The organism is Chryseobacterium sp. CY350 (assembly GCF_027945075.1).
Lineage (GTDB): Bacteria > Bacteroidota > Bacteroidia > Flavobacteriales > Weeksellaceae > Chryseobacterium.
Map to the genome: position 1 here is coordinate 1,153,428 of NZ_CP116034.1, position 57,671 is coordinate 1,211,098.

Below are 57,671 nucleotides of genomic sequence, written 5' to 3' on the forward strand. Positions count from 1 at the left end.
CAAAATTTGTGTTTGGATAACCACATCACAAAAAATATTAAATATGCCTTACGTCAAAAAACAAGACAACAAAAATTTTGAATTGTATTACGAAGATTTCGGTACAGGACAACCAATTATTTTAATTCACGGGTGGCCACTAAGCGGAAAATCATGGGAACTTCAGATTCCTGTTCTTTTAGAATTGGGTTACCGTGTTATCACTTACGACAGAAGAGGCTTCGGAAAGTCAGCACCAACGCTCGACGGGTATGATTACAATGTACTAGCTTCCGATCTTCATGAGATCATTTCACAATTAGAATTAAAAAATGTTATTCTTTTCGGATTCTCAATGGGTGGCGGCGAAGTCGTACGATATTTAACCAATTACGGAACTGAAAACGTAGATAAAATTGCACTTATTTCTTCAATTATTCCCATTGTAAAACAGAAAGAAGACAATCCTGACGGTGTTCCGGAAGCAGATTTAAACGACATTATGGATCATCTTAAAAAAGACAGAGTGACTTTCTTAGAAACTTTCCACAAAAACTTTTACAATTACGGTCTCCTTTCCCAAACAGTCAGCCAGGCACAACTGAATTACGACTGGAACATCGCATCTTGCGCCTCTCCTATCGCAACTATAAAATGTGCAGAAAGCTGGGCAAATACAGATTTCCGTCCGGAAATGCAGAATGTAACGGTGAAAACTTTGATTGTGCATGGTGACGATGACAAAATCGTTCCCATTGCGACTGCCGGAAAACAGGCAGCACAGGGAATTCCAGACAATGATTTCTTTGTCATTGAAGGTGCACCTCACGGCCTGAACGTGACACACACTGATAAACTAAATAATATCCTGGTGAATTTTTTAACTACTTAATAAATTCCTCTTTTAATAGAACTCGGGCTGCCTTTTGTTTAGGCAGCCCGAGTTTTTTTATGACTTTTCTGAAGGTGTTGAAAGCCTCGTGAGTGTTGAATTTTTCGCTGCCTTCACCAGCTCATTGAGATCTGCATAGAAAACTTCCCAGCCTGCAATATCTTTCAAAGCAGTGACGTAATTGAGGTAAGATTTTAAATTTTTCTCAAGTTCTTTTCTAATTCCGGATGCGCTTTTCATCAGTCTCAAATCGGCATTTGCACCGGCCTGCTCTGCAAAAAGAGATTCGAATGCATCGTGCTTCATTTTCATCTCCATGAGAGCAGTTCCTAAAGAAAGCGCAGCGATTTTCTCAATATTTTTGGGAAGTTCCAGATCTGCGATCAGTTTTTTCATCTGAGCAGTTTGAGAAGAATAACTGAGGCGGTCTAGATCTAGTCCGTAGTTTCTGAAAACCTGATAAAGATCTTCTGCCGACTGATAATTTACTGCCGATGGAAGTTTACGATAGCCGTTCAGAAAGGCTTTCAGGTTGCTGTAAGCCAAATCTCTTTCGCTGTCTGCTTCCGCCACATTTTTCCCTTTTCCGCTGTAGATCTGCTTTGCGTAGACGAGATCGTATTCTGTGTACGAAGTTTCCAGCACGCGCAAAAGCGGGTCATTGGTGATTACGGGATATTTCCCGGATTGGGAAGTTGAAATAATTCTTTGCACTAAGGTCGCCAAGTCTTTGGTCGTCAATTCTGTTAATGCGATTTTCATACGATCATTGTGTTTTTAATTAATATTTTACTTTTAATTCGCTTCTTCAAATATATAAAAAAGTTGTTTCGTTACAAACAGCTGTAAAACAAACCTCACGACTTCCTGTGAGATTACCCGCAATTTGCAGGAGACCTCCGGACCTCTCGGGAAGTCACAAACACTATTGTTTTAAACCAACCGAGGTGTCGCGAAGTCGCAAATAATAGTATTTGTAACCTCCGGAGGAGCTGTGGAGGTTGTAAATGGGGTTGTTTGGGATTTTTATTTTTTGGGATTACGGGAATTGTTGGAATTATATGCAGAGTTCAAAATAAATTCTTAGATAAGAAAAATTGGTTTAAATCATTTGGAAGAAAAATTTTCACTTGGGTATCCAAAGAAAAAGATCGAAATTTTTTAAATGATATGAAGTAATTAGTTAACCTTTGCTAGCTGTGTCAATGATTAATTAATGTAAAGAAAACTTATTGATTAAAAACATATTATAAGTATTTCTATTTCAAAACTATATATTATGCTCATTTTTTAAAAACGCAGCAATTAATAAGCACCAGCATTAATTATAGACAAATAAAACCTGCTTCGGTAGGTTTTTTCTTTCCATCATTTTTTGGAAATATGATTTTATTATATTTGATAAATATTTAAACAATTAAATGAAAGAAGAAAATATAGATAAGCTGAATTCTTTGTTTTCGAACTTACGGACAGAAGAACAGAAGCTGAAAGAGAGTCAGGAAAAGCAGAAAAGCGAAGAAGATTTATTTATCGAAGGTTTTAAAACATTGTGCAAAAACCTCATCGACCCGAAAATGCAGGAGTTTAAAAGAATGCTGAAACAAAATGGGTACGGATGCAAAATCACCATGAACGAGGAAAGTAAAAACGGCACAGGAATGAATTCCCAACCCAACATCAAACTACAAATTTCAAGAAATGTAGAATCTAATTTTTACACCAACAATAAGTTTCCTCACATCATGTTCACCGCAGATAAGTATTACAAAAAAATCGGCGTTCATCTCGATACCATTTTCCAGAACGGCACCGGAACAGCCGCAATGAAAGAGCAGACTTATTCGCTTGAAAATCTTGATGAAGAAAGTATAGAGAAAGAGATCGTAGATTCAATTGAAAAGATATTGATGAACAAATAATAAAAAAATAAACCTGCATCACAGCAGGTTTATTGTATTTATTAGATCTTTCTTTTTAAAACAGATAATCTGTACTTAAGAAATTAGAATCGTGATCTCTTACAATTGTATTCAGAAGATTTTTGTTGGATTCTGTAGATTTTGCAGCAACCAGCGATCTGATGGAGAAAGATCGAAGTGCATCAAAAACAGAAAGTGTACCTTCTGCAGAATCTTTTCTTCCTGTAAAAGGAAAAACATCCGGACCTCGCTGCGCCTGACAATTGATGTTGACACGGCTCACAAGATTCACAAAAGGATCAATCAGCTTTGAAACTTCCATGGCATCTTCACTGAAAATACTCACCTGCATACCGTGTGAGGCGTTAACCTGATAATCAATAGGCTCGTCAATAGATTCAAATGGAACCACAGGAATTATGGGACCAAACTGCTCCTCATGATACAGTTTCATTTCATTATTCACGGGATAAACCACCGCGGGAAAAACGAAAGATTCTTCTTTATAACCACCATTTTCATTAAGAACTTTTGCTCCTTTAGAAACAGCATCTTCAATACATTCTTTTAAATAAGACGGTTTATTAAGTTCAGGAAGCGGCGTAACTTTTACATCTTTTTCCCAAGGCAAACCTGGTTTCAGTTCGGAAACAGCTTTGGTTAATTTTGCTGTAAATTCTTCTGCAACATCTTTCTGAACGAATATCAGTTTCAATGCCGTACAACGCTGTCCGTTGAAAGAAAGTGCTCCGAGAATAATTTCGCTTACTGCGATATCCAGATTGGCATTTTTAGTAACAATGGCTGCATTCTTAGCATCCAAACTCAAGATCGCTCGTAGTCTGTTGACTTTCGGATGCAGTTTTTTTAGTCCATTTGCAACTTTACTTGACCCAATAAAAGCAAGAACGTTTACTTTTCCGCTTTCCATGATCGGGGTAATAATTTCTGAACCTTTACCGTATAAAGTATTTACCGTTCCTTTCGGGAAAGCTTCCTGAAAAGCTTTTAATAACGGATAATGTGCCAAAACACCATGCTTAGGAAGTTTAAAAATGATGGTATTTCCCATAATCAATGCCGGAATCAAGGTGGTAAAGATTTCGTTTAAAGGATAGTTGAAAGGTCCCATACTCAGCACTACACCAAGCGGTGCTCTTCTGATCTGTGCAATTGTACCTTCCGACTGCTGGAAACGCGATGATTCTCTGTCTAGATCCTTTAACGCATCGATAGTCTGGTTGATATAATCTACCGTTCTGTCAAATTCTTTTGTAGAATCCGGAAGGTTTTTCCCGATCTCCCACATGAGAAGTTTGATGATGAGATCACGCTCTTTAATCATCAGATAAACGAATTTCTGCATACATTTAATGCGACCTTCTACAGACATCGTCGGCCATTCTCCAAGACCATTATCGTAAGCTTTTACAGATGCTTCAAGAACTTCCATGGCTTCTTGCGGGCCGATATTGGGAATGCTTCCGAGCAGTTTTCTTTCCAGACCGTTTTCAGTTCGGATACAAACCGGAGAATAAATTTCGGTAACATCACCACTCCACTCGATCAGTTCGCCATTCAAAAGGTAAACTCTCTGGTGAATTTCCGAAACTTTGTACTCTTCGGGGATTTCGCTTTCACTTTTAAAAATCTCTTTAAATGACTGTGTATTTTCTGAACCCATAAATTTTTCTTTTTAATAATTTGAAATTTGAAAGAATAAATTTAGAGCTAAAGATTGACTTTCGGAATAGCCGCGTCATAGATTTGTTCTATCTAAAAGCTTTTTGAATTAAATTTAATATTACTTAACAAAATAAAAACTCAGCGGTTGCTGAGTTGATTGTTGATTTATTGTTTTAGAGAATCGTAATTATCTTCAGAATTTTGAAAGTTTTGGAGGATGCGGACAATAGTTATTTCACTGTCAATTACTCTATATACTATCGTATTATGTTTTGTCAAAAGAAACTTTCTAAAATCGGTATCAAAATATCTTTCGAAATTCACATTTGAATTTTCCAAAATTTCAATCGCATCAATGAGTTTCTGATAAAAATCATCTGCTACTTTTTCATTCCATTTATTACGCAAATATTCTTCAATTTCAATTAAATCTAATTTTGCCTCGGAAGAAATCTTAACCTTTCGCATCATTCAATGTTTTCAATCTTTCCCTGCGTTCGGCTACAAAGTTGTAGAAATCCGTAGTTTTTCCATTATCAATTTCTTCCTGAGCCTTTTTCAACGATTCCAGAATTTCTTCTTTGGTTTCATTTCTCCATTGTTTCGGTTCGATGGCTTTTGAAATTACTAAAAGTTCTTCCGGCGTGAATCTCTTTTCTTTTAATTTTTTAAAAAAAGTAGGTTTTTTAATTCCTGATTTCTCAATGATGTAAGACAATTTGAACGGAGAATTCTTTATAATCTCATCGATGTTATTTTGAATTTCGATAAATTTTTCTATTTCAGCTATCATATTTTTATATTCTTTGATATCACTTAGTGAGACAAATATAATAAAATTCTTATTTTAAATCAGATAAAATATTAACGCAAAGATTTAGTTCATCATTAACTGGAGAGAACAAATTTGATTCAACAAGCTGATTTGATGCAGCTACAAATGCCAGACTTCATGAAGGTATGCCTCAAACCTTTACACCATAAGTTTTTCGGTTTTTAAATTAAATCTTTAAGGTAAAATTTCCTGCATATAAAAATCTACAAATGAAAATACCTCGGGTCAGGATATTGAAATTCAAAATCCAATTCTCTAATCAATTTCTCAGGTGAAACAGTTCTTCCAACCGTCGTTCTCTCTCCCTCATACGGCAATCCCTTTTGAGCATTGATCACTTCTTCTTTGTTCGGATGCATCGGCGACACCACGTTATATATTTTAAATTCTGACTGATTGTGCAGCATTTTTTCGACAACCGAACAAATATCTGCGTAATGAATATGATTCACCAGCTGATCAAGATCTGAGATATTATAGTTCTTAAGAAGCCTGTCGTCACCCATCAATCCTGCTAACCTTAAAATATTAGTTTGTGGAAATTTCTCAAGAATAAATTTTTCACTCTCTACATTTTCGGCAGGCTGATCTTCTTCAGAAAATTCTTTTTCCTCCTGAGAATATACTCCGGTAGAACTTGCCAGAAACAACTGACCTTTATAATCTCCCAAAAAGTTGAGAAGATTTTGACGCTTATCATTCATCGGAACCTGTTTTCCTCTTAATCCCGAAAACGGAACACTGATAACAATCGCATCTAAATCTTTTGCAGCTTCCCACACTTTCATCTCCGGATCCAGCTCATTTGGGAAACTCACCAGCGTTGTTTGAAAGCCTTTAGATTCTAAATCTGCGACTTTCGAAACTGTCGTAGTTGTTGCAAATATTTCGTATTGGTTTGATAATCTTTCTGCGATATGGTTTCCCAGCCATCCGCAACCGATGATTCCTAGTTTTTTCATTTTTACTTACTATTTAGTCAGTGAGCGCATTATTTAAGAATTTCAAAAGTATCATTTTATTTCCACAAAGTCAGTTATCTCTCAGAGATCGCAGCATCTTATGCCAATTAGACGTAAGGATTTGGACTTAAATTATTTTCAAAATGACAAGCCTTACGGTTATCATTAAAAAAAAAGCATCTATCCTCAACAAACCTCGTCAGTTCGAGTAAATTCTATAAGAATTTGTATCGAGAACAGTGTCACAAAGAATTACCAACTGTTCTCGATCTTATTAATTATAAGAACTTTTCATCTGTTTGCGTTTTTAATTTATAAATATTAAATCAACTATAAAAAAATTTCTGTGGTAGCTAACAGTCTTATTTTAAACCACCGGAGTGCTCGGGAAGTCATAAACACTATTGTTTTAAACCAAAAAAGCTCTCGCGAGGTTTCCCGCAACTTGCAGGTGACTTCCTGAGCACTCGAGAAGTCACAATCACTATTATTTTAAACCAAAAAAGCTCTCGGGAGGTTTCCCTCAAATTGCAGGTGCCTTCCTGAGCCCTCGGGAAGTCACAAATACTATTGATTGTAACAAACGGAGGTGCTGGGAGGTTTGTTTTGAGGGTGATTAGGAGTTTATTCGGTTGCGGTGGTTTTAAATTAGTTTCTTTTCGAAATCTATTTAATTATTTTTTCTTGTTTTAAGGGAACACGTAATTTACAATGGTTTTGTTTAATTATATTTGAAGAAAAACAATAATAATGACAGAAAAAGAATTATCAGATATTGAAAAGCTTGCAGAACTAAAAGCTAAAGGAATAATTACTCAACAAGAATTTGATGTCAAAAAAAAGCAAATTTTAGATTCAATTAGCTTTTCAAACAATCAAAATAAAAAATTAGAAATTGAGAAAAACACTAAAGGCTGTCTTAAGTTTTTTTTAATACTTATATTAGTTTTTTTTATTTTAATAATTATTGCTGTTGTTTTCGGTGGAAATAGTAAAAATTCAAGCGTTAACTCAAATGCTGAGACTGCTCAATCCTCAGTATCATTAAATGAAATTGCTAAGCTTCAAAAAGAACTTGAAAATGATAAACTAACTAATGTTCAAAGGGAAGAAATTGAAATTGAAATTAAAAGTATTAAAACATTAGAGTTTGCAGAAAAAAATATTTCTGCTTGGGATCGTTCCAACCCCAAATTAGTTAGTGCCGTAAAAAAAACTATGAATAATCCGGATAGTTTTGAACATGTAGAAACTACTTTTGACTACAAAAAAGATAAGGTTATTGCTACCATGATTTATCGAGGTAATAATGCTCTTGGTTCAAAGGTTTTGGGGAAAGTTTTGGGAACTTTTGATTATGATGGTAAACTATTAAATATTGGAGCCAATAATTAATTTTTAAATTATACTTGACATAATAATTACAAACATAATTAACAGTGAATAATGCTCAGAATCACCACTATGTATCTCAAACTCATATTAAAAAATTTTTTAATTATGATGTACAAAAGATATTTATATACGACAAACGATATGAAGGTGTACGATATAAAAATGGCACAAAATACATCTTTAGCGAAGGCAACCTGAACACTATGTTATCAGGTAATGAGTTTGATTACAATACTATTGAAGAGATGTATAACAGATATTTTGAAAATGATTTCAATAAAAATTACCAAATCATAGAAAAATTTATCAATAATCAAATTTTAGACATAGACACTGAAGATGCTCTTCGATATTTTGCAAAGTATGGCGCCCTTGGAAACCACAGAACCCCAGAATACAAGAAAGAAATATCTGATATGTTTTATTTTGGACTAAAAGAAGGTTTGGGTGACAAAATCTTAGAGAATTATGAATTTCTAAAAGTTGCGCAGCCTTATGGAGATAAAAAATATTCTAATTCAGAAATCGATTTAGAAATACCAAATATTATACTAGACTTGATGGGAGATATTTTTTTTACAATATATGTTCCTGCTAGTATTTGCGATTTCTTTATATTATCGGATTATTGTTCATTAACATTACGAGAAAAAATAAATACTTATATAAATACAGATATTACAGAAATATCAACTATAAGTTTTCCTTTAAGTAGCAAAGTATTCTTAGAATTTTATTCCAGTAAAAGTATTCACAGTCCAACAAAATCAGAAATAAAATTCTTAAACACTGAACAAGTTGAATTGATAAATAAACAAACCCTTTCTTTAGCATACAAAACTGTTGTTTGTTCTGATGAAAATTATTTGAAAAATTTAACATCTTGAATATTATTATGACAACAATTGAAATTCAGATAGAGGAAAAAACAGAATACTAAAAGAACTCGAAAAAACGCAAGAAAAGCTTTTAGAATTTAAGAAAAACAAAAAAAGGGGATTGGTGGTTTTACGTGATAATAAAATCGTAAAATCAAACCATAATAAAAATAAAAACCTGCCTCACAGCAGGTTTTTCCATATCTAAAAAATTTTAAAACAAACTCTCATCCACAAAATTCGGCAACGTCACCTTCAAATTCGGTTCAGCTTCCATTGCTCTTTTAATCGCGAAAACAGCACCTTCATTTCTTGCCCAGCTTCTTCGGGAAATTCCGTTGTTCACGTCCCAGAAAAGCATAGATTTTAATCTTCTGTCGGCATCATCGCTTCCATCCAGCAACATCCCGAAACCTCCGTTGATGACTTCTCCCCAACCAACGCCACCACCATTGTGAATACTCACCCAGGTCGCCCCACGGAAACTGTCGCCAATCACATTGTGAATCGCCATATCTGCCGTAAATCTCGAGCCGTCATAAATGTTGGAAGTCTCTCTGTACGGTGAATCTGTCCCCGAAACATCGTGATGGTCTCTTCCCAAAACCACCGCTCCGATTTCTCCGTTGGCAATGGCTTTGTTGAAAGCTTCAGCGATTTTCATTCTTCCTTCGGCATCGGCGTACAGAATTCTCGCCTGCGAACCAACGACCAGATTGTTTTCCTGAGCACCTTTAATCCACGTTATATTGTCTTTCATCTGTTGCTGGATTTCTTCCGGCGATGTTTTAATCATTTCCTCTAAAACGGCACACGCAATATCATCCGTTTTCTGCAAATCTTCAGGTTTTCCGCTGGTACAAACCCAACGGAACGGCCCGAAACCATAATCAAAACACATCGGTCCCATAATATCCTGAACATAAGATGGGTATTTAAACTCCCTTCCAATCGTAGGATTTTCGGACATTACATCAGCTCCGGCTCTGGAAGCTTCGAGTAAAAAGGCATTTCCGTAATCGAAGAAATAGGTTCCTTTTGCGGTATGTTTATTAATCGCGGAAGCGTGTGTTCTCAAAGTTTCCTGAACTTTTTCTTTGAATAATTGAGGGTTTTCTGCCATCATCGTATTGGATTCCTCGAAAGTTTGCCCGACCGGATAATAACCGCCCGCCCAAGGATTGTGAAGCGAAGTCTGGTCTGAACCGATATCGATTCTTAAATTTTCTTCATCAAATTTTTCCCAGATATCAACGATGTTTCCAAGGTAAGCCAAAGAAACCGTTTCCTGATTTTCCTGAGCTTTTCTTACTCTTGCTACCAGTTCATCCAGATTTTCGTGGATTTCATTCACCCATTTCTGTTCGTGACGGATTTTGGTAATCTTTGGATTCACTTCGGCAATCACCGTAATACAACCTGCGATATTTCCGGCTTTTGGCTGCGCTCCGGACATTCCGCCTAAGCCTGAAGTGACGAATAATCCGCCTTTTGGCTCTTTATTTATTTTTCTGAAAGCATTCAAAACGGTAATCGTTGTTCCGTGTACAATTCCCTGCGGGCCGATGTACATATAACTTCCCGCGGTCATTTGCCCGTACTGCGAAACGCCCAGCGCATTGAATTTTTCCCAGTCATCCGGCTTAGAGTAATTTGGAATCATCATTCCGTTGGTCACAACAACTCTCGGCGCATCTTTATGCGAAGGAAACAATCCCATCGGATGACCGGAATACATCGTCAAAGTTTGTTCATCGGTCATTTCCGATAGATATTTCATTGTCAGAAGATACTGCGCCCAATTGCTGAACACCGCACCATTTCCACCGTAAGTAATCAGTTCATGCGGATGTTGCGCCACTGCATAATCTAGATTGTTCTGAATCATCAGCATTATGGCTTTTGCCTGCTCAGATTTCCCCGGATATTCGGCAATATCTCTTGCTTTCATCTCGTAATCCGGACGGAAGCGGTACATGTAAATTCTGCCGTATTTTTCCAGTTCTTCCCTGAATTCCGGCAACAATTCTGCATGAAATTTTGGTTCGAAATAACGCAAAGCGTTTTTCAAGGCTAATATTTTCTCTTCGTCCGTTAAAATTTCTTTACGTTTCGGAGCGTGGTTGATTTGAGTCTCGTATGGTTTTGGCTGAGGTAATTCGGTGGGAATTCCTTGCTGGATTTGTTCTTGGAAAGTCATAAGTAAGTTTCGATTTTCAAAGTTTTAAAGATATTCAAATTAGAAAATTCCTGCAACTAATGAGTGAAAATATACAATGTACTACAATTCCCCTCCTCTGGATGGGTGGATAAATTTATTAGAAAATTTAGACGGGGTGGTTTGAGAATACAGAATATTAAAATCTTGACGCTTGATTCCGCTTTTAAACCACCCCGTCAAAAATTCTTCGAATTTTCGCCACCCCTCCAAAGGAGGGGAATTTTACCCCGTTTGAAAATTTGTGAAAAGAATGAGAAGCTACCTGAGAAGCAGATTTGATTAACTTTTAAACACAACAACACCTCACTGAAAATCAATGAGGTGTTGTTGTTTAAGTATTTCAAGCCTTTATTAACTTACGATATCTTCGTTTTCTTCTTCGTGATCATCTTCATTGTCACTAAGGCTGTAAAAATCGTTTTCTTCATCGGGAAGCTGATCTGTGATCTGCTCAAAATTGTCGTCATCTTCCGCACCGGGAATGTCTAATCCGTATGGCATTCCGTCATTTACATGATCCGGATTTGTGATTGGGTTTCCGTCTCCGTCCAAAGGGATGTGTTCTTCTCTATTGAAAATATCTTCACCCGGATTGTAATCCATTTCTTCTAACTTTCTGTCTTGTTCGTTGGTATTGTCTTCTGATATCATAATAATTGTATTTAATGTTAATCGATACAAGACAAAAATGATTCCAAGATTTTAATTTTACTTATAAACTTCAGGATTTGCGCAGTGCGGCATTTTCTCGCCTTTTGAAAACGCGATAATATTTTCAGCGGCCACTTTTGCCATCCCGTTTCTGGCTTCGATCGTCGCCGAACCGATATGTGGCAAAACGCAGACATTAGAAAGTTTTAAAATAGGATCATCATACATCATCGGTTCTGGATTGGTAACATCAAGACCTGCTCCCCAAATTTCTTTGTCAACGAGTGCATTATACAGATGTTTCTGATTGTGAAAACCACCTCTCGCTGTGTTGATAAAGATAGAATTTGATTTCATTTTTTTGAAAACCGACTCATCAAATATTTCAGAATGTTCCTCAGTGAAATTAGCATGAACACTCAGAACATCAGACTGATTTACCAATTCGTCGAAAGACACATATTTTGCGCCGAGTTTTTTTTCTGCTTCTTCATTATGGCTTCTGTTGTGATAAATAATATTCATATCAAAAGCTTTTTTACACTTTTCAGCCATTTCAAAACCTATTCGTCCCAATCCGAAAACACCCAGTGTTTTCCCGTATAATTCCTGTCCCAAAGCATGGAGCGGATCAAAATCTCCCCAAAGATCAGACTTTACCTGTTCAAAATAATAGCTAGCTCTTCTTGCAACCGACTGCATTAATAAAAATGCAATATCTGATGTTGCTCTGCTTAAAACGTCCGGTGTATTTCCAATCGGGATTTTTCGCTGATTTGCCTGCTCAATGTCTACCGAATCAAAACCGACGGAAAATAAAGCAATCGCTTTTACATTCGGAAATTGCTCAAAAAACCCCTCATCATATTTATTTTGTCCGACATTCAAAATCACATCCGAATCTTTACAATACGTCAGCCATTCATCGTGTGAGAGATCTGCATTTTTAGGAAGTACAACTTCCAGTCCCGCTTCTTCGAGCATTTGGATCCCAATTTCCGGAATTCTTTTGTTGATGAATACTTTCATTTTATCTATTTATTTGATTTTTAACACTAAATTTTAGAGCAAAGTCAGCAAATATTTTTTAACTATTTCAAATGACTGACAAGCAAAATTTGATTACATTTTATTCAATAAAAAAACCTCACTCCTGTTAAAAGTGAGGTTCATTATACTGTTTAAGATTATTTTTCTTCTTCAGAAGCTGATTGATTTTGATTTTTTTCCCAGGCGTCAGAAGCCATTTCTTGAGTTTCTCCCCAAACTTCATGAGCCGATTTTTGAGCATGAGACAAAAACCCTTGTTTTGTAGCTTCCTGATTCTGACTTCTCATCTCATTGACGTAATCTTTTGCCTGCTGAGAAAAGCTTTCTACACTATAACCCGGATTATTGTCCAGATTTTTTTCGATATTACTGAAATCCTGAGACGGTTTGAATCTGTTGGTATCCATAATAATAAAATTTGGTGATTAAGTTTAAAAATGAATTCAATTTTTATTCCGAAATCGCTTAGATTATTATTTTAGAAGCCTTAGAAAATTATTTTAATCTGATTAATTCCCCTTTTCTTTTCACAATATTTTTATAGTCCCACTGAATTTCTTTGGATTTTTCGAGCCATCTTTTTAAATCATCTTCGTCAATTTCATTTTTATCATTATAAAATATAGAAGCATCCTGAAACTTTCTACCTTCAACATTTAATTTCACTTCATTAAAAGATTTTCCGCTCCAAAACATCAGCCGAAGTCCCTTTTTCTCTTTGCTGTATCCTACAATCGGATTTCCATCAAGAAACCAAACGGGATGACTGTGCCATATTTTATTTTCTGAACTGTTTAAATTTTCATCAATCAATTCAGATAATTTCGAGCAGATTTCCTGATCAGATTCATTTTGAGAGCTGTTATAATTTTGGATTTCGGGATTCATGTTTTTTACTAATTTATTAATTAATTCGCGATTTTTTATTCAATATTAATTTAAGTTTATTTAAATTAAAGTATAAAATTTTGCTTAGATTTCTAAGAAATAAAAAAAAGGATTTTAAATTTAAATTGAAAAGAAAATTAATAAAAATTACTGATTCGTATTATTCAACATTGGAACAAATTTATAAGCTCCGAATTCTTCTTTTTCAAATTCTGTCGGCGAAGTTTTGGTAAATCTATACAAAACCTGCTCGTCTGTCTGACCTAATGGAATCACCATTTTGCCACCAACTTTTAATTGTTTTAATAATTCGGTAGGTAAAATTGTGGCTCCGCAAGTCACGATAATTTTATCAAAAGGCGCAAAAGTAGGAAGTCCGGCGAAACCGTCTCCAAAACTTTGAAATTTAGGATGAAGATTTAGTTCTCTAAATTTTTTCTTAGAAAAATCGAACAAATCTTTCTGTCTTTCAACTGTATAAACCAAACCTTTCATCGCCAATAAAACTGCAGTTTGGTAACCGCAGCCTGTTCCTATTTCAAGAACTTTTTCTCCAGCTTTTAATTGTAATAATTCTGACTGTTCGGCAACCGTTGAAGGATGAGAAATTGTTTGATGAGACAAAATCGGGAAAGCACGGTCTTCGTAGGCAAAATCCTCAAAAATACTTTCTATAAAGAGATGTCGCGGAACTTCATTCATCGCCGCAAGTACATTTTCGTCGGAGATCCCGATTCTCTGACGGAGATATTCAACCAAAATTTTTCTTTTTCCTTTGTGTGCGAAAGAATCCTGCATCATTATTCAGTAATTATTAAGTAATTGTTTATTGAGTGTTGACAAAAATAGCAAAACAATCAGTATTTGTCAACCTAAAAGCGATCATCTCTTTCTTAATACCTAAAATTGCTATATTTACAAAAATAAAAAAGCTATGTTGAAAGCAGGTTTGGTAGGCGCCGGACATTTGGGAAAAATACATTTGAGACTTCTAAATCAATCAGATAAATATGATTTTGTTGGTTTTCATGACAAAGATGCAGAAAACGGTAAAAAATTAGAAGCTGAATTTGGTTATAAATATTTTGAAAATCTTGATGAATTATTAGATCAGATTGATATGTTGGATATTGTAACTCCAACTCTTTATCATTATGATTACGCATTGAAAGCAATTAATAAAGGTCTTCATTTTTTCATTGAAAAACCGGTTACCCAAACTTTAGAACAGGCTGAAGAAATTCTCTATAAATGTCGCGAGCACGGCATCAAAGCGCAGGTTGGGCATGTTGAAAGGTACAATCCGGCCTTTATCGGAGCGAAAGATTATATTCAGAATCCGATGTTTATCGAAATTCACCGTTTGGCGGAATTTAATCCGCGCGGGACGGACGTTTCTGTTGTTTTGGATTTAATGATTCACGATCTTGATATTTTATTGAGTGTCGTAAAATCTAAAGTAAAAAACATTCACGCAAGCGGAGTTTGTGTGGTAAGTAAAACTCCTGATATCGCAAACGCTAGAGTCGAATTTGAAAACGGATGCGTTGCCAATTTGACGACCTCAAGAATCTCAATGAAAGCAATGAGAAAAAGCAGATTTTTCCAGAAAGATGCGTACGTTTCTGTTGACTTTTTAGAGAAAAAAGCAGAAGTGATCCGAATGAAGGACGCTCCTGAAAACCCTACTCCATTTGATATGATTATTGAAAATGCGGAAGGCGAAAAAAATCAGATTTTATTTGAATATCCAAACATTCAGCCTAATAATGCTATTCTGGATGAACTGGAAAGTTTTGCAAATGCAATTTTAGAAGACAAAAATGTGGAAGTTTCTCTGGAAGACGGAACGGAAGCGTTGAAAGTTGCTTTGGAAATTATGAAGTTGATTTCTTAATGAATAATATTAAAAAATACTTTTTGCCTGTATTGATTTTATATTTGGCACTAATGTGTCTATATGTCAGTTATTTATTTATAATTGATGATTATAATATTATGAAAAGCATTTATCAGCCTTATAAAACATTCATACAGTTATCACCTTTTAACAATTGGAATATTTTTATAACAATTTTAAAAGGAATTTTTGGTGTGGCAGGCTTTATAAAATATATGATCAATCGTAAATTAATCAACTACTTTAATACATTGTTCTTAGTAATGACTGTATTTGAAATTGTTTTCCAATTATGTAATCAAATTGTCCAATTTAAAAATTTATCAATTTATGTTGATTTGGTTAGCACTATTTTTACAGCTATTTTATTTTTAGTAATCGGATTCTATTACTTTAAAAATGCAAAAATTAAAGAAGTTATTCCACAAATACTCTTAGGCATTTCATTAACGGTCATTTCTTATCATTTACATTAACTTATTATAAAACTACATAAGTGACCTCAAAAGTTTACTTTTTTGATTTTAATAAATAATAAAATCCTATATTCCTTTCAACAAATTTTAAATATATTTGTTAATATCAAAATACTAAAAATTCCCCCTAATATTCAAAATCAAACCCTATGAAAAGAACCATTCTATTATCCGCCCTTTTATTGTCTCAATTTGGGACATCACAATTATTAAAGACTGACGGAAAAAAAATCGTCAATGACAAAGGTGAAAATATTCAATTGAGAGGTCTCGGTTTGGGAGGCTGGATGTTGCAGGAAGGTTATATGCTGAAAACTGCTGATTTCGCAGGTCCACAATTTAAAATTAAAGAAAAAATTGCAGAACTAATCGGTGAAGAGGGAATGAATGAATTCTATAAGGCTTATCTAAAAAACGGAATCACAAAACAGGATATTGATTTTTTAGCAAAATCAGGATTCAATTCCATAAGACTTCCGATGCATTATAATCTGTACACTTTACCAATTGAAAAAGAATCTGTAAAAGGGCAAAACACCTGGCTGGAAGAAGGTTTTAAAATGACCGATGATTTGCTGAAATGGTGCAAAGAAAACAAAATCTATTTGATTCTTGATCTTCACGCAGCTCCGGGAGGACAAGGAAATGATGCCAATATTTCTGACAATGATAAATCTAAACCTTCACTTTGGGAAAGCGAGGCAAATCAGAAAAAAACCATTTCACTTTGGAAAAAATTAGCTGAAAGATATAAAAATGAAGCATGGATTGGAGGATACGATCTGATCAATGAACCCAACATTAATTTCACAGGAAAAAACCCGAACGGAACCGACGAAATGTCAAACGCTCCGCTTTGGAAATTACAGAAGGAAATCACAGAAGCCATTCGCCAAGTCGATAAGAAGCACATAATTTTCCTGGAAGGCAACGGTTGGGGAAATAATTATAGTGGATTGATTCCTATCTGGGACAACAACATGGCTTTCAGTTTTCATAAATATTGGAATTACAATAATAAGGAAACCATACAATTTGCTTTGGATCTGAGAGAAAAACATAACATGCCGATTTGGCTGGGCGAAACCGGAGAAAACTCAAACGTTTGGTTTACAGAGCTGATTCAGCTTTTAGACAAACACAATATTGGCTATGCTTTTTGGCCAATGAAAAAAATCGATAATATCGCCGGAGTTACCAATGTAAAAATCACTCCTGAATATGAAAAACTTTTGAATTACTGGAAAAACGGAGGCGAAAAACCATCCAAAGAGTTTGCAACGAAAGCCTTAATGAAAATTGCCGACAATTATAAATTTTCAAATGTTGAGATCAAAAACGATGTGATCGATGCGATGTTCAGACAGACAAAAGATGATTCTACAAAACCATTTAAAAATCATAAAATTCCAGGGAAAATAATGGCCAAAGACTATGATTTAGGAAAAATTGGCGCAGCATATGAAGACAAAGATTTCATTAATCTCTGGGTAAGTGACGCTTCAAAAAGGTCAGAATGGAATTCCGGAAATCAATTGCGAAACGACGGTGTAGATATTTATCAATCAAAGGACAATCAATATTATGTGGGAAAAACTGAATCAGGAGAATGGTTGCAATACACCATCAGTTCTAACGCAGGTAAAGCTTATAATTTTGATGTACAATATTCAAGCGAAAATGAGGCAAAAATAAGAATTGAAGATGCTTCAGGAAAGCTGCTGAAAAACATTTCATTAAATTCTACAGGAGGAAAAGAAAATTGGAAAACTGTTTCTACTAAAGGAATCAATCTTCAAAAAGGAGAAAATAAAATCCGAATTTACTTTGAAAATAACGGAGTCAATTTAAATTATTTTGAATTGAAATAAGAAATTATCTTAAATTGCAAATCCCTTTTAAAATCTAAAAGGGATTTTTTTAAACCAAATATTATGAAAAAAACCGGACTATTATTTCTTCTATTTTCGGCATTTACTTTTGCCCAACAATCAGCTTTAGAAAATAAAATTGATTTAATTACAAAAGACAAAAAAGCAACGGTAGGAATTTCGGTGCTCGGAATTGATAGCGGATTTAAGTACAATAAAAATTCTGACAAAAAACTGCCGATGCAGAGTGTTTTCAAGTTTCATATTGCTGCTGCAGTTCTTGATTTTGTCGAAAAAGGTAAACTCTCGCTTGATCAGAAAATAGTTTTAAATAATCTGAATCTGCATAAAAATACATGGTCGCCCCTACGCGATAAATACCCAAACGGAAACGCTGGAGTTCCTCTAAGCGAAATTCTTGAATTTACAGTTGCTAAGAGCGACAATAATGGTTGCGACATTATGCTGAAACTTTTAGGAGGCACAAAAACTGTTCAGAAATTTATGGATTCTAAAGGCATAAAAGATTTTCAGATAAAATATAATGAAGCGGAAATGCACAAAAACTGGAACGTGCAATATGAAAATTACAGTACCACAAAGTCTGCTGTTGATGTCTTGAAGAAATTTTATGACGGAAAACTACTTTCAAAAAAATCAACTGATTATCTTATGAAAGTGATGCTTTCAACATCAACCGGATTGAATAAATTGGTAGAACAACTTCCAAAAAAGACTCCTGTTGCCAGAAAAACGGGATCTTCAGGAAAGAACGATGCAGGACTGACGGGTGCTGAAAATGAAATCGCAATTGTTACTTTACCCAACGGGAAACATTATGCAATTGCCGTATTTGTAAGCAATTCCACAGAATCTGATGTGATAAACTGTAAGATGGTTTCAGATATTTCAAAGTCTGTTTGGGATCATTTTAATAAGTAAATTTTAAAGCTTATTTTTAGGCGTGAAAATTGCCATTGACGTTTGTAATGGTAATTTAAACTTAAAATATGAAAAATTTAATCCTAACATTTTCGATAATTTGCAGCACTTTTGTTTTTGCGCAGAAAAATCAGAATTATGTAGAAGTCAGTTATGCAAGTATTTGCTGTGGCACTCCGTCAACAAATCCAGTAATGGGATACATTAGCGATTTTCAGAAAAAAAATAAAACGAAAACTTTCGAAATCCTTCGACAATCGGGATTAGGAAGAGAGGGAGAATTTAATCTGTATATCAGTACCGATCATTTATCAAAAAGTAAGAAAAACAGCTTTTTGAAAGGCCTTCAATCTGCAATTTCTTCACAAAATACCAGAAGAAATCAAAACAGTGACGGAATTGTGAATTTCGAAAAATCTAAAATAGTCACGAAGGCAGATTTAGCAAAAATTGAAAACTTAATTATATATAAAAATAATTTAAAACTAAATAAGGAAAAATGATCAAAAACATTGTAGTTATCGGGGCCGGAACCATGGGAAATGGTATTGCACATACTTTCGCACAGAGCGGTTTTAGTGTAAATTTAGTAGATGTATCTCAGGACGCTTTAGACAAAGGCATCAAAACCATCACCACCAACCTTGACAGAATAATTGCAAAGGGAAACCTTACGGAAGACCAAAAATCTGAAACTTTAGGGAATATTAAAACTTTTACAGCACTGAAAGATGCAGTTACCAATGCTGATCTGGTTGTGGAAGCTGCAACTGAAAATCAGGATCTTAAACTGAAAATCTTTGCACAAATGGATGAGTTTGCTCCTGAAAACTGTATTTTATCTACCAATACGTCCTCAATTTCTGTTACAAAAATTGCAGCAGCCACGAAGAGAGCAGATAAAGTAATCGGAATGCACTTTATGAATCCTGTTCCGATCATGAAATTGGTGGAGATCATTAAAGGCTATTCTACTTCTAAAGAAACCTTTGACTCGATCTACGAAATGAGCAAAACTCTTGGAAAAGTTCCTGTAGAAGTGAATGATTATCCCGGCTTCGTTGCCAATAGAATTCTGATGCCGATGATCAATGAATCTATTGAAACTTTATACAACGGAGTTGCAGGAGTAGAAGAAATCGACACCGTAATGAAGTTGGGAATGGCTCATCCGATGGGACCGCTACAATTGGCAGATTTTATCGGTCTAGACGTCTGTTTAGCGATCTTAAATGTAATGTATGACGGTTTTAAAAATCCTAAATACGCGCCCAATCCATTGTTAGTGAATATGGTGATGGCAGGAAAACTCGGAGTGAAATCCGGCGAAGGTTTTTACGATTATTCGGAAAGCAAAAAAGCAGAAAAAGTAGCTAAAATGTTTTCTAAATAGTTTTCTGAAGTCAGGTCAGCGCTTTTGAAAATTATAAGTTATAAATTTGGCGTCACTGCATTTATAACCAATGAAATTTAAAGAAAAATATATCCAGATATTATTGGTCATCATTACCTTTGTGATGACCATTTTTCGTTTTTTGCTAAACGAGATCGGTAGAGTAAGTCCAGATTCTATTCGTTTCATGCGTTTTTCAAAAGTTTTACCAGTGATTGATAACACGATTACTCCGCTGGGATATCCATCAAGCATTCACTTTTTCACATGGTTTGGCTTTGATGAATTCTGGAGCAGCAAGATTGTAGGAATTACATCATATCTTTTCATTATATTTTTTGCGTGGAGAAAAAATTTCTTCTTTAGAGAGTCTGTAATAGTATGTTCTTTAATCAGTTTCGTAAGTATTTTCTCAGCCACATTAAGTGAATCTTTTATTTTACCTTTTATTTTACTGTTATTTTATGTGGCGCACCAGATTATTTCGGAGAAATTAATCAAATGGAAAGCATGCTTTTACCTTACAATTGTTCTCATTTTTTTGTATAACATAAGATACAGCGCACTTTTTCTTATTGGAGGAACAGGTTTGTACGGTTTGATTTTTTTCAGAAAAAAATATGCGTCTACTTTTATTTTATCTTCGCTAGCGGCTTTTGCTTTTGTGGTTTTGTACAAATTTTTATTCATCGATTATTTTAATGAAAACTACGTACAGCAATCATTAGAGATCGGCCTCAAACCAACTTCGATATTAGTTAGCGAGCTTTTTCAGGGATTAGCTACAAGCTTCAATCCATTTCTTCATATGGCCAATCCCGGCGGCGGAAAAATTAACTTTGTCATTTACGGTATCGGGATATTGAATGTACTTTTAATTGTTTTTTTATTTATAAAAAACAAACTTTCACCAACTGAAAAATACATGATTATGATTGGAATTTCGGGAATCGTCTGCACTTTTTTTGTACAGTATTTTTACTGGATAGATCCTTTAGATTACCGACTTTTATCACCTTTTAGTTTTCCGATATGGTTAGTCTACTTTAAAAAACTCTTTGAAACTTTCAGATTAAAAACATACTCTGTTGCAGCACTGAGCTTACTAAGCGGTATTGTGTTTATGTGGCTCTCAAAAGGAAATTACCTTGAGAACAGAAAAGAAATCAAGAGATATTTGCATTCCGAAAACCTCCAGAATGAGGAACTTTTATTTTATGTAAAAGACATGGAAGATCTTGATAAAGTGCAAATTGCAGAATTGGTAAGCAGCGTAAACGCTAATATCTCATTTACATCAAAAGCCGATGACACCTTAAAAAAAACGACACTCACAGCGCATAAAGTTTTACAAAAAATTAAAATTGACAAGAATAAATATCAATAATTTTATTTATCTTTGAGAAAGTTTAAACATTAAAAAAATGAAATTACCAAAGTTTTTATTAGCGGACAATTCGGAATTTCCTGAAGATTTATTTGTAGTTCATACAGAATATCCAAGATTCATATTGAATGTTGAGGAAGAAGAAGTTGAGTGGTTAGATGATCTAGAAGGCGACGATGAAGAAACTATGGCAGATGAGGCTACAAAGGTTGTAGAAGCTGCATTCAAATGGTGCGACGAAGAGTTGGCAAAATACGACGAAGAAGAGGAAGAATAATTGATTTATTACTCATAAAAAAAGGAACTCAATTTTGAGTTCCTTTTTTATTTTTATTCTGCTTTATTAAATTTCAATAATAGCAAATTATCCTGATACAGCTCAAGAGTCGATCCGTTCACTACATATTTGTTAGCTTTTTGCATCATAGACATAAAGTTTTGTTCCACGCTCATATTGTCACAAGCCATTTTTGTAGAACCAAGCTGTGAAGCAGTAAAAGTTCCGGAAGCGGCATCTGTAGATAATGTTCCAAAATAGCTGTTACAACCAGCGTTTCCGTTTACTTTTGCACCATCAATATTCAGTGTCGGTGTTTTTCCCTTTACGTTATCTGCCAAAACCCACTTTGTAGCGGAGATTGAGGGCTGTGATTTCCCAACCTTTGATGATGAAGAATTTGCCATTGTTCCGCAAGAAGCTAAAAAAGCAACCGTGCATATACTTAAAAATAGATTTTTCATTTTTTTCTTACTTGATTTAAACCAAATTTACGGAAATTATATTATCTAAACAGATTTCGTGGCATTTTATTGTTATGTGAAATACAAAATCGTCAGTATTTAAATTTTTCAACGTATCGTCAGTTTTAGATTAAAAATAAAAAAAACGGATTTTAAAAAAATCCGTTTCTATTTTATATTGCGTTTTGTTGTGTTAAGATCTCAATTCTGCATTAAATTCTTTCTGGAAAGATTTAATTAAAGAATCCATCACTTCGGAGATTTCTTTTTCTTCCAATGTTTTTTCTTCATTTAACAATTCAAAACTCATTGCGTAAGACTTTTTGCCTTCCGGAAGATTTTTCCCCTCATATACGTCAAATAAATTAATGTTTTTGATGAAAGGAGATTTATTCTTTTTCGCAGTTTGATATAGTTCCTGGTAAGAAATATCTTTATCAATCAATAAAGCAAGATCTCTTCTGATTTTATTAAATTTCGGAATGTCTTTAAATTTAAGCTCGTTTTTCGAACGCAGTTCATGAGCAAATTCCAGTTCAATTTCTGCGTAGAAACAATCCTGATCAATGTCAAAATCTTTCAGCATTTGGGGAGCAACTTTACCAATTCTTACCAAAGTTTTCTCATTAACCTCAAAAGATAATGCGTCAGAAAATCTATCATCAGACAAAGCAACTTCTTTATAATCGACACCTAATTTTTCCAGCAAAACTTTTACATAAGCCTTTAAATTATAGAAATCTGTTGCAGATTTTGGCTGCAACCAATTTTCAGCAACATTTCTTCCTGTGACTAAAACTGCTAATTGTTTTCTTTCTTCGTACTTTTCTTTTTTATGATAAATCTTTCCAAATTCGAAAAACTTAAGATCCTGATTTTTTCTGTTGATATTATAAACAGCATTCTGCAAAAGTCCTTCCAATAAAGATTTTCTCATAAACGCCAGATCATTGCTCAAAGGATTCAGTAATTTTACAGCATCAGTTTCATCTTTAACAGAAGTCAAAGAATTGTTCATCACCTCGTTGAAACCCAAACCTTGTAAAGTTCTTGCCCAGCTATTTTCTAACTCGTCCTGATCATTCGAACTCAGTTTTACCGGAGTGAAAGAAAACTTTTGCGGAGCTTCAATTTTGTTATAACCGTATATTCTTAAAATCTCTTCGATTACGTCGATTTCTCTTGTCACATCGGCTCTGTAAGCAGGAACAGAGATTTCAAAACCATTTTGAATTTCATTTAAAACCTGAATTTCTAGTGCTTTTAAAATTTCCTTTACTTTTTCTCTGTGAATTTTTGTTCCTAAAATCTGTTCGATTTTTGAGAATCTGATGATCACATAATTGTCCTCAATTTTCTTTGGATATTCTTCCAATAAATCTCCAACAAGTTTACCTTCTGCCAAATCCTGAATCATCTTGATTGCATGCGTAATCGCCGTTCTGGTGATATTAGGATCTACTCCTCTTTCAAATCTAAAAGAAGCATCTGTGTTAAGACCGTGCGCTTTAGCTGCTTTTCTCACCGCAACCGGATTGAAATATGCACTTTCTAAGAAGATTGTTTTTGTCTCATTTGAAACTCCCGAATCTGCACCTCCGAAAACTCCGGCGATACACATCGGATTATTTTTTCCGTCCTTAATAATAATTTCAGAACCGTTCAATGTTCTTTCAACACCATCTAATGTAGTGAACTTCGTTCCCTCTGCAACGGTTCCGACTTTCACTTTTTTATCAGCAATTTTATCTGCATCAAAAGCGTGTAGCGGCTGACCAAAACCGTGAAGAATGTAGTTTGTGATGTCTACAATATTGTTAATCGGGCTCAATCCGATTGCCTTTAATCTGTCTTTTAACCATGATGGGGATTCTGCAACCTTTACGTTTTCGATTACGGCTCCTATGTATCTTGGTGTTAGTTCAGCATCTTCAATCTCTAAGGTAAATTCATTTGAACCTTCATTATTTAAAGCAACTGAAGACACTTTTTCAAAATCACCTTTCTGCTGATTGGTAGAAAGAAATGCGTACAGATCTCTTGCAACGCCGTAATGAGACATCGCATCGGTCCTGTTTGGCGTTAAACCAATTTCAAAAACCTCATCATTAGTCAATTCAAAATAATCTGCAAAATTCTTTCCTACTTCATATTTTGTTTCATCTAAAACCATGATTCCGCCGTGATCATCACTCAATCCCAATTCGTCTTCTGCGCAGATCATTCCCTGAGAAACTTCACCTCTTATTTTAGCGGCTTTAATTTCAAAAAAGTTTCCTGTTTTATCGTAGATTTTAGTTCCTACAACAGCTACAGGAACAGTTTGCCCGGCTGCAACATTGGGAGCACCACAAACGATATCCAACACTTTTCCGTTTCCTACATCAACTGTTGTTTTCTTTAATTTATCTGCATTCGGATGTTTTTCGCAGGTTAAAACCTTACCTACGACAATACCTTCCAAACTTCCTTTTACGCTTTCAAATTTCTCTATGCCTTCTACTTCAAGACCTATATCGGTAAGAAATTCACCAATTCTTTCAGATTTTAATTCCGTTTTGATATAGTCTTTAAGCCAGTTGTTTGATATTTTCATCCTTTAATTTTGAAAATTTATTTTGAATTTTTTCAAGTTACAAATGTCGTGTTTTTTTGAGAAACAGAGAAATTTTTAACCTTTCAACTGAGGCTAAAAAACAGAAAAGAGGCTGAAAAATCAACCTCTTTTAAATTTATTTATATTTAAATATTATAATCCGATTACCGGCATTGATAACATTAAGATATTTTCGTTTTCTTCAAGACCATCAAGCGGCTCGATGATTCCAGGTCTGTTTGGCTGAGACATTTTCATCGTAATGTCATCTGCTCCGAGAATTCCTAACATTTCTGTCAAGAATTTTGAACTGAAACCAATGTTGATATCTTCACCATTGTAGTCACAAGGGATCTGCATATCTGCTTTGTTTGCATATTCTGTATCTTCTGCATGAAGGTGAAGAATGTTTGCAGACAATTTGAATCTCACCTGATTCGTAGATTTATTTGACATAATTGAAGCTCTTTTAATTGCTCCTAATAATAAATTTCTATTGATTGTCAAAACATTCGGGTTTTCTTTAGGAATTACCGCTGTGTAGTTCGGATATTTTCCGTCAATCAATCTACAGATCCAAACGTGCTTACCGAACGTAAATTTAGCCATGTTTTCATTGAAGTCGATCGTAATGTCTTCATTTGAACTTGCTAAAATATTTTTGAAAATATTCAAAGGCTTTTTAGGCATAATGAATTCCATAGGTTCGGCATTCATCAGGTCGGTTCTTTTATAAACAACCAATCTGTGAGAATCGGTAGAAACAAAATTCGTTTCATTTTCTCCAAATTGGAACAAAACACCCGTCATTACAGGACGAAGAGAATCATTACTTGTTGCAAAAAGTGTATTCGTTAAGGCTTCAGATAAAACACCTGCAGGCATTGTAACGCTTTGTGCAGCATCAAATTCCGGAAGTTCAGGATAATCATCTGTATTGTCTAATGCTACTGCAAAATTATCTTTCTCATCTAAAATCTCAAGCTGGCTTCCTGTACCTTCTGCATTGTCTTTCACAACAAGCGTCAAAGGCTGCTCGCCATACGTTTTTATAAAATCCTGAAAAATTTTAGCAGGAACAGCAAATTTACCGGCATCATCAGATTTTACATCCAACGAAGTCACCAAAGTAGTTTCGCCATCAGACGCTGTAATGGTAAGATTGTTTTCGTTTAACTCAAAAAGGTAATTTTCTAAGATCGGTCTTGATTGAGAACTTGATATTACGCCACTTACAGTTTGCAATGCTTTCTGAAGTTCACCACTTGAAATAATAAATTTCATAGATTTTAAAATAAGTTTTTACAAATATAACAAATAGTACGAAGAATGGAAAAAATAATCGGTGCGAGTTTTAAACAAACATCATCAGTCGGTTTTGAGACTCGATATTACATTTAAATTTCTATAATCATTAATTTCAGCATCAAAAATTTCGGTTGTGTACAAAATGACTGTTACTTTTTTGTTTACCAGAGAATTGTATTCTTAAGGTAAATCTAGATTTGACTCAACGTTTGAAATCCAAACACATTAAAATACTTTTAGAAAATTTACTTTTATAATCCTGTGAAAATAAAAGATTCGAAATCAAAGCAAAAGAACTAATAAATTTTTCTACATCTTAATTTTTAATTTCACAAGGATAAATGAAATAGTAAAAAACATCAAACAAATATTATATTTGTAAAAAGTTTAATGCGCAAACCTCCCATCCATAAAAGTTTTCTGAACGCTTTGCACGGTGTTTTTAGGATGCTGAAATCTGAAAGAAATTTTCAGCTGGAGTTTTTGGCTTTCTTAATTAATCTTTTTCTTATTTTTTATCTGAAACTTTCAACTTTAGATACTGTTTTATTATTAATTGTCTCCTTCGGAGTTTTAAGCGCAGAAATTTTCAATACAGCAATTGAAAAAATATGCGATTTTAGACAGCCTGAATTTGATGAAAGAATTGGTTTTATAAAAGATATTTCTGCCGGAGCGGTTATTTTGATGGCTCTTTTATCTGTAATTGTCGGAATTTTAGTTTATTGGAAATATTTAATATCCTATTTTAATAATTAAATCTTAAACTCAATTATAACCTTCAAAAGCTGCCTTTGTAGGCAACTTTAAAATAGGAAAAAAGCAAATATGCTTATTTTAATATTTATTGACTAAACCTATTCTGGTTTTGTTGTATTTACAGCCTCTAGAATTTTAGCTTCATCATTCAGTTCGCCCTTTATTACATTTACATTTTCAGAATAATCGTTTTGACGTATATAAACGCTCACAACGTTTCCGGCTTTTAAATTTTATGTCGGTTTCACTTTCAGAGAATAAATTTTGAATTTTCCTTAAAAAGACAAACAATAAAGCCTGAATATTTTCCGGATATTTTTCTAAAAACAACAAATCTACAAGCGGTTTCAACTGCTTTTTAGCATTCTCATCCAGTTTTAAAAAAGGTTTAGAATATAAATTGTCGAGATAAGACAATCCGGAAAGGATATTTTTATCCTGAAATAACTGCAGAAAAAAAGCTTCGGTGAACAATATACAATAGCCTTCGATATCTTGCCAGTCTTCAAACACATGAAGTTGTCCCGGTGAAATAAAAAACAGACTGTCTTCTGCTATTTCATAGTTTTTGTAGTCGATAGTTTGTCTGCTATTCCCTTTGGTGATCCACAAAATCTCAAAAAATTATGTCTGTGCGGAAAAACAATATTCTCCGGCTCTACCATTTCCTGAAAAGCATCTATCAAAAAATCAATCCTGTTAAGCGGCTGATTGATATGATCTGCAATAGAAATAGTTGGGAACATTTTGCAAATGTAAGACTTCAATGTCTTAGAAATTCAAAATCATTTGCAGTATAAAGAGAATACTATTTTAAAATCAGCATGATCTTTTTATGTGATTCTATAATTTCAACCAAGATTTCAAATAAGGTTTGTCCGTTTCCAGCAATCAAATCATCAAGGTTTTCCTGAGCTAAATCTATATTGAAAGGTTTTCCCTGCTTAATTTTATTTTCATAAAAAACTTTGGTCGCTTCAAAACCTAAATCTTCTGTTGATTTCTGAGAATCTTTCCAAATGATTTCAAGTTCATCTTTATTTTCAAAACCTCCGTAAAGAATGTCATCAAATCCATCCAAAGTTCCGACTTTCCAATCGGCGTCTTTCATTAAGACTGTAGAAACTTCTTCATAGAATCCTGACAAATCAGAAAAATGGCTGCCATTGATGACAGCCGTTTTCTTGTTATTTTTATTTGAAGTATTCAACTCCGTTTTTGAATATATTATGATAATTCGCAGTCGGAATATTTTTCATTAAACCTTCTGCAAAACGTTCCGGATGACCCATTCTACCATAAATTTTACCGTCCGGACTTGTGATTCCCTCAATTCCGAATAAAGAATTATTTGGATTGAATGGCATTCCGTGAGCAATGTTTCCATCTAAATCTAGATATTGCGTCGCAATCTGTCCGTTCTCATACAACTTCTGAATTTCTTCTTCCGAAGCCATAAAACGACCTTCACCGTGAGAAATTGGAATCGTATAAACCTGATCTTTCATTCCCTTAAGCCAAGGCGATTCGTCGTTAAGAACTTTCACATTCACCATTTGAGAAATGTGTCTTCTAATTGCATTGTGAGCCAATGTCGGAGAATTTTCATCTAAATCTTTAATTCTTCCGTAAGGCAATAATCCTGATTTTACCAAAGCCTGGAAACCGTTACAGATTCCGATGATCATTCCGTCTCTGTCGAGCAATTCGTGAACGGCATTACTCATCTTTTCATTTTTTAAAACATTCACGATAAACTTCGCAGAACCATCTGGTTCGTCACCCGCAGAAAACCCTCCGGAGAATGCCAAAATCTGCGACTGTTTAATTTCCTTTACCCACGCATCGATACTCTCGTCAAGCAACTGATGATTGATATTAATCAGAGGCAAACTGCTTACGATTGCGCCTTCTTTTTGGAATGCATTCAGCGTATCATATTCACAGTTTGTTCCAGGAAAAACCGGTGCAAAAACTCTTGGCTGAGCAATTCCGTGTTTCTTAATGATGATGTTTCTTGGGTTGATTGAGTTCAGTTTAGAATCCAATTCAATCACTATTTTTTCTTTTTCTACAGTTGAAAAAAGATTTTCAAAAGTTTGTGTATTTGCTTCAAGTAATTTTTCGATTTCAAAATTTAAATTATTGATTTTAAAATTATTCGAATTATTAACTTCGCCAATTAATTGAAGATTAACAGAACTTAATTCTTCAGTTGATTCTATAATTAGACTTCCGATATTTTTTGCCAATAAACTGTTCTCATCAGCAATATTAATTTCAGCTCCCAATCTGTTTCCGAAACTCATTTTAGCTAAAGCAACTGCAACTCCACCTTCTTTAACGGTCTTCACAGAAACGATTTTTCCCACTTTGATATTTTCGAAAATCAATTCAAAAACAACCTTTAGATTTTCATAGTTTGGAAGTCCGTTTTCCTGCGGAATATGATTGTAGAAATACAGTTTATTTCCTGCCTGTTTAAGTTCCGGAGAGATCACATTTTTCTTTTCTCCATTAGCACAAGCGAAAGAAATCAATGTTGGCGGAACATTCAAATCCTGATACGTTCCACTCATTGAATCCTTACCTCCGATGGCAGCCAAACCAAGGTTAATCTGCGCATCGTAAGCTCCTAAAAGAGAAGCTAAAGGTTTACCCCACTTCTCAGGATTCTGACCTAATTTTTCAAAATATTCCTGAAAACTTAATCTGATATTTTTATAATCGCCACCCATCGCAACGATTTTTACAACACTTTCTACAACTGCATAAGAAGACCCCAACAGTGAGTTTTGCTTGGAAATTTCAGCATCGAATCCCCAACTTGCAAAGGAAACTGTTTCAACGTTTCTAGCTCCTAAAATTGGTAAAGTTTGAGCGCTTCCTTCCATCAGAGTCTGCTGGTATTTCCCACCCAAAGGCATCGCAACCGTAGTCGCACCAATCGATGAGTCGAACATTTCCAATAAACCTTTTTGAGAAGCAACGTTTTTATCTGCCAAGATTTTCAAGAAATTCTCTTCGTTGAAAACAGGTGTCTCTTCCTCTACTTCATTAAGATGCGTAATCTTAACCTCCTGACTTTTAGAACAACCGTTCGTATCCAAAAATTCTCTTGAAAGATCAACAATCTTATCACCTTTCCAGAACATCTGCATTCTTCCAGAATCTGTCACTTTTGCAACTTCAACAGCCACAATATTTTCAGCTTCACAGAACTTGATGAACTGTTCTTTATCTTTTGGCTCAACCACGACTGCCATTCTTTCCTGAGATTCAGAAATGGCAAGTTCGGTTCCGTTCAAACCTTCATATTTTAAAGGTAAAACATCCAGATTAACTTCCAAAGAATCAGCAATTTCACCGATTGCTACAGAAACGCCTCCAGCTCCGAAGTCATTAGATTTCTTAATCAATCTCGTCACTTCAGGATTTCTGAATAATCTCTGGATTTTACGTTCTTCAACGGCATTTCCTTTCTGAACTTCTGAACTCATTGTGTGGATAGAAGTTTCGTCCTGTTCTTTCGAACTTCCGCTTGCTCCACCAACACCGTCACGACCTGTTGCGCCTCCTAAAATAATGATAGAATCGCCAGCTTCAGGCTTTTCACGTCTTACCCAATCCACAGGAACTGCTCCGGTCACGAAACCAACTTCCATTCTTTTTGCTTTGTAACCTTCATCGTAGATTTCAGAAACCATTGTAGTCGCCAAACCGATTTGGTTACCGTAAGAAGAATATCCGTTTGCAGCCTGTTTTGTGATTGTTTTTTGAGGTAATTTCCCCGGTAAAGTTTGGTCAACTGGTTCCAAAACATCAGCAGCGCCTGTCAATCTCATCGCTTGGAAAACGTAAGAACGCCCGGACAAAGGATCTCTGATGGCACCACCTAAACACGTTGAAGCACCACCAAAAGGCTCAATTTCCGTCGGATGATTGTGTGTTTCATTTTTAAATAATAAATACCACGGTTCTTTTTTACCATCGTATTCAGCTTCGATTTGAATCGTACAGGCGTTGATTTCATCTGAAACAACAAGGTTTTCAAGGTTGCCTGTTTTATGGAAATATCTTCCGCAAACGGTTGCCAAATCCATTAAGGAGATGGGTTTCAATTCGCGTCCTAAGAATTTTCTTTTTTCGATATAATCATTGAAAATGGTTTCCAATGTATGTTTAAACTGTCCTTCAAATTCAATATTCGACAATTCTGTTTCAAACGTTGTGTGACGGCAGTGGTCGCTCCAATACGTGTCTAAAACTTTTAGTTCAGTTTCTGTAGGATTTCTATGTTCAGTTTTAAAGTATTCCTGAATGAATTTTAAGTCATCTAATCCTAAGGCAAAACCGTGATTGTTAAAGAAGTTTTCAAGTTGAGCATCATCAAAATTGATGAAATTTTCGTGAACAATTACTTTTGACGGTGTTTCTTCTGCAGGAATATTTAAAACTGATAAATCTTTCTCCTGAGATTCCACCTTATTAATCAAAAGATCTTTGATTTTTACCAAATCAGATTGGGTAATGCCTTCAAACTCCAGGAGTTTACCGCTTCTCACCTTAGATTTCTCATTTTCAGTCAGTAAAGCGATACACTGTTGAGCAGAATCAGCGCGCTGATCGTATTGTCCGGGTAAAAATTCCAATGCGAAGTAAACTCCTTCTGCAGGATTTTCTTCGATTAAAATATCAGTAACGGGATCAACAAAAGTGCTATTAACAACTTTTTCGAACTCACCATCGTTCAAATTGAAAATATCGTACACATTGTACACTTTTACATTTTTGACCGACGGAACAACCGCTCTTACTTCATCAAAAATTTTTGGGCTTTCTACATCGAAAATTCCTCTTTTTTCTACGAAAATTCTTTTGTTCATTTTTATAGATATGGGATTTTAGCTTTCATTCTAAAATCATTTATTAGATTTATTTTTAATTTATTGTCAAATTTAATTAACGAATTGATTTAAAATTGTTAAATCAGTTGACTCAATAGCAGTCCTACGGACTGTAAATTCATTGATATTTGTGATCAGCTACGCAGATAGAATTCCTCTCGAAGTTTTTTTATCATATTTTTTGAGAATGATTCCTCTAGGAATCGTATCTGTGTAGAAAAATACTTACAAAGATGGCGCAGTCCGTAGGACTGCTATTTTTTCATTCACAAAAATTCAAATATTTAATAACAAAATCATTTTTATTCATCATAGAATTCAAACAAATATTCATTTTTAAAGTCAACCTCAAACGCATTCAGCATTTCAAGATATTCTTCCTTGAAGCTCTTTTTTGAATGATGCTTTTCCTGATTCAAAACATAATTTACAACTTTATCTTTCTGACTTTTCGCATAAGAAAAAGCACCATAACCTTCCTGCCAAGAAAACTTATCTAAACATAATTTCTTATCATTAATGAAATTCGTAGATTCAATTTTAACCGTTTTAATCAATTCCGGGATTTTGATCTGCAAATTCTTATAACTGAAAAAGATATGAATATGATCAGGGTTTGTATAAATAGCTAATACTTTTTGTTTCTTATTGCTAAATATTCCACAAATATATCTTTCAACTTCTTCTCTTACTTCCGATTTAATTTTAATATCACGTCCTTTTGTTGCAAAAACTACCTGAATATAAATTTGTGTATAAGTGTTCGGCATAAATTTTTTTCATCATTTTTACAAAGATAGCATTCCTACGGAATGCAACTTTATAATAACCTTCATTCTACACAGATTTTATTCCTACGGAATAAATTAAATCTAAACTTAATTTTCAAGTAAAAAAAATGCAGCCCAAAAGACTGCATATTATTTATACTTTCAGGTCAGACTCTAATCCAATCAATTCATTGTTTGCATCCAGAATAGGCTGAACTTCATTCGCAATGAATTCTTCCGTTTGAATTGGTGCGAAACCGATAAAGTTTTTAGGATCAAGAACTTCTTTTAATTTTGATTTGTCAAGTTTTAAAGAATGATCATTTAAAATTCTCTCGATCAAATCGTTTTCTTTACCTTCTTCTTTTACCTGTTTAGAAGCTTCCATAGAATGAACTCTGATCACCTCGTGGATTTCCTGACGGTCGCCGCCAGCTTTCACTTCTTCCATGATGATGTATTCTGTTGCCATAAACGGCAATTCTTCCATAATATGTTTGTTGATTCTGTTAGGATACACTACAATTCCGTTCATAATGTTGTTCCAAATCAACAAGATTGCATCAACCGCTAAAAACGCTTGTGGAATTGTCAATCGCTTGTTTGCAGAATCATCTAAAGTTCTTTCAAACCATTGTGTTGAAGCTACCATTGCAGAACTTGTCGTCAAAGACATTACGTATTTTGCCAAAGCTCCGATTCTTTCACTTCTCATCGGGTTACGTTTGTAAGCCATTGCTGATGAACCGATCTGGTTTTTCTCGAATGGTTCTTCAACTTCTTTCAAATTTTGAAGCAAACGTAAATCGTTTGTGAATTTATGTGCAGATTGTGCGATATTTCCTAATAAAGCAACCACTTTCGCATCAATTTTTCTGTCATAAGTCTGTCCGGAAACTCCGAAAACTTTCTCAAAACCGAATCTTTTTGATAATTCTTTATCTAAATGCTTTACTTTAGAATAATCTCCGTTGAAAAGTTCTAAGAAACTTGCTGCAGTTCCTGTTGTACCTTTTACACCTCTAAAACGTAGAGTTTCTAAGAAGAAATCTAATTCTTCGATGTCTAAAACCAAACTTTGTAACCAAAGTGTAGCTCTTTTTCCAACTGTCGTTAACTGAGCCGGTTGGAAATGCGTAAATCCTAATGTTGGAAGATCTTTATATTGAATAGAAAAATCAGCCAGATTTTTCATCACGTTCACCAACTTTTTCTTTAAAATTAAAAGTCCGTCACGAATTTGAATTAAATCTGTATTGTCTCCTACAAATGCCGAAGTTGCTCCCAAATGAATAATTCCTTTTGCTGAAGGCGCTACATCACCGTAAGCGTGAACATGAGCCATCACATCGTGGCGGAATTTCTTTTCATATTCTGCCGCTTTATCGTAATCAATGTTGTCAACATTGGCTTTTAACTCTGCAATCTGCTCGTCTGTAATGTCGAGACCTAAATCTTTTTCAATTTCAGCTAAAGCGATCCAAAGTTTTCTCCAGTTCTGGAATTTGTTGTTGTGAGAAAAGTTAAACAACATTTCTTCGCTGGAATAGCGCTCTTCCAATGGATTTTTGTAGGAATTCATTCTTTCTTTTACTTTTTAGATGCACAAAAATACGGATTTTGGTCGAGAGAGAAAAATGCTTTTTTAGCGATTTTAAAGCTGAAAAAAGTTTTACTAGTACGAGCTTACAATATTATAAAATAGGTAACTAAAAAAATGATCTTAAACCTCAAAAAGTCAATCTTTTTTAATAAAGTCGCTATTGACTTAACTTAGTTTAAATTGAAGAACATCCGCCTTTTAGCCCTGATAGAAGCGGCATCCTTTTTCTTGCCGGATTGAAAAAAGCGTTGGAGAAAAAGATACAGCGGAAAGCAGGATTAAGCTTCAAAAAAAAACTTTCTATTGTTCACGCATAACTTCTTTATTTTGCACCACTTTCTACTCGAAATAATTTGAAAGCCGTATCTTTGCCCCGCAGAAAAGAAACAAGTATGAAATACGCAGAAAATATTCTCGAAACGATAGGAAATACACCTCTTGTAAAAATCAATAAAGTGTTGGGTGAAGATTTTCCGGCATTGGTTTTGGCAAAAGTTGAAACTTTCAACCCAGGAAATTCCGTTAAGGACAGAATGGCTTTGAAAATGATTGAAGACGCCGAAAAAGACGGAAGACTGAAACCTGGCGGAACTATTATTGAAGGAACTTCAGGAAATACCGGAATGGGTTTGGCACTTGCAGCAATCATTAAAGGTTACAAATGTATTTTTGTAACGAATGCAAAACAGTCTAAGGAAAAATGTGACATTCTTCGTGCAGTTGGTGCAGAAGTGATCGTTTGCCCGACTGATGTAAAACCTACAGATCCTCGTTCTTATTATTCAGTTTCCAAAAGACTGGCTAAAGAAACAGAAAATGGTTGGTATGTGAACCAATACGATAATTTATCTAACAGAGCGGCTCATTACGAGTCTACAGCTCCAGAAATCTGGGCACAGACCGACGGAAAGCTTACTCATTTTTTAGTTGGAGCAGGAACGGGCGGAACAATTACCGGTTGCGGACAGTTTTTCAAGGAAAAAAATCCGGATATTAAGATCATTGGAGTTGATACTTATGGTTCTATTTTAAAGGAAATTCATGAAACAGGCGTGATCAATTTAGAAAACGCTTACAGTTATATTACAGAAGGTATTGGTGAAGATATTCTTCCTGAAAACTACGATATGTCGGTCATCGATCATTTCGAAAAAGTAACTGATAAAGACGGAGCGATCTATGCAAGAAAACTGGCAAAAGAGGAAGGGATTTTCTGCGGATATTCTGCCGGAAGTGCGATGGCTTCTTTGGTTCAGATGAAAGATCAGTTTACAAAAGATGATGTGATTGTTGTACTTCTTCACGATCACGGTTCAAGATATGTAGGGAAAATCTACAATGACGAATGGATGAAAGAAATGGGTTGGTTAGACTAAAACATCTTATTTATAAAATTGAAAATCAGAGCCAATGCTCTGATTTTTTTTTATTTTAAAACATTTCTCTGCACTGCTTCTTTCAACAATTCAAAATCTGCTTCAGACATTGATTTTTTAGGAAACATATAATTAAATTTACCTTCTAAACCTATAAAATTATCACTGATTTCACCAGCCGAAAATTCAGTCCAAAGGCTTGTTTCCTTCTTGTCATTGAGGTTTACTTTAAAGACTTTGGTATTAAACTGAATCTGGTAAATTTCAGTATTTTCAAGTGTTTTTAAATATTTTACGACTTCTTTTTTCCATTTTGAAACTTTGTTGATTGCCAAAGACAGATAAACCGCACACAACAAAAAAAGAAAACTTACAAAATAGAGAATTCCGAATTTCTCTTTGCTTAAATCATCTTTAAAGAAGAACAAAATCACCAAAATAAAAGCAACAACCACTGTTGTAATAAATTTTCCTTTTACTGAAGGTGAAAAAAGCAAACTTCCCTGATTTCCTTGAAGATAAACTTCTTCAAAATCTTTCCTTTTGATATTTAAATTGATGATCTTATCATCATTCATTCTAGCCATATTGTGCGAATTATCGTTTTACAAAACTAAATTAAATATCCTCATATTTCCCACTAATTGCCGAAAGTTTATTCATCAGGTTGCGATTTTTGTGGCTCAATTCATCCATTTTTTGAAGCATATGATGGACGACTTCCAGGCCGGGAAGATTTATCTCTAGATCATAATGCCAGTTGGCGAATCTTTCGAATACATGCAAATCATGATACATAAGATATCTGACGTTATTTTCTGTTTCAACATTCAGTAGACCATTATCTACCAATTCGTCAAAAAAAGTGATTTCTATATTGTAAATTTTTACGAGGTCTTCCCTTGATATTCTTTCACTCATAATTAAGAATTTTTAAGTTGTTCAAAAAGTTCTTTCTGCTTTTCGGTAAGATTAGTTGGCAACTTCACTTCGTATGTCACAAAAAGATCACCAGATTCTCCTTCCTTTTTATAAACCGGAAATCCTTTTCCTTTCAATCTCACGGTTGTTCCGTTTTGAGTTTCGGGTTTTACTTTAAGATTTACGCTTCCCTCCAAGGTTTCTACTTTTATATCTCCACCCAAAACTGCAGTATAGAGATCTATTGCCACTTTTGTTTTCAGATCATTTCCTGCTCTTTCAAAATTCGGATCCGGAATAACATTAAAAGTAATATACAAATCTCCCGTTGGTCCGCCGTTAAAACCAGAATTCCCGTGACCTTTTAATTTGATTTGCTGTCCGTCATAAACTCCGGCAGGAATTGTAATTCTCACCTTTTTACCATTAATGTCAAAAATCTGCTGATGGGATTTTGCAGCTTCTTTCAGGTTTAAAGTCAACTCTGCCTGAACATCCTGACCTTTAAATTTCCCTGAAGCACTTCCGCGTGAACTTCTTCCGAAACCGCCACCTTCACCACCAAACATACTTTGGAAAAAATCTGAAAAATCTTCGCCCTCACCAAAATCAGCACCGGCAAAACCACCGCCATAATTACCACCACCCTGACTTTGATATTGTTTTTGTTGTTGCTGAGCCTTTTCATATTCTTCACCATGCTTCCAATTTCCTCCATATTTATCATATTTAGCACGGTTTTCAACATTGCTGAGAACTTCATTGGCTTCATTGAGTTCTTTAAATTTTTTCTCCGCTTCTTTATCACCCGGATTGAGATCCGGATGCAGTTTTCTTGCGAGTTTTCGATATGCTTTTTTGATATCTTCTGGTGTCGCATTTTTATCTACACCTAAAATTTTATAGTAATCTATATAAGCCATAGAAAAGAATATTTACTCAAATTTAAAGAAATTAGACTAAAAAATAATCTAATAGATTGTTAAAAATAAATCTATCTTTGATAAAATCATTGTATGAAAGAGGTTTTAAAAAACTATTCAGGAATTATTTTTTTACTGATAGGAATCACTGTTGGCAGTATTCTCGGGATCGTTGCACCCCAAATAGTCGATTACATAAAACCTTTAGGAGATATTTTTCTCAATCTTCTTTTTGTAAGTGTAGTTCCTTTGGTATTTTTTGCAGTTTCCAATTCTATTTCATCTCTGGAACAGCAATCAAAGTTTGGAAGGATCATATTCGCAATGATTTTCACCTTTTTGCTTTTTATACTTGTAGCTGCTATTTTCACAATAGGAATGGTTTATTTATTTCCTGTCTCTTCAATTTCGGGAAGTTCTGAAATCATTAGTGAAGCTACCAAGGAAGAAAACTGGGGTGACAGAATCGTTAGTTTTTTCACCGTGGGAGAATTTACCGAGGTCTTTTCCCGAAAAAACATGTTGGCTTTGTTGATTTTTGCATTTCTAACGGGTTTTGCAGCAAGGAAATCCGGCGAAAACGGAAAACCTTTCAGAATTTTTATTGCATCAGGTTATGAAGTGATGAAAGAATTGCTTTTAATGATCATGAAAATCGCCCCGATTGGCCTGGGAGCTTATTTTGCCTATCAAGTCGCAACTTTAGGACCTCAACTTTTTGGATTTTATGCTAAACCTTTAGGTCTTTATTATATTTCCGGAATCATTTATTTCTTTGTATTTTTTTCATTGTATGCATTCATCGCTGACCGCAAAAACGGAATCAAAAACTTCTGGAAAAATGCTATCTTCCCTACTGTGACTGCTTTGAGTACGTGCAGTAGTTTTGCGACAATGCCTACCAATCTGGTTGCTGCTTCTAAAATTGGTATACCGAGTTCGATTGCCAATCTTGTAATCCCGATAGGAACGACGCTTCATAAAAACGGTTCGTCAATGTCTTCTATCATTAAAATCTATGTGGCTTTTCAGATCATCGGAAGAGATTTTTTTGAACCGTCAAATCTTCTATTGGCTTTAGGAATTACTGTTTTTGTCAGTATTGTTGCCGGCGGAATTCCTAATGGTGGCTATATTGGCGAAATGCTGATGATTTCAGTTTATCAATTACCACAGGAAGCAGTTCCTGCTGTGATCATTATCGGAACCTTGGTTGATCCTTTGGCAACTGTTTTAAATGCTGTGGGAGATATTGTGGCGGCGATGTTTGTGAATCGATTTGTGAAGGTTTGACATAATTCCAGATAAGAAAATTTAAAAAAAAATCGCAGGTGCTTTCCAAACCTTACTCATCCAAACTTTAAATTATTTTAAATTTCGGATAATAATTCATTTACTCACTTCGCTTTACAGGTTCTAAATTTTGAAGTTCTTCAGAAGTGAAAAGCTTATAATGTACTTTAAATGTTTTCCCTAAAGGAGTTTCCAAAGAAAATCCACCAGGCCCGAAACCTTCCAGAACATCTAATGTGAAATGTGAATACTGCCAATATTCAAATAGGTCACGGTCGATCCAGAATTCGTGTCCGTTGATGGTTCCGATCATAGCATCATTCATTCTGGGAAAATAGCCTCCTTTTTCAAAGCATTGAGGCTGAGTACCTTCGCAACATCCTCCCGCTTGGTAAAACATTAGTTCACCGTGTTTTTTTTCAAGTTCCCAAATTAAATCAAGAGCTTTTTCTGTGACTGAGAGTCTTGATATTTTATCTTTAGCTTCCATCTCTTTTTTATTTTAAAGTTAAAAAAAACCCGACCAAAATTCTGTCGGGTTCAGAGTATTATGAGTTAAATTACTGAAAAATAAGATTAAAAGAACCCTAATTTGTTTTTATTGTAAGAGATCAGCATATTCTTCGTCTGACGGTAATGATCCAACATCATTTTGTGATTTTCTCTGCCGATACCCGATTGCTTATAACCTCCGAATGGCGCTCCTGCAGGATAAGAATGATACTGGTTTACCCAAACTCTACCTGCCTGAATCTGACGCGGCACGTTGTATAATTGGTGCGCATCTCTCGTCCATACTCCTGCTCCCAATCCGTAGATGGTATCGTTTGCAATTTTGATTCCTTCTTCTTCATCTTTAAAGGTGGTGAACGCTAAGACAGGCCCGAAAATTTCTTCCTGAAAAATTCTCATTCTGTTATTTCCTTTAAAAATCGTTGGCTGAATGTAATATCCTTCTTCCAAGCCTTCTCCAACATGATTTACATCTCCACCTACCAAAACTTCTGCACCTTCCTCTTTACCTAATTTCATATAAGACAAAATTTTGTCTTTCTGAATTTTCGAAGCCTGCGCTCCCATCATCACTGTTTTATCTAAAGGATTTCCCACTTTTATTGCTTTTACTCTTTCAATAACTTTGGCAATAAAAGCGTCAGCAATATCTTCCTGCACCAACAATCTTGACGGGCAAGTGCAAATTTCACCCTGATTTAATGCAAATAAAACCGCTCCTTCAATGGCTTTATCTAAAAAAGCATCATCCTCATCCATCACCGAACTAAAGAAAACATTAGGTGATTTTCCGCCCAATTCTAATGTAACAGGAATAATATTTTCTGTGGCATATTGCATCACCAAACGACCTGTCGCCGTAGAACCTGTAAAAGCAGCTTTATTGACTTTAGGATTTGTCACCAACGCTCGCCCAAGTTCTGCCCCGAAACCGTTAACAATATTAATAACTCCTGCAGGAAGTAAATCTTTAATTAAATCTACTAAAATCAAAATAGAAATCGGGGTACTTTCTGCCGGCTTCAAAACCACGCAATTTCCCGCAGCCAATGCCGGTGCTAATTTCCAGACTGCCATCAAAATTGGGAAATTCCACGGAATAATCTGCGCAATCACGCCAAGCGGTTCGTGAACAATTAGCGAAACCGTATCTTTATCTAATTCATTATGCGAACCCTCATCTGCCCTGATTACGGAAGCAAAATATCTGAAGTGATCTACTGCCAAAGGTAAATCTGCGGCCAAAGTTTCTCTTACCGCTTTGCCGTTATCAATGGTTTCTACGATTGCTAAATATTCAAGGTTTTGTTCAATTCTGTCGGCAATTTTGTTTAATATTACACTTCTTTCGGTAGATGAAGTGTCTTTCCAGGTTTGGAATGCTTCTTCTGCTGCATTTACAGCTAATTCCAAATCTTCTTTGGAAGAATGCGCCGCCTGTGTAAAAACTTTTCCGTTAACTGGCGAGATTACTTCAAAATAATTACCATTTACGGGTGCTTTAAATTCACCATTAATAAAGTTACCATACTGTTTTTTGAATTCCGGCCACTGTAATACGGTGTCTGATTTCTGTTCTGTTGCTGTACTCATATTTGTATTGTTTGATTTTTATTTACATCCAAATTACATGTACTATTGTATAATGAATAGCAAAATCCTACAAAAAAATATCATAATCGTACTTCGATATGATTTTTATCATTTCATTAACAACTTTATAACCCTTTAATCTTTATATTTGATAGAAGTCGAATAAAATAGATTTACCAATGAATGATCCTAAGTTTTTATTGAATACTCCTGAATTAAAGAAGGAAAGTCAGCTTTTAAACTTGGTTGAGAATCAGACTAAATTTAATTTGAACAACTGTGAATTCAGCATTTATGAAACTCATAAAGCCGCTTTTGATGTAAAACTACATTTTGAGACGATTGCCTTTACGGCAATGTTGCGTGGCAAAAAACACATGAAACTGGAAAATAAAACCAATTATTTTGATTATTTGCCTGGAGAAAGTGTCTTGGTTGCTCCAGGAGAAACAATGGTCATTGACTTTCCTGATGCTGATGAAACTCCTTCACAATGTATTTCTTTAAGTTTAAGTCCCGAATTTATACAAGAATCGCTCGATCACCTGAATTATAATTTCGCCAAGGTAGACGAAACTTCAACATGGAATCTAAAGCTCGACGAATATTTTTTATTTAACAATAAATCTCTCGCTTCGGCAACCAACAATATCATGAGAATCGCTATGGATGATAATTCTCAGAAAGATATCATGGCAGATTTTGCGTTGAAAGAACTGCTGATAAGATTGATGCAAACACAGGCGAGAAGTCTGGTTGAACAAAATTTAGCTAAAAATAAATCTAGAATCGGTTTTGTAGTAGATTACATTAAAAAAAATCTTCATCAGAAACTTTCTATTGACAGCATCGCAAAACTGGCATATGTAAGCAAATCTAATTTCTTTAAAATGTTTAAAGACGAACTTGGAACTTCGCCCAACGACTTCATCCTGCAGGAACGCATCAACAGAGCCAAACAGCTTTTAGCATCCAATAACAGCATCAAAGAAACTGCTTTCCAGACGGGCTTTTCTGATACAAATTATTTTACGCGGGTTTTTAAACAATTGGTTGGCGTAACTCCCAAGAGTTATCAGAATAGAATATTTTATGATATTTAATTCTATAAATCAAAACTAAAATCTTCTTAAAAATATATTTTCCGATTTTTCAAGCTAAAAAATAATACCTGAACAATCATTAAACTTTTTACTTACGAGATAAAAACGAACTTATTTAATTTAGAAATAATTTTAAATTTTGTTGACCAAAAAAAAGCACCTCTTGTAAGAGATGCTTATAAAATGTATAATGATTTATTATTTAAAATTTTCAATCGCTTTGTTGATTGCGTCGATCTGCGGATTAATGTTTGAAGCTTTTTGAGGATTTTGCTTCAGAAGTTCCATTTTCTTATTCAATCCGTCTTTCAGCATTTGGGAAATCATCATTTTTACCTGAGGATTTTCTCCCATCTGACCTTTTGCCTGACCTAAAATTTTCGTGATGCTTTGTGTCGCTTCCAAATTATCAGAAGTCATGATCCAGCTGTATCCTTCTTCTGCAACTTTCCCCAACTCAGGATTCTGGAACTTTAAGAAGGGATAAAATGCGACCAACGGAGCAATATTCGACATCTGAGACGTCACTTTATTTTTAACAATAATTGGTAACATCTGGCTTAATAGCTCTTCAGAAGCACCTTCCAAATCTATTTTATCTGCCAGAGTATTTGCTTTAGAAGGATCAACCGCTAAAACTGCCGCCACAGAATTTGCTTTTACTGAATTTGAAACGGCATTAGCACCTTTTTCAAAAATCGGAAGATATTTTTTATCTTTTACTTTAGCTAAAGCAGCAATCGCGGCACCTTGAACCAGAGTCTTTGGATCATTTGAAGCTAACTTTTCAACATCAGCTCCCAATAATTTCATTTGCTCGCCGTTGGATAAATCTGCTAATTCCAAAGCTTTTTTTCTTACTCTGAAATAAGGATCTTTCAATGCGGCAGATAATAGTTTTGTCGCTGCAGGATTTTTACCAACCTGATCTTTTATTGCATTTAAAGCATTATATCTGCTTTTAAATTCTTTAGACCCAATAAACTGCATCAAGTTTTGTTCGGGAGTTTTAGTTTCTGTAACATCTGCAACCAATATTCCGTCAGCATTGATATTCACCAGGTCAGGATTTTTTGAAACGTCAAAAGTGAATGTATTTTTCGCAGCTGCATTCACCCAAACCTGCTGTCTTTTTGGCTTGCCATTATCATAAACATCAATCGCCAAAGGAAATTCAAAAGGCAATTCCTGTGATTGATTAACAACAACGGTAACCTGCTTTTTTACGGGTTCAAAAGTGTAAGAATAATTTAGTTTCGGATGTCCGCTTCCGAAATACCATTGATTAAAGAACCAATTAAGATCTCTTCCCGAAACTTTTTCAAATGATAATCTCAATTGATGAGCTTCTGCATTTTTGTATTCATACGTTTTCAGATAGTCATTCATTCCGGCAAAAAAAGCTTCGTCGCCCAAATAATTTCTCAGCATATGAAGAATTCCACCGCCTTTTTGATAGGTTACAAGATCGAAAACATCTTCACGGGAATCATAATCAAATCTCACTAAATCTTTTTTGAAATCTGAAGGATTGTGAATATAATTATTCACGTCTTCCATCTGATGGTAATCTGCCTGATCTTTTCCGTACTTATATTCGTTCCAAAGGTATTCTGAATAATTGGCAAAAGACTCATTAACCGTCAGATTACTCCAGCTTTCTGCCGTCACCAAATCACCAAACCAATGGTGAAACAACTCGTGTGCGATCGTATCTTCCCACTTATTTTCGTCGATCAATTGTCCCGGTTTTTGTAGAATATCGCTTCCGTGAAGTGTTGCTGTAGTATTTTCCATCGCGCCACTTACATAATCTCTTCCCGAAATCTGTGCATATTTTGCCCACGGATAATCGTAACCCAGTTTTTTTGAGAAAAACTCGATCATTTCAGGAGTGTTTCCGTAGATCTGTTTTGCGTAAGGTTCGTATTCTTTTTCGATATAATAATCGACCGCAATATTTTTCCATTTATCTTTTACAACTGCATATTCACCAACTCCCATGAAGAAAAGATAGGTTGAATGCCGTTTATCCATCACCCAATGATCGGTTCGCATTCCGTTTGATTCTTTTTGAGTATCTTTTAAAAGACCGTTCGAAAGAGTAACATATTTTTCAGGAACTGTCATGAATATTTCCTGAGTCGTTTTCTGAATAGATTTATCAATTGTGGGAAACCACGCTGATGAAGATTCGGTTTCGCCCTGCGTCCAGATTTGTGTCGGTTTATTGGGATCCTGACCTTGAGCATTTATGAAATAAAGACCTTTTGCATCGCTTATTGCCATACTTCCTTCCTGTTTCACCTCGTTTGGTCTCGCTGTATATTTGATATAAACCGTATAATCCTGATTTTTCTGGTATGTTTTATCTAAAACAATCTTTAAAACATCATTTTTATAATCAAATTTTAAAGGAGATTTCTTCCCGTTGTTATCTAAAGCCACCTCATGAATCAACATACCTTTTGCATCTAGAACCAACTCATTTGTTGCATAGAAATATGGTGCAGCAGTCAACCATTCTTCTCCGTTCATCTGCTCTTTCTGATAATCAAAACTGACTTTAAGTTTGGTATGCTTTAGCTCAGTAACTTTCGAAGGCGTTGCTCTGTAGACTTTTTCTCTACCAGAAGTTTCGGTTTGTGCTGATATATTTCCGGAGACAAAAGCACCGAGCATCGCAATAGATAAAATGATTTTCTTCATTTCTTCCTTTATTATTTTTGGATTATTTTTTAGAATTATTTTTTGTAATGATATCGAAAATATCATTGACTAACGTTTCGTAATCTCCCGTTTTCAGCTGTTCTTTAGTTTTAGCAAAAGCTTTTTTGAGTTCGCTTTCCGGGTTTTCATCGTCAATGATTTCGATGGAAGCAACTCCTTTTATTTGCAGTAAAATTTGTTTTAAATTCTCTGCATCAATATTTTGCTCTAAGGTAATTTTAATCGATTTCATATTCAATAAGTAGTTTTTTATCAAGAATAGTTACAAAAAAAGTGAAGTTTCGGGACTTCACTTTTTATCTTTTATAGTAAGCTAATGGGTTCCAAAATATTTAATTTAAATAATTTAGATACGTTTTAAAAATAGTATTGTGATTTCTACGAAATGACAGACTTAAAATCACCGATCACATTCTAAACTGCCACCGGAGCTTTGATTCCCGGATGTGGATCGTAATTCTCTAAGGTAAAATCTTCATAATTAAAACTGAAAATATCCTTTATTTCAGGATTTAATTTCATCGTCGGGAGCGGTCTTGGATCTCGGGAAAGCTGTCTTTCGACCTGCTCAAAATGATTATTGTAAATATGAACATCACCAAAACTATGAACGTAATCTCCCACTTCAAGATCACAAACCTGCGCAACCATCATGAGTAACAACGCGTAACTTGCAATATTAAAAGGAACTCCAAGAAAAACATCTGCGCTTCTCTGGTATAACTGTAAAGACAATTTTCCATCTGCGACATAGAACTGAAACAAGGCGTGACACGGTGCCAAAGCCATATTGGGAATCTCTGCAACGTTCCATGCAGAAACAATTAATCTTCTGGAATCAGGATTTTTCTTTATCTGATCAATTACTTCTGAAATCTGGTCAACCACTTTATTGTCTGCGCCATTCCAGCTTCTCCACTGCGCACCGTAAACAGGACCTAAATCACCATTTTCATCTGCCCACTCATCCCAAATACTTACGCCATTGTCATTTAAATACTTAACATTGGTATCGCCTTTTAAAAACCACAATAACTCATAAATAATTGATTTAAGATGAACTTTTTTGGTAGTCACCATCGGGAAACCTTTCGATAAATCATATCGCAACTGATACCCGAAAACACTTCTCGTTCCCGTTCCTGTGCGGTCTGTTTTTTCTGTTCCGTTTTCTTTGATGTGTTTTAGAAGGTCTAAATAGTTTTGCATAATTATTTTTTAATGCATTTAATAGGTATTATTTTCCTGCTTCAATTGTTCGATCATTTGGTCTTTTTGCTTAATGTACAGTCGAAATTTAATAATGACAGTGTACTTTTTTGTAAAAACCTTCATCTTCAAATTAAACTGCAAATATAGGTCTTTTAGTTTCTTTGGAAAATTTCTATTCGTTAATGTTCTTTAAAAAATAGTTTTCTGATAACAAAATATAACTATTAAACAATCATTTTTCAAATTGTCATTTTAGAAGAAAAGTAAACTTGAATGAAGCAATAGTAAATTTTATGTTCACTCTTATTGCAACAATCTTACAGAAACATCTTTGGTATTCCCTTTGAGAGATTTTAATTTTCCGAAATTTTCTTTATCAATGATGGTGTCATTCCAATAATCTAAACTGAGATTGCCGAACCTAATAAGTTTTCCGATTCTGCTGTGATTGCCAATTTCTTTTATTCCGTAGTCAATCGGTATATTTCCTATTGATTTTAACTGACCAAATTTGCTGTTATCAATCAAATCGTAAGAATAATAATCAATTTCTATATTTCCAATCTTTTTCACTTTTAATTCTTTTGACTGGTCGGATGTTTCCCAATATTCGATATTTACATCTCCTATTTTTTTGAATCGTTCATTTTTTGTGAGGTTTTTATCCCACTGGTCATAATAATCAATTTTTAGATCTCCAATGCTCTTAAGTTTACCATTCTTAAAGGCATCCTGATAACCAAACTCATTATAATATTTTACTTCACCACCCATTTCATCTGAATAGAAATTTGTGATATTTCCATCTTTACTGAGTGTAATGACTAGATTTTCTACTTTAAGATCAACAGATTCCAGCTTATAAGTTTTCGCTGAAACATAAGCTTGAACTTGACTATAAACTAAAGAATGAAGAGCTAAGAATAAAACCGAAAAAGAAACTCTAAGATTTTTCATGCTTTACCAGATTTTTTCAATTGTTTGAGTAACCGTACTCATTATAAAAGTTTCAGATTCTTTTTTTCCGAACATTTCTTTTGCTAAAGGAGATTCGCCGGAGATGGTCATGATCTTTTTATCTTCAAAAGCAATTTCACCAACGGAAGCAGAAATGTAAAACAGACCTTTATCCGTTTTCACAAGAGCACCGTTCTGAACTTTCTCGCAGGTTTCGGCACTTAATTTCTGAAGAAAACTCTGTTGATTTAAGGTCTCATTGAGTTGTCTCTGAACATTATTTATTTCCTGTTGCAACATTTCGCGACCTGTTTCATATTTATCGCCCATAGAACTTTTGGTGTCGTTGCTTGAAGCACGCGTTTCATTAATTAGATTTTCAAAAACACTAATTTTCTGCGAAATCTTATTTTTAAGTATTTTAAGTATTTCTTCTTTGTTCATTTAATTGTCTTTAAATTAGAGGTATTTAAACATCCAGTTTTGGCTAAAGCCCATATTTTGACAAAATGAAAGCGGGCTAAAGCCCGCTCCTATTGACAATCTTAAACTTTAAGACTAATTTAAATATTATTTTTCGAAAACAGCAAAGTCGGATACTTTAAAATTAAAATCTTTTCCTGTTGCGAAATCACGTTTTGTTTTCTCAAAAACATTTTTAAATTCTCCTGATACCTTTTCATCCTGAATCGAAAAACTGACTGGTTCTTTAGAAAAATTTAAAACAACCAAAACTTCATTTTTACCATTTTTCCTTACGTAAGCCAAAATTTTATCGTTGGCTGTTGTATTAAGAAGATACGTAGAAACTGCAGAGTCGCCGCCTCGAAGCGCAGGATTTGAAGACTTTAAATTTAAAAGAGTTTTATAAAAGTCTGCCATTTCGTATTTCCCATTCCATTCGATCACATCTTTTTCAAAAAATTCAAGTCTTTTCATATTTGGGAGTTCCTGGCCAGAATATAAAAGCGGAATTCCGTTCCATGTCGCGGAAAACACAGCAATTGGCTTTGTAATATCACCATATTTTTCAAACTCGGTTCCGTTCCATGAGTTTTCATCATGATTGGTCGTAAACCAGGCGCGCATAGAAGAATCTCCTATTGCAGAATATTTTTTTAGTAATTCTGTGAGCTCAGATAGTGGTTCGTTATTTTTATAATAATCAGCAGATTTGTGCATCCATTTCCATGAATAACTTGCATCAAAAACCTTCCCATAATCCGGATTTTCGAGCTCATCATATTCACCTATAAAAAATAATGGCTTTAGTTTTTCAACTTCAGGTCTGGCTTCTTCCCAAAAGTCTACTTCTACCCAAGATGCAAGATCGCATCTGAAACCGTCGATATTGGTTTCTTTTACCCAAAATTTCATGGCGTCGATCATCGCCTTTCTCATCTCCTTATTCTTGTAATCTAATTCGATGATATCATCCATCCCTGAAGCCTTGTGAAAACTACCGTCCGGATCTTTTAAATAAAATTCCGGATTCGTTTTTGTCCATACATGATCCCAACCCGTATGATTGGCAACCCAGTCTATAATTACATTAAAACCTAAACGATGCGCTTCGTTTACCATCTGCTTAAACTCATCCATCGTTCCGAATTCCGGATTGATGGAAGTGTAATCTGCGGCCGCGTACTGACTTCCTAAACTTCCTTTTTTGTTCTTTTGGGCAATTGGCGTAACAGGCATGAACCATAATGTCTTGACACCCATGTTTTTCAGGCGTGGCATTTCCTTTTCAAATGCTTTAAAACTGCCTTCCTTAGTATATTGCCTTAGATTGACTTCATAAATATTAGTCGTATGCTTCCATTCCGTAGGTAAATCCATATTATTTCTGATGTTTTGTGTGGTACAAGACAAAAGTCCCAGACCAACAGTTGCGAGTAAAATTGCTTTTCTCATTCATTTAATTTTAACAAAAATAATGAATTGCAACTAAAAAGCGAATGGTGAAAGCTAAATTTCAGAACAAGTTTCAGTTTTTACTATGCAGGTCTTATCAACCAAAATTTATACAATTTTGAATATCATCAAATCAATCCGTTATAAAGTAAAAAACCACTCCGAAGAGTGGTTTAATTTGAATTTTTATTTTATTGATAAATGACAACATCATCCTTTTTGATTTGATAACCGGTTTTTTTGAATGGCGTCAGAACATAACTTTCTTTAATATTCTTTCCGCTTTTCCAGATTTTGCTTTTTCCTTTTCTCGTAAGAATAATGCTTTTTGCTGCTTCATGCGGAATAAAAACCTCAGCACGTGTCATATTTTTGCTAAAGATAACCGCAGTCATTGAATTATAGCTTTTGTCTGAACTTACATCGTTTAGTTTGATCTTCTGCTCAAAAACCCGCACACAGGTATTTTTAATCTGTGAATAAGTGTAACCTGCAGAGCCGATGCAACCGTGTACATCTTTATCTCCGCCAACGTTTTGTGCAAAAGCCAGCGAACCGAGGAACATTGCACTACATAAAATTGCTTTTTTCATACTTGAAATCATTAATGTTTTTTTAATGCGCAAATGTAAATTAAAAATATGATATCAATCAAATTATTTTTTTTGCATAAAAAAAGCCACTCTTGCGAATGACTTTCAGAATATTATTTTGTCCAGGTAATTTTTGAATGTTTCACCTCTTCGGAGTTTGTTCCGATCATCACGTCAAATTCTCCGGCTTCCCAATCGTATTTCAGATCTCCATTGTAGAATTTCAGATGTTCAGGAGTGATATCAAAAGTGATTTTTTTAGATTCACCTTTTTTCAGCATCACTTTTTGAAATCCTTTCAATTCTTTTACCGGTCTTGTTATACTTCCTACCATATCTCTGATGTAAAGCTGTATTACCTCTGCACCGTCATAATTTCCGGAATTTGTAACTGTTACAGAAGCCTGAACCGTTTGATTTCCTTTCGGATTGGCATTGGAAACCGTCACATCAGAATAATTGAATTTTGTATAGCTTAAACCGTAACCAAACGGATACAATGGCGTATTACATTCATCCATATAATTCGAACGGAATCTCTGGTACTCACATTTATCAACTAATTTCTGGTCTAATGGACGACCTGTATTTTTAGCATTATAATAAATAGGAACTTGTCCAAGACTTCTCGGGAAGGTCATCGGCAATTTTCCTGAAGGATTTACTTTTCCAAACAAAACATCTGCGATGGCATTTCCAGCCTCTGAACCTGCGAACCATGTGTTTAAAATGGCGTCTGGCGTATCTTTCATATTTGTCAACGCTAGCGGTCGACCTGTGAAAAGAACCACTGCAATTGGTTTTCCTGTCTTTTTTAATTCGTTCAATAAATCAATCTGAGATTGCGGAATGGTAATTTCAGTTCTTGAAGAAGACTCTCCGCTCATTTCTGCAGATTCTCCAATTGCCAAAACAATGACATCTGCTTTATTGGCAACGTCAACGGCTTCTTTTAGTAAAACTTCTTTTGAACGATTGTCTCTATCTGTAACTTTACCGTGTGCCGCGTAAATTTCTTCAAGTTTAGCATCATAATCAATATTGGCACCTTTGGCAGATAAAAATTTAACTTCCTTTCCGTAATTAGCCTGAAGACCCTGCATAAGATTTACTGCATTGGCATGTTTTGAAGCAACGCTCCAAGTTCCGGGCATATTCATCGAGTTGTTTACCAATGGACCAATAACAGCAACCGTTCCCGATTTTTTGAGAGGTAAAACCTGATTTTCGTTTTTCATTAAAACCATAGACTGAGCTGCTGCACTTCTTGCAATGTTACGGTTTTCCATGCTGTACACTTCTTTCGCTGCCAGTTTTACATCTCCATGCTTATAAGGATTGTCGAATAAGCCTAAATCATATTTAGCTTCCAAAATTCTTTTGGCAGCCATATCGATTTCCGCCTGAGTGACTTTTCCTTCAGCCAGAGATTTTTTTAATGTAGTTAAAAAGCCTTCGCCAACCATATCCATATCAACACCTGCTTTTAAAGCTAAAGCTGAAACCTGTTGAAGATCTCCCATTCCGTGGTCAACCATTTCGTTGATTCCGGTGTAATCTGTTACCACAAAACCTTTAAATTTCCATTGGTTTCTCAACACTTCAGTCTGCAACCATCTGTTTCCGGTAGCCGGAACTCCATCAACTTCATTAAAAGAAGCCATCACAGAAGCAACTCCTGCATCGACCGCCGCTTTATAAGGTGGGAAATATTCGTTGAACATTCTCACGTGGCTCATATCAACGGTATTATAATCTCTACCAGCTTCACCAGCACCGTACAATGCAAAGTGTTTTACGCATGCTAAAATGTTGGTTCCGTTGGCCAAGTCTTTTCCCTGGTAGCCATAGACCATATTTTTAGAAATTTCACTTCCTAAGTATGGATCTTCTCCCGAACCTTCAGAAACCCTTCCCCATCTTGGTTCGCGGGAAATATCTACCATTGGCGAGAACGTCCAGTTGATTCCGTCTGCTGCGGCTTCTCTTGCGGCAACTCTTGCAGATTGCTGAATTAAATTCATATCCCATGACGCTGCCAATCCTAATGGAATCGGGAACGTTGTTTCATACCCGTGAATCACATCCATCCCGAAAATCAAAGGAATTTTCAGACGGCTGTTTTCTACTGCTACTTTCTGAACGGCTTTGATTTTCTCAGCTCCTTTTATATTAAAAAGTCCACCGACTAATCCCTGCTCAACTTTTTTTCCGATGTCTGAACTTTTAGCCAAACCCGTTGTAAAATCACCTGAACTTGGTAAATTCAGCTGTCCGATTTTTTCGTCTAAGGTCATTTTAGCCAGAAGCGCATCAACAAACGCTTTTTTCTTCGCCTGATACTGTGCCGTTTGATAAGACTGAACTGGCTTCGTGACCATTTCCTGTGCCGAAAACATTGGCGCAAGTGCCATTGTGGCGATTACAATTAACTTTTTCATAGATCTATCTTCTTTAATTATATTTTTCTTTCTGTTTTAATTTTGTTAAACGCTAAGGCGCTAATTTGTCTGACAAATTTCGTTTTTTTAAGGCGCAAGGTTTTCACTTATTTTAAATTTTTAGTCATTCCACAAACGACAAATTACTATTTTAGACATATACTTCTCGGGTATATTCCAGTATATTTTCAAAAACAATCTTGTTTATAACTTCTTTCTTAATTATTCCATTCTCATTATTTCTTCTCCAGAAATCATAAATAATTTCTATTTCTTCAGAGATTAAAAAATATTCAAATTGCGCTTTTTTAAATTCCTGTAATTCTAAATAATTAAAAGTTCTCTTTTGTTTAAAGTTTCCTTTTATAATTTCTAAATATTCAAATATTCCATCTTCGGGTTCTCTATCAAATTCGCCTCTGAAATCGTCAATTCTTATTAATCCCGAATACCATTCAAATTTATTTTCAGGAAATATTTCATCTCGTAATGCCTTCAAATTAAAATCTATGTCTGCCAACACATCAAATTTGTTAATATATAACTCATTATTTTTAACTTCAAATTCAGCAATATAGCCCCTCCAAAGTGCTGTACACGAAACAGTGAATTCCGGTCGCTTTTCCGGAAATTCCCGAAAATACTCTTCAATCAACTCCCTATTTAAATAGAATCCCTGATTTTCATAAATTAATTTATCCTGTATTTGTTGGGTCATTTATGGAACAATTTGAATGAATAATTTCTTTTAAGCTATTTCTCTTTTCTTTTATTCAACATCCATTCGTACAAAGCTGGGTTGGAATAGGTCGAATCCCAAGAATTGTGATTGTCGTTAGGGAAAATCGTCAGTTCTGCAGTTGGATTTACAGGATGAAGTGCCTGATAAAAATTAAAAGCATTTTCCGGCAAAACAACATCGTCCATCCCGCCGTGGAAAATCTTCATGTTGAGATTTTTATACTGATGGATGTTGGCATACATTACTCTGTCGGTCGGTGCACAAACTGAAACGACCGCGGCAAACATTTCGGGATGCTCCATTGCTAATTTCAAAGTTCCCCAACCGCCCATTGAAAGACCGGTAAGATAAATTCTGGAGTCGTCAATTTTATATTTTGCCTGAATTTCTTTAATCAGATGATAGACCGTCACCGTATCCCACCATTCATTTTCTGGGCATTGCGGTGCTAAAATTGCGACAGGTTCCTTAATTAAATTTTTATAAGTAAACGGACTGTGCGCTTTTACTTTTTCAAGATCGTTTCCTCTTTCGCCAGAGCCGTGAAGGAAAACGATCAACGGAACTTTTCCTTTTGCATTTTTCGGATAGTCGAGAATGTAGGATATTTTTTCTGTTCGTTTCACTTCTTTACTGAAAGTCGTCTTAACTTCCTGAGCGTTTAAGCTCAAAGAAAACGGAAGAAAAAAAAGTGGTAAATATTTTAATTTAAAATTCATAGTTCTTTAGGTTTTGGCTAAAGCCATTTGATTTTATTTTATAAACAGATGAAAGTCGTTTCCTGTGGATAAAAATTTCTATTTTGCAGAACTCTAATTAGCCCCGATAGAAGCTGCATCCTTTTTTGTTGCAGACGCAGCAAAGCGGAGACTGTGACAAAAAAGATACAGCGGATAGCGGGAAATAGCTTCAAAAAAAATCTGCTATTCGACATCACTTCCAATTTCTGAAAATTATTTGATATTGTACTTTTCAGATTTGAAACTTAATTTTTTTAATCCTTGTTGGATTTCCGGCGCGTTCATGAATAGTTTCCAGAGAAATCCTGTTCTGTAATTTTCGATCATCGGAGCGATTGTTCCCTGATCGATTGCAAGATATCTCGGGGTAGTCCAGTTATTATAATGGATTGATGTTGCATCGTAAGGTCCCGCAGAGCCGATGAATTCGGGTTTTTGAGTGTAAATAAATCTCAGGAAATCCATGGATTCTTTTGGCGAATACGGAAAACTGCTCAAAGCTGCGGTCGGCGTGATCACGCCACGATCATTTTGCGGAAAGTGAGCATCATATCCTACACTTCCGTCTTTGTTTCTAGAGTAACCTGCCGTTAATCCCCAATAATTTGGTCCGTAGCCATTCCAACCTTTTGGATTTTCGACACAGTATTTATAATCAATTAATACCTGATTTTTATTTAAATCAAAATAATTTTTAATTAATTTATCTGACAAATTGCTAGGATCTAAACCGATGTAAGAATATTGTGACCAGAATAAAGGCCCACCGTATTCTTCTGCTCCATTGTGTTTTACATACATGGGAATTCCGTATTTTTCTTTATCCGAAAGGTAGTTTCCGTTTCTCGTCCAGCCTTTGTAATAGGTTTCTGCATCGATGGAATAGGTTGGTGACGATGCTGCTAAAATATAAGTGATTAAACATTCGTTGTAACCCTGAAGCGGAAAATTCATTTCCCACTGATAGTCGGGAGACCAATGCCAATACAGAACTTTTTCTCCTCCTTTTGTGTACCAGTTCCATTGAATTCCTTTCCACAGTTCGTCACATTTTTTGGCGAGTTCTTTTTCTTTGGCGTTTCCATTTTTGAAATATTCACGAACCTGAATAATTCCTGTCGTTAAAAATGCTGTTTCTACTAAATCTCCTCCATTATCTTTTTTACCAAAGGGAACTGTTTTCCCCGTCTCACCGTTGATCCAGTGTGACCATGCGCCTTTATGACGGTCTGATTTCGCCAGGAAATCCATCGCTACAGTCAGTCGCTTTACCGCTTCTTTTCTCGGGATGAAACCTCTTTCTACTCCGACCAATATTGTTGCTAAACCAAATCCTGATCCTCCCGTGGTGACCACGTGTTTATCATTATCCGGATAGACATTGTCTTCGTGATAGCGTTCTCTTCCTAAATTTGAAATGGGTTCTGCGTAATCCCAAAAGTATTTTAAGGCATCTTTCTGGACTTTGTCGAGAAGTTGCTCATCGGAAATATTGTTTGTTGACGTTTTGTTTTCAGTGAAGGTCTTGCTTTTACATGATATAAGTAATAACAAATAAGCAATTAGGAGTGATATATTTTTTTTCATGAAAATCTATCATTAAATAAGTTATAAAAAAGAGGAGAGTAAATCTCTCCTCTTTTAAATTTCACTAAGTATTATTAGTAATTAGGATTTTGTGCAGAACGCCCTTTAGCTTCCGTTATAAACGTTTGAGGCAATGGGAAGACTTCATGCTTTCCAACTACAAAAGTTTTACCATTAGCAGCTAAAGCACTTTGAGCCTGTCCTGTTCTAACGAGATCAAACCACCTGTCATGTTCAAATGCGAGTTCTAATCTTCTTTCTTTCCATATTGCAGTTCTTACATCCGATTGTGTAGAAGCGCTGGTATTAGAAATATTTGCTCTTTGTCTTACCTGATTAAGTAATGGAATAGCGGATGATGTTTGACCGAGTTCATTCAAAGCTTCTGCCTTAATTAATAATACTTCCGCAAATCTGAGATAACGAATGTTAGTATCAGTAGAACTTTGCGTTGTATATGCTGATGAATAAGCTTTATAGTTATAATAGTCATTATCAGCATCGGAACCTACAACTCTACCATCATAAAGCGTCATACCTTTACGGATAATTGTCGCATCTCGTCTTTCTGTATCTCCTTCTGCGGTAAATGCATCATACAAATTCTGAGTAGGAGTATTAAATCCCCAGCCCCAACCACCAGTACCTCTAGCACCTTGCACCTGCGTATATTGCTGAATTCCTTTACCAGTTTCTATACCTGAACCCTGAATTTCGAATATCGATTCCGAATTATTTTCTCCAGAAAGTTTGTAGATATCAATAAAATCTGGGGTAAGTGAATATCCAGTAACAAGATTAGCCTGATCTACTGCCAACTGCCATTTTTTCTGGTATAAATATACTTTAGCCAAAAGAGCATGTGCAGCGCCTTTTGTAGCACGACCAACATCTTTGCCACTATATGCTGACTTATTTGGTAAGGCAGCCGCAGCATCTAACAGATCTTTTTCGATGAAAGCATAAACTTCCGCTTTACTTTTTCTGGTTAACTGCATTGTTATATCATCAGGATTCCCTGTACTTGGAACGTGATCTACTAATGGAACATCACCAAAAGATCTTACTAGAGTAAAATACATAAAAGCACGAAGAAACTTTGCTTCTCCAGCTAGTCTTGCTCTCAAACTTTCATCTGCATTTGTAAGTTGAGGAAGGTATTGTAAAGCTTGATTACATCTGTTGATGCCTTCATAATTTGAAGCAAACAAGCTTTCGAAAGAAGGCGTAGAAGGAGTGAAAGTTAACGCATCCAGAATATCCTTGTCTGAACCCACATCTCCCGGTGTGCTTCCTTTATCTGCATCATCTGACGTAATAGATGTTACTCCTATCCATGAGAATGTACTCATATCCCAATCTAAGAATTTTGCATAAATAGAATTTACGAAACTGGTTGCACCTTCATTATTATTATATAACGATAAATCTGCTGCACTAACCTGTTCCGTAGGGGAAACATCTATAAAATCATTGCTACAGCTTTGATTTATAAATCCTGTAAGAACAAGTGCTGATATAATTATGTATGTTTTTTTCATTTTTTTAAAAATTAACGTTTAAACCAAATACAAAAGTTCTAAGTGTTGGATAAGAATCCAATTCGACGCCAGTAAGTTTATACGGATTTCCGTCAGCATTTAATTCAGAGTTAAATCCTGAATATTTTGTGAAGATAACGGGGTTAATAGCACTTACATAAAACCTCACAGATTTCACATAGTCTACTACATTTCTTATTGTATAACCTACTGAGATATTATTTATTCTAAAATAATCTCCATCTTCTAAGAAAAATGTAGAAGCGATTGGAATAGTGGTGTACGGCCTAGGATTAGAAGCATTAGTATTGGTTGGAGTCCAAAAGTCGTTCGCTACAGAAGATTCAATATTTTCTCCGGAAATTCTTTGAGCTTTTTTACCATTGTAAACGCTGAAGCCAAAAGCTCCGTAACCACTAAGATTAAAATCCCAGTTCTTGTATGCCATAGAAATGTTTACTCCTAAAGTAGATTTTGGAATATAAGAATCAAAATATTTTCTATCATCTGCATCTGCTGAACCTGTCACACCATCACCGTCATTATCTTTGTATTTTAAGTTTCCATTAGCATCGTAGCCATCAGCTTCCCAAAGATAAAAACTACCTAATGCATGACCAACTGTTGTCGCATTGAATAATTTCGTCCACTGTCCATTAGCCAAATCACCTCCAATTAAGGTAGAAATGTTAGAATCGTTTACGCGGGTCAATTTATTTTGGTTATAAGAATAATTTGCTCCTACAGAATACGTAAAATCTTCTCCTACTTTATCTGCCCAGTTAAGGGAGGCCTCAACACCTTTGTTGGTTACTGAGCCTACATGAGACGCAAATGCTATATTTTGACCAGAGGTCATATAATTTTTAACCTCTAAAATTAAATTTTTAGTCTCTCTGTTATAAACATCAAAAGCTCCAGTCAATCTGTTATTTAGAGCTCCAAAATCCAGACCTAAAGATGACTCTTCTGTAATCTCCCATCCTAGATTAGGATCAATACCTTTATTAATGGTCACACCATTACTTACAGGATTGGAACCAAATGCATAATTATATGAAGCCCCAGAAGATAATGGCGGGTAATTCAAAGGAACATTTTGATTTCCTAACCTTCCCCAACCACCTCTTAGTTTAAGCAAATCGAAGAAGCCATCTTTCATAAATGATTCTTCTGAAATCACCCACCCTGCACCGAACGATGGAAAAGTTCCCCACTTATTTCCTTCTGTAAACTGTGAAGAACCATCTCTTCTGACTGTAGCTGTTAAAAGATATTTATTGAGTAGCTTATATTGTGCTCTCGCAAAATACGAGTTTGTTGTATTTTTATTGTACTTTACTGAATTAAGAGATAATATATTATTTATGTATTCAGTTCCTGAAAGATTCCAATAATTAGAAACGGTACCCAAGTCTTTTCTTCTTACAATCAACTCATCAATTCCATCTTTAACAAAAGATTCTGTTCCTAACAT

Annotated in this window: 53 protein-coding genes (1 of these 53 only partly in view); 16 read left to right on the forward strand and 37 right to left on the reverse strand. The window is 35.0% G+C overall.

Annotation, left to right across the window (positions count from 1 at the left end):
* The first annotated feature begins 43 nt into the window (after nucleotides 1-43).
* The gene (locus PGH12_RS05260; protein ID WP_267597048.1) at nucleotides 44-871 is read left to right on the forward strand and encodes an alpha/beta fold hydrolase; all 828 of its coding nucleotides are present in this window, start codon (nucleotides 44-46) and stop codon (nucleotides 869-871) included.
* Between the two features lie 57 nt (nucleotides 872-928).
* Here the strand turns inward: PGH12_RS05260 and PGH12_RS05265 are convergent, their stop codons facing one another.
* Nucleotides 929-1,633, reverse strand: coding sequence for a DUF6261 family protein (locus PGH12_RS05265; RefSeq protein WP_267597049.1), 705 nt, complete (start codon nucleotides 1,631-1,633; stop codon nucleotides 929-931).
* 659 nt (nucleotides 1,634-2,292) lie between these two features.
* On the opposite strand from PGH12_RS05265, the gene PGH12_RS05270 reads away from it, so the two are divergent.
* Nucleotides 2,293-2,793, forward strand: a complete 501-nt coding sequence (locus tag PGH12_RS05270; RefSeq protein WP_267597052.1) for a hypothetical protein — start codon at nucleotides 2,293-2,295, stop codon at nucleotides 2,791-2,793.
* Nucleotides 2,794-2,848: 55 nt separating this feature from the next.
* Here the strand turns inward: PGH12_RS05270 and PGH12_RS05275 are convergent, their stop codons facing one another.
* The 4 genes from PGH12_RS05275 to PGH12_RS05290 all read right to left on the reverse strand — a co-directional run bounded on the left by PGH12_RS05275 (nucleotide 2,849) and on the right by PGH12_RS05290 (nucleotide 6,276).
* On the reverse strand, nucleotides 2,849-4,477 hold the full coding sequence (locus PGH12_RS05275) for an NADP-dependent glyceraldehyde-3-phosphate dehydrogenase (protein ID WP_267597054.1): 1,629 nt from the start codon (nucleotides 4,475-4,477) through the stop codon (nucleotides 2,849-2,851).
* A 167-nt stretch (nucleotides 4,478-4,644) separates the two neighbouring features.
* A complete protein-coding gene (locus PGH12_RS05280) occupies nucleotides 4,645-4,950 on the reverse strand; it encodes a type II toxin-antitoxin system RelE/ParE family toxin (protein ID WP_267597056.1) in 306 nt (101 codons plus the stop codon).
* A complete protein-coding gene (locus tag PGH12_RS05285; RefSeq protein ID WP_267597058.1) occupies nucleotides 4,934-5,272 on the reverse strand; it encodes a hypothetical protein in 339 nt (112 codons plus the stop codon). Before PGH12_RS05285 ends, PGH12_RS05280 begins: the two co-directional genes overlap by 17 nt.
* Nucleotides 5,273-5,517: 245 nt before the next feature.
* A complete protein-coding gene (locus PGH12_RS05290; RefSeq protein ID WP_267597059.1) occupies nucleotides 5,518-6,276 on the reverse strand; it encodes a Rossmann-fold NAD(P)-binding domain-containing protein in 759 nt (252 codons plus the stop codon).
* A gap of 750 nt (nucleotides 6,277-7,026) precedes the next feature.
* On the opposite strand from PGH12_RS05290, the gene PGH12_RS05295 reads away from it, so the two are divergent.
* Together PGH12_RS05295 and PGH12_RS05300 are read left to right on the forward strand one after the other, a co-directional pair.
* Nucleotides 7,027-7,671 carry an SHOCT domain-containing protein gene (locus tag PGH12_RS05295; protein ID WP_267597061.1) on the forward strand — a complete coding sequence of 215 codons (645 nt, stop codon included), beginning with the start codon at nucleotides 7,027-7,029 and terminating at the stop codon, nucleotides 7,669-7,671.
* A 44-nt stretch (nucleotides 7,672-7,715) separates the two neighbouring features.
* Nucleotides 7,716-8,558 carry a DUF4238 domain-containing protein gene (locus PGH12_RS05300; RefSeq protein WP_267597063.1) on the forward strand — a complete coding sequence of 281 codons (843 nt, stop codon included), beginning with the start codon at nucleotides 7,716-7,718 and terminating at the stop codon, nucleotides 8,556-8,558.
* A 205-nt stretch (nucleotides 8,559-8,763) separates the two neighbouring features.
* On the opposite strand, the gene hutU is transcribed toward PGH12_RS05300, so the two are convergent.
* The 6 genes from hutU to PGH12_RS05330 form a co-directional block, all read right to left on the reverse strand.
* Nucleotides 8,764-10,749, reverse strand: a complete 1,986-nt coding sequence (gene hutU / locus PGH12_RS05305; protein WP_267597065.1) for a urocanate hydratase — start codon at nucleotides 10,747-10,749, stop codon at nucleotides 8,764-8,766.
* A 372-nt stretch (nucleotides 10,750-11,121) separates the two neighbouring features.
* Nucleotides 11,122-11,421, reverse strand: coding sequence for a hypothetical protein (locus PGH12_RS05310; protein ID WP_267597066.1), 300 nt, complete (start codon nucleotides 11,419-11,421; stop codon nucleotides 11,122-11,124).
* Between the two features lie 57 nt (nucleotides 11,422-11,478).
* The gene (locus tag PGH12_RS05315) at nucleotides 11,479-12,450 is read right to left on the reverse strand and encodes a 2-hydroxyacid dehydrogenase (RefSeq protein WP_267597068.1); all 972 of its coding nucleotides are present in this window, start codon (nucleotides 12,448-12,450) and stop codon (nucleotides 11,479-11,481) included.
* Between the two features lie 158 nt (nucleotides 12,451-12,608).
* Nucleotides 12,609-12,878, reverse strand: a complete 270-nt coding sequence (locus tag PGH12_RS05320; RefSeq protein WP_267597069.1) for a prevent-host-death protein — start codon at nucleotides 12,876-12,878, stop codon at nucleotides 12,609-12,611.
* Nucleotides 12,879-12,966: 88 nt separating this feature from the next.
* Nucleotides 12,967-13,359 (reverse strand): DUF1801 domain-containing protein, encoded by a 393-nt coding sequence (locus tag PGH12_RS05325; protein ID WP_267597070.1) that lies wholly within the window; start codon nucleotides 13,357-13,359, stop codon nucleotides 12,967-12,969.
* 147 nt (nucleotides 13,360-13,506) lie between these two features.
* Nucleotides 13,507-14,157: a protein-L-isoaspartate(D-aspartate) O-methyltransferase gene (locus tag PGH12_RS05330; RefSeq protein ID WP_267597071.1), complete on the reverse strand. Its 651-nt coding sequence runs from the start codon at nucleotides 14,155-14,157 to the stop codon at nucleotides 13,507-13,509.
* Nucleotides 14,158-14,293: 136 nt separating this feature from the next.
* On the opposite strand from PGH12_RS05330, the gene PGH12_RS05335 reads away from it, so the two are divergent.
* From PGH12_RS05335 to PGH12_RS05370, 8 genes are all read left to right on the forward strand, one after another.
* Entirely contained in the window at nucleotides 14,294-15,256 is a 963-nt protein-coding gene (locus PGH12_RS05335; protein WP_267597073.1) for a Gfo/Idh/MocA family protein, read from the forward strand.
* On the forward strand, nucleotides 15,256-15,735 hold the full coding sequence (locus PGH12_RS05340; RefSeq protein ID WP_267597074.1) for a hypothetical protein: 480 nt from the start codon (nucleotides 15,256-15,258) through the stop codon (nucleotides 15,733-15,735). Before PGH12_RS05335 ends, PGH12_RS05340 begins: the two co-directional genes overlap by 1 nt.
* Before the next feature lie 149 nt (nucleotides 15,736-15,884).
* Nucleotides 15,885-17,606 (forward strand): cellulase family glycosylhydrolase, encoded by a 1,722-nt coding sequence (locus PGH12_RS05345; protein WP_267597076.1) that lies wholly within the window; start codon nucleotides 15,885-15,887, stop codon nucleotides 17,604-17,606.
* Between the two features lie 63 nt (nucleotides 17,607-17,669).
* The gene (bla-A, locus tag PGH12_RS05350) at nucleotides 17,670-18,548 is read left to right on the forward strand and encodes a CGA/CIA family class A beta-lactamase (RefSeq protein ID WP_267597077.1); all 879 of its coding nucleotides are present in this window, start codon (nucleotides 17,670-17,672) and stop codon (nucleotides 18,546-18,548) included.
* A 68-nt stretch (nucleotides 18,549-18,616) separates the two neighbouring features.
* Nucleotides 18,617-19,051: a hypothetical protein gene (locus PGH12_RS05355; protein ID WP_267597078.1), complete on the forward strand. Its 435-nt coding sequence runs from the start codon at nucleotides 18,617-18,619 to the stop codon at nucleotides 19,049-19,051.
* Nucleotides 19,051-19,941, forward strand: coding sequence for a 3-hydroxybutyryl-CoA dehydrogenase (locus tag PGH12_RS05360; protein ID WP_267597699.1), 891 nt, complete (start codon nucleotides 19,051-19,053; stop codon nucleotides 19,939-19,941). The genes PGH12_RS05355 and PGH12_RS05360 overlap by 1 nt, the downstream gene beginning before the upstream one ends.
* A gap of 70 nt (nucleotides 19,942-20,011) precedes the next feature.
* Nucleotides 20,012-21,328, forward strand: coding sequence for a hypothetical protein (locus PGH12_RS05365; protein ID WP_267597079.1), 1,317 nt, complete (start codon nucleotides 20,012-20,014; stop codon nucleotides 21,326-21,328).
* 37 nt (nucleotides 21,329-21,365) lie between these two features.
* Entirely contained in the window at nucleotides 21,366-21,605 is a 240-nt protein-coding gene (locus PGH12_RS05370) for a DUF8828 family protein (RefSeq protein WP_007845674.1), read from the forward strand.
* Nucleotides 21,606-21,658: 53 nt separating this feature from the next.
* On the opposite strand, the gene PGH12_RS05375 is transcribed toward PGH12_RS05370, so the two are convergent.
* The 3 genes from PGH12_RS05375 to dnaN form a co-directional block, all read right to left on the reverse strand.
* Nucleotides 21,659-22,069: an META domain-containing protein gene (locus tag PGH12_RS05375; protein WP_267597082.1), complete on the reverse strand. Its 411-nt coding sequence runs from the start codon at nucleotides 22,067-22,069 to the stop codon at nucleotides 21,659-21,661.
* 193 nt (nucleotides 22,070-22,262) lie between these two features.
* Nucleotides 22,263-24,665, reverse strand: coding sequence for a phenylalanine--tRNA ligase subunit beta (gene pheT / locus PGH12_RS05380; RefSeq protein ID WP_267597083.1), 2,403 nt, complete (start codon nucleotides 24,663-24,665; stop codon nucleotides 22,263-22,265).
* A 153-nt stretch (nucleotides 24,666-24,818) separates the two neighbouring features.
* Complete coding sequence (gene dnaN, locus PGH12_RS05385) at nucleotides 24,819-25,949, reverse strand: DNA polymerase III subunit beta (RefSeq protein WP_267597084.1); 1,131 nt, start codon at nucleotides 25,947-25,949, stop codon at nucleotides 24,819-24,821.
* Nucleotides 25,950-26,363: 414 nt separating this feature from the next.
* On the opposite strand from dnaN, the gene PGH12_RS05390 reads away from it, so the two are divergent.
* Entirely contained in the window at nucleotides 26,364-26,732 is a 369-nt protein-coding gene (locus PGH12_RS05390) for a diacylglycerol kinase family protein (protein ID WP_267597085.1), read from the forward strand.
* A gap of 177 nt (nucleotides 26,733-26,909) precedes the next feature.
* Here the strand turns inward: PGH12_RS05390 and PGH12_RS05395 are convergent, their stop codons facing one another.
* The 5 genes from PGH12_RS05395 to purB form a co-directional block, all read right to left on the reverse strand.
* The gene (locus PGH12_RS05395; RefSeq protein ID WP_267597086.1) at nucleotides 26,910-27,344 is read right to left on the reverse strand and encodes an AraC family ligand binding domain-containing protein; all 435 of its coding nucleotides are present in this window, start codon (nucleotides 27,342-27,344) and stop codon (nucleotides 26,910-26,912) included.
* A gap of 196 nt (nucleotides 27,345-27,540) precedes the next feature.
* Complete coding sequence (locus PGH12_RS05400; protein WP_267597088.1) at nucleotides 27,541-27,942, reverse strand: barstar family protein; 402 nt, start codon at nucleotides 27,940-27,942, stop codon at nucleotides 27,541-27,543.
* A complete protein-coding gene (locus PGH12_RS05405) occupies nucleotides 27,926-31,618 on the reverse strand; it encodes a phosphoribosylformylglycinamidine synthase (RefSeq protein WP_267597089.1) in 3,693 nt (1,230 codons plus the stop codon). Before PGH12_RS05405 ends, PGH12_RS05400 begins: the two co-directional genes overlap by 17 nt.
* A gap of 323 nt (nucleotides 31,619-31,941) precedes the next feature.
* Complete coding sequence (locus PGH12_RS05410) at nucleotides 31,942-32,409, reverse strand: transposase (RefSeq protein ID WP_267597091.1); 468 nt, start codon at nucleotides 32,407-32,409, stop codon at nucleotides 31,942-31,944.
* A gap of 154 nt (nucleotides 32,410-32,563) precedes the next feature.
* A complete protein-coding gene (gene purB / locus PGH12_RS05415) occupies nucleotides 32,564-33,991 on the reverse strand; it encodes an adenylosuccinate lyase (RefSeq protein ID WP_267597093.1) in 1,428 nt (475 codons plus the stop codon).
* Nucleotides 33,992-34,404: 413 nt separating this feature from the next.
* On the opposite strand from purB, the gene PGH12_RS05420 reads away from it, so the two are divergent.
* Nucleotides 34,405-35,388 (forward strand): PLP-dependent cysteine synthase family protein, encoded by a 984-nt coding sequence (locus PGH12_RS05420; protein WP_267597094.1) that lies wholly within the window; start codon nucleotides 34,405-34,407, stop codon nucleotides 35,386-35,388.
* Between the two features lie 50 nt (nucleotides 35,389-35,438).
* On the opposite strand, the gene PGH12_RS05425 is transcribed toward PGH12_RS05420, so the two are convergent.
* The 3 genes from PGH12_RS05425 to PGH12_RS05435 are packed head-to-tail and all read right to left on the reverse strand — an operon-like array spanning nucleotide 35,439 to nucleotide 37,232.
* Nucleotides 35,439-35,975, reverse strand: coding sequence for a hypothetical protein (locus tag PGH12_RS05425; protein WP_271286808.1), 537 nt, complete (start codon nucleotides 35,973-35,975; stop codon nucleotides 35,439-35,441).
* Nucleotides 35,976-36,006: 31 nt separating this feature from the next.
* Nucleotides 36,007-36,309, reverse strand: coding sequence for a chaperone modulator CbpM (locus PGH12_RS05430; protein ID WP_267597098.1), 303 nt, complete (start codon nucleotides 36,307-36,309; stop codon nucleotides 36,007-36,009).
* Nucleotides 36,310-36,311: 2 nt separating this feature from the next.
* Nucleotides 36,312-37,232, reverse strand: coding sequence for a DnaJ C-terminal domain-containing protein (locus PGH12_RS05435; RefSeq protein ID WP_267597099.1), 921 nt, complete (start codon nucleotides 37,230-37,232; stop codon nucleotides 36,312-36,314).
* A gap of 93 nt (nucleotides 37,233-37,325) precedes the next feature.
* Between PGH12_RS05435 and PGH12_RS05440 the strand changes: the two genes are divergently transcribed.
* Nucleotides 37,326-38,525 (forward strand): dicarboxylate/amino acid:cation symporter, encoded by a 1,200-nt coding sequence (locus PGH12_RS05440; RefSeq protein ID WP_267597101.1) that lies wholly within the window; start codon nucleotides 37,326-37,328, stop codon nucleotides 38,523-38,525.
* 100 nt (nucleotides 38,526-38,625) lie between these two features.
* On the opposite strand, the gene PGH12_RS05445 is transcribed toward PGH12_RS05440, so the two are convergent.
* Both PGH12_RS05445 and PGH12_RS05450 read right to left on the reverse strand, forming a co-directional pair.
* Complete coding sequence (locus tag PGH12_RS05445) at nucleotides 38,626-39,015, reverse strand: DUF779 domain-containing protein (protein WP_267597102.1); 390 nt, start codon at nucleotides 39,013-39,015, stop codon at nucleotides 38,626-38,628.
* A gap of 86 nt (nucleotides 39,016-39,101) precedes the next feature.
* Nucleotides 39,102-40,631 (reverse strand): aldehyde dehydrogenase family protein, encoded by a 1,530-nt coding sequence (locus PGH12_RS05450; protein ID WP_267597104.1) that lies wholly within the window; start codon nucleotides 40,629-40,631, stop codon nucleotides 39,102-39,104.
* 179 nt (nucleotides 40,632-40,810) lie between these two features.
* On the opposite strand from PGH12_RS05450, the gene PGH12_RS05455 reads away from it, so the two are divergent.
* A complete protein-coding gene (locus tag PGH12_RS05455) occupies nucleotides 40,811-41,734 on the forward strand; it encodes an AraC family transcriptional regulator (RefSeq protein WP_267597105.1) in 924 nt (307 codons plus the stop codon).
* Nucleotides 41,735-41,932: 198 nt separating this feature from the next.
* On the opposite strand, the gene PGH12_RS05460 is transcribed toward PGH12_RS05455, so the two are convergent.
* The 13 genes from PGH12_RS05460 to PGH12_RS05520 form a co-directional block, all read right to left on the reverse strand.
* Entirely contained in the window at nucleotides 41,933-44,443 is a 2,511-nt protein-coding gene (locus tag PGH12_RS05460) for a M1 family metallopeptidase (protein ID WP_267597107.1), read from the reverse strand.
* A gap of 22 nt (nucleotides 44,444-44,465) precedes the next feature.
* The gene (locus tag PGH12_RS05465) at nucleotides 44,466-44,696 is read right to left on the reverse strand and encodes a hypothetical protein (protein ID WP_267597109.1); all 231 of its coding nucleotides are present in this window, start codon (nucleotides 44,694-44,696) and stop codon (nucleotides 44,466-44,468) included.
* A gap of 182 nt (nucleotides 44,697-44,878) precedes the next feature.
* Nucleotides 44,879-45,673 carry a thymidylate synthase gene (locus PGH12_RS05470; RefSeq protein WP_267597110.1) on the reverse strand — a complete coding sequence of 265 codons (795 nt, stop codon included), beginning with the start codon at nucleotides 45,671-45,673 and terminating at the stop codon, nucleotides 44,879-44,881.
* Nucleotides 45,674-45,979: 306 nt separating this feature from the next.
* The gene (locus tag PGH12_RS05475; protein WP_267597111.1) at nucleotides 45,980-46,633 is read right to left on the reverse strand and encodes a hypothetical protein; all 654 of its coding nucleotides are present in this window, start codon (nucleotides 46,631-46,633) and stop codon (nucleotides 45,980-45,982) included.
* Between the two features lie 3 nt (nucleotides 46,634-46,636).
* Nucleotides 46,637-47,077 carry a hypothetical protein gene (locus tag PGH12_RS05480; protein WP_267597112.1) on the reverse strand — a complete coding sequence of 147 codons (441 nt, stop codon included), beginning with the start codon at nucleotides 47,075-47,077 and terminating at the stop codon, nucleotides 46,637-46,639.
* 126 nt (nucleotides 47,078-47,203) lie between these two features.
* Entirely contained in the window at nucleotides 47,204-48,550 is a 1,347-nt protein-coding gene (locus PGH12_RS05485; RefSeq protein WP_267597113.1) for an alpha-amylase family glycosyl hydrolase, read from the reverse strand.
* Nucleotides 48,551-48,741: 191 nt separating this feature from the next.
* Nucleotides 48,742-49,143: a hypothetical protein gene (locus tag PGH12_RS05490; RefSeq protein ID WP_267597114.1), complete on the reverse strand. Its 402-nt coding sequence runs from the start codon at nucleotides 49,141-49,143 to the stop codon at nucleotides 48,742-48,744.
* Between the two features lie 113 nt (nucleotides 49,144-49,256).
* Nucleotides 49,257-51,584, reverse strand: coding sequence for a beta-glucosidase BglX (gene bglX, locus PGH12_RS05495; protein WP_267597115.1), 2,328 nt, complete (start codon nucleotides 51,582-51,584; stop codon nucleotides 49,257-49,259).
* Between the two features lie 151 nt (nucleotides 51,585-51,735).
* Nucleotides 51,736-52,302: a hypothetical protein gene (locus PGH12_RS05500; RefSeq protein ID WP_267597116.1), complete on the reverse strand. Its 567-nt coding sequence runs from the start codon at nucleotides 52,300-52,302 to the stop codon at nucleotides 51,736-51,738.
* A 35-nt stretch (nucleotides 52,303-52,337) separates the two neighbouring features.
* Nucleotides 52,338-53,045: a carboxylesterase family protein gene (locus tag PGH12_RS05505; protein ID WP_267597118.1), complete on the reverse strand. Its 708-nt coding sequence runs from the start codon at nucleotides 53,043-53,045 to the stop codon at nucleotides 52,338-52,340.
* 234 nt (nucleotides 53,046-53,279) lie between these two features.
* Complete coding sequence (locus tag PGH12_RS05510; protein ID WP_267597119.1) at nucleotides 53,280-54,653, reverse strand: glucoamylase family protein; 1,374 nt, start codon at nucleotides 54,651-54,653, stop codon at nucleotides 53,280-53,282.
* A 74-nt stretch (nucleotides 54,654-54,727) separates the two neighbouring features.
* Nucleotides 54,728-56,194, reverse strand: a complete 1,467-nt coding sequence (locus PGH12_RS05515; protein ID WP_267597120.1) for a RagB/SusD family nutrient uptake outer membrane protein — start codon at nucleotides 56,192-56,194, stop codon at nucleotides 54,728-54,730.
* 4 nt (nucleotides 56,195-56,198) lie between these two features.
* Nucleotides 56,199-57,671 carry the 3' portion of a SusC/RagA family TonB-linked outer membrane protein gene (locus PGH12_RS05520; protein ID WP_267597121.1) on the reverse strand. It continues 1,347 nt past the right edge of the window, so only the last 1,473 of its 2,820 coding nucleotides appear in the window; its start codon lies off the right edge, out of view; it ends in the stop codon at nucleotides 56,199-56,201.

Excerpts from the sequence above, each read along its gene's own strand:
- PGH12_RS05455 (WP_267597105.1), top strand. The coding sequence starts at position 40,811 with ATGAATGATCCTAAGTTTTTATTGAATACTCCTGAATTAAAGAAGGAA.
- PGH12_RS05450 (WP_267597104.1), bottom strand. The coding sequence starts at position 40,631 with ATGAGTACAGCAACAGAACAGAAATCAGACACCGTATTACAGTGGCCG.
- PGH12_RS05330 (WP_267597071.1), bottom strand. The coding sequence starts at position 14,157 with ATGCAGGATTCTTTCGCACACAAAGGAAAAAGAAAAATTTTGGTTGAA.
- PGH12_RS05425 (WP_271286808.1), bottom strand. The coding sequence starts at position 35,975 with ATGGCTAGAATGAATGATGATAAGATCATCAATTTAAATATCAAAAGG.
- PGH12_RS05310 (WP_267597066.1), bottom strand. The coding sequence starts at position 11,421 with ATGATATCAGAAGACAATACCAACGAACAAGACAGAAAGTTAGAAGAA.
- PGH12_RS05475 (WP_267597111.1), bottom strand. The coding sequence starts at position 46,633 with ATGAAAAATCTTAGAGTTTCTTTTTCGGTTTTATTCTTAGCTCTTCAT.
- PGH12_RS05365 (WP_267597079.1), top strand. The coding sequence starts at position 20,012 with ATGAAATTTAAAGAAAAATATATCCAGATATTATTGGTCATCATTACC.
- pheT (WP_267597083.1), bottom strand. The coding sequence starts at position 24,665 with ATGAAAATATCAAACAACTGGCTTAAAGACTATATCAAAACGGAATTA.
- PGH12_RS05485 (WP_267597113.1), bottom strand. The coding sequence starts at position 48,550 with ATGAGAAAAGCAATTTTACTCGCAACTGTTGGTCTGGGACTTTTGTCT.
- hutU (WP_267597065.1), bottom strand. The coding sequence starts at position 10,749 with ATGACTTTCCAAGAACAAATCCAGCAAGGAATTCCCACCGAATTACCT.
- PGH12_RS05460 (WP_267597107.1), bottom strand. The coding sequence starts at position 44,443 with ATGAAGAAAATCATTTTATCTATTGCGATGCTCGGTGCTTTTGTCTCC.
- PGH12_RS05515 (WP_267597120.1), bottom strand. The coding sequence starts at position 56,194 with ATGAAAAAAACATACATAATTATATCAGCACTTGTTCTTACAGGATTT.
- PGH12_RS05285 (WP_267597058.1), bottom strand. The coding sequence starts at position 5,272 with ATGATAGCTGAAATAGAAAAATTTATCGAAATTCAAAATAACATCGAT.
- PGH12_RS05405 (WP_267597089.1), bottom strand. The coding sequence starts at position 31,618 with ATGAACAAAAGAATTTTCGTAGAAAAAAGAGGAATTTTCGATGTAGAA.
- PGH12_RS05370 (WP_007845674.1), top strand. The coding sequence starts at position 21,366 with ATGAAATTACCAAAGTTTTTATTAGCGGACAATTCGGAATTTCCTGAA.
- PGH12_RS05275 (WP_267597054.1), bottom strand. The coding sequence starts at position 4,477 with ATGGGTTCAGAAAATACACAGTCATTTAAAGAGATTTTTAAAAGTGAA.
- PGH12_RS05280 (WP_267597056.1), bottom strand. The coding sequence starts at position 4,950 with ATGATGCGAAAGGTTAAGATTTCTTCCGAGGCAAAATTAGATTTAATT.
- PGH12_RS05375 (WP_267597082.1), bottom strand. The coding sequence starts at position 22,069 with ATGAAAAATCTATTTTTAAGTATATGCACGGTTGCTTTTTTAGCTTCT.
- PGH12_RS05345 (WP_267597076.1), top strand. The coding sequence starts at position 15,885 with ATGAAAAGAACCATTCTATTATCCGCCCTTTTATTGTCTCAATTTGGG.
- PGH12_RS05435 (WP_267597099.1), bottom strand. The coding sequence starts at position 37,232 with ATGGCTTATATAGATTACTATAAAATTTTAGGTGTAGATAAAAATGCG.
- PGH12_RS05320 (WP_267597069.1), bottom strand. The coding sequence starts at position 12,878 with ATGGATACCAACAGATTCAAACCGTCTCAGGATTTCAGTAATATCGAA.
- PGH12_RS05510 (WP_267597119.1), bottom strand. The coding sequence starts at position 54,653 with ATGAAAAAAAATATATCACTCCTAATTGCTTATTTGTTATTACTTATA.
- PGH12_RS05315 (WP_267597068.1), bottom strand. The coding sequence starts at position 12,450 with ATGAAAGTATTCATCAACAAAAGAATTCCGGAAATTGGGATCCAAATG.
- bla-A (WP_267597077.1), top strand. The coding sequence starts at position 17,670 with ATGAAAAAAACCGGACTATTATTTCTTCTATTTTCGGCATTTACTTTT.
- PGH12_RS05295 (WP_267597061.1), top strand. The coding sequence starts at position 7,027 with ATGACAGAAAAAGAATTATCAGATATTGAAAAGCTTGCAGAACTAAAA.
- PGH12_RS05500 (WP_267597116.1), bottom strand. The coding sequence starts at position 52,302 with ATGACCCAACAAATACAGGATAAATTAATTTATGAAAATCAGGGATTC.
- PGH12_RS05440 (WP_267597101.1), top strand. The coding sequence starts at position 37,326 with ATGAAAGAGGTTTTAAAAAACTATTCAGGAATTATTTTTTTACTGATA.
- PGH12_RS05445 (WP_267597102.1), bottom strand. The coding sequence starts at position 39,015 with ATGGAAGCTAAAGATAAAATATCAAGACTCTCAGTCACAGAAAAAGCT.
- PGH12_RS05265 (WP_267597049.1), bottom strand. The coding sequence starts at position 1,633 with ATGAAAATCGCATTAACAGAATTGACGACCAAAGACTTGGCGACCTTA.
- PGH12_RS05270 (WP_267597052.1), top strand. The coding sequence starts at position 2,293 with ATGAAAGAAGAAAATATAGATAAGCTGAATTCTTTGTTTTCGAACTTA.
- PGH12_RS05490 (WP_267597114.1), bottom strand. The coding sequence starts at position 49,143 with ATGAAAAAAGCAATTTTATGTAGTGCAATGTTCCTCGGTTCGCTGGCT.
- PGH12_RS05325 (WP_267597070.1), bottom strand. The coding sequence starts at position 13,359 with ATGAATCCCGAAATCCAAAATTATAACAGCTCTCAAAATGAATCTGAT.
- PGH12_RS05390 (WP_267597085.1), top strand. The coding sequence starts at position 26,364 with ATGCGCAAACCTCCCATCCATAAAAGTTTTCTGAACGCTTTGCACGGT.
- PGH12_RS05430 (WP_267597098.1), bottom strand. The coding sequence starts at position 36,309 with ATGAGTGAAAGAATATCAAGGGAAGACCTCGTAAAAATTTACAATATA.
- PGH12_RS05410 (WP_267597091.1), bottom strand. The coding sequence starts at position 32,409 with ATGCCGAACACTTATACACAAATTTATATTCAGGTAGTTTTTGCAACA.
- PGH12_RS05290 (WP_267597059.1), bottom strand. The coding sequence starts at position 6,276 with ATGAAAAAACTAGGAATCATCGGTTGCGGATGGCTGGGAAACCATATC.
- PGH12_RS05260 (WP_267597048.1), top strand. The coding sequence starts at position 44 with ATGCCTTACGTCAAAAAACAAGACAACAAAAATTTTGAATTGTATTAC.
- PGH12_RS05340 (WP_267597074.1), top strand. The coding sequence starts at position 15,256 with ATGAATAATATTAAAAAATACTTTTTGCCTGTATTGATTTTATATTTG.
- PGH12_RS05335 (WP_267597073.1), top strand. The coding sequence starts at position 14,294 with ATGTTGAAAGCAGGTTTGGTAGGCGCCGGACATTTGGGAAAAATACAT.
- purB (WP_267597093.1), bottom strand. The coding sequence starts at position 33,991 with ATGAATTCCTACAAAAATCCATTGGAAGAGCGCTATTCCAGCGAAGAA.
- PGH12_RS05480 (WP_267597112.1), bottom strand. The coding sequence starts at position 47,077 with ATGAACAAAGAAGAAATACTTAAAATACTTAAAAATAAGATTTCGCAG.
- PGH12_RS05465 (WP_267597109.1), bottom strand. The coding sequence starts at position 44,696 with ATGAAATCGATTAAAATTACCTTAGAGCAAAATATTGATGCAGAGAAT.
- dnaN (WP_267597084.1), bottom strand. The coding sequence starts at position 25,949 with ATGAAATTTATTATTTCAAGTGGTGAACTTCAGAAAGCATTGCAAACT.
- bglX (WP_267597115.1), bottom strand. The coding sequence starts at position 51,584 with ATGAAAAAGTTAATTGTAATCGCCACAATGGCACTTGCGCCAATGTTT.
- PGH12_RS05355 (WP_267597078.1), top strand. The coding sequence starts at position 18,617 with ATGAAAAATTTAATCCTAACATTTTCGATAATTTGCAGCACTTTTGTT.
- PGH12_RS05470 (WP_267597110.1), bottom strand. The coding sequence starts at position 45,673 with ATGCAAAACTATTTAGACCTTCTAAAACACATCAAAGAAAACGGAACA.
- PGH12_RS05505 (WP_267597118.1), bottom strand. The coding sequence starts at position 53,045 with ATGAATTTTAAATTAAAATATTTACCACTTTTTTTTCTTCCGTTTTCT.
- PGH12_RS05420 (WP_267597094.1), top strand. The coding sequence starts at position 34,405 with ATGAAATACGCAGAAAATATTCTCGAAACGATAGGAAATACACCTCTT.